The 55433-nt window shown below is 58.7% G+C and carries 56 protein-coding genes, 2 tRNA genes and 1 pseudogene (2 of these 59 running past the window's edge); 26 read left to right on the plus strand and 33 right to left on the minus strand.

Annotated features, from left to right (window positions below):
- Positions 1 to 681, plus strand: the 3' portion of a protein-coding gene (cysQ, locus tag H8F23_RS18980) for a 3'(2'),5'-bisphosphate nucleotidase CysQ (protein ID WP_194935411.1). The gene continues 147 nt to the left of window position 1, outside the view; 681 of the gene's 828 nt are visible here — the last part of the coding sequence; the start codon falls outside the window, past its left edge; the stop codon is at positions 679 to 681.
- Positions 682 to 886: 205 nt separating this feature from the next.
- Here cysQ and H8F23_RS18985 read toward each other — a convergent pair whose 3' ends face one another.
- The 5 genes from H8F23_RS18985 to H8F23_RS19005 all read right to left on the minus strand — a co-directional run bounded on the left by H8F23_RS18985 (position 887) and on the right by H8F23_RS19005 (position 5788).
- Entirely contained in the window at positions 887 to 1342 is a 456-nt protein-coding gene (locus tag H8F23_RS18985) for a YiiD C-terminal domain-containing protein (protein ID WP_194935412.1), read from the minus strand.
- Positions 1339 to 2724 carry a sigma-54-dependent transcriptional regulator gene (locus tag H8F23_RS18990; protein ID WP_194935413.1) on the minus strand — a complete coding sequence of 462 codons (1386 nt, stop codon included), beginning with the start codon at positions 2722 to 2724 and terminating at the stop codon, positions 1339 to 1341. The genes H8F23_RS18985 and H8F23_RS18990 overlap by 4 nt, the downstream gene beginning before the upstream one ends.
- Positions 2721 to 4529: a sensor histidine kinase gene (locus tag H8F23_RS18995; RefSeq protein ID WP_007909099.1), complete on the minus strand. Its 1809-nt coding sequence runs from the start codon at positions 4527 to 4529 to the stop codon at positions 2721 to 2723. The genes H8F23_RS18990 and H8F23_RS18995 overlap by 4 nt, the downstream gene beginning before the upstream one ends.
- A gap of 42 nt (positions 4530 to 4571) precedes the next feature.
- Positions 4572 to 5117 (minus strand): dTDP-4-dehydrorhamnose 3,5-epimerase, encoded by a 546-nt coding sequence (rfbC, locus tag H8F23_RS19000; RefSeq protein WP_194935414.1) that lies wholly within the window; start codon positions 5115 to 5117, stop codon positions 4572 to 4574.
- An 83-nt stretch (positions 5118 to 5200) separates the two neighbouring features.
- Positions 5201 to 5788, minus strand: a complete 588-nt coding sequence (locus tag H8F23_RS19005; protein WP_228759293.1) for a DUF3916 domain-containing protein — start codon at positions 5786 to 5788, stop codon at positions 5201 to 5203.
- 152 nt (positions 5789 to 5940) lie between these two features.
- On the opposite strand from H8F23_RS19005, the gene H8F23_RS19010 reads away from it, so the two are divergent.
- The 4 genes from H8F23_RS19010 to H8F23_RS19025 all read left to right on the plus strand — a co-directional run bounded on the left by H8F23_RS19010 (position 5941) and on the right by H8F23_RS19025 (position 11609).
- Positions 5941 to 8853 carry an aminotransferase gene (locus tag H8F23_RS19010; protein WP_194935415.1) on the plus strand — a complete coding sequence of 971 codons (2913 nt, stop codon included), beginning with the start codon at positions 5941 to 5943 and terminating at the stop codon, positions 8851 to 8853.
- Between the two features lie 307 nt (positions 8854 to 9160).
- The gene (aguB, locus tag H8F23_RS19015) at positions 9161 to 10039 is read left to right on the plus strand and encodes an N-carbamoylputrescine amidase (RefSeq protein ID WP_034151905.1); all 879 of its coding nucleotides are present in this window, start codon (positions 9161 to 9163) and stop codon (positions 10037 to 10039) included.
- A 5-nt stretch (positions 10040 to 10044) separates the two neighbouring features.
- A complete protein-coding gene (gene aguA / locus H8F23_RS19020; protein WP_194935416.1) occupies positions 10045 to 11151 on the plus strand; it encodes an agmatine deiminase in 1107 nt (368 codons plus the stop codon).
- Positions 11152 to 11396: 245 nt separating this feature from the next.
- Entirely contained in the window at positions 11397 to 11609 is a 213-nt protein-coding gene (locus tag H8F23_RS19025; protein ID WP_008080512.1) for a hypothetical protein, read from the plus strand.
- 174 nt (positions 11610 to 11783) lie between these two features.
- On the opposite strand, the gene H8F23_RS19030 is transcribed toward H8F23_RS19025, so the two are convergent.
- Positions 11784 to 13877: a TonB-dependent receptor gene (locus tag H8F23_RS19030; RefSeq protein ID WP_194935417.1), complete on the minus strand. Its 2094-nt coding sequence runs from the start codon at positions 13875 to 13877 to the stop codon at positions 11784 to 11786.
- Positions 13878 to 14132: 255 nt separating this feature from the next.
- On the opposite strand from H8F23_RS19030, the gene H8F23_RS19035 reads away from it, so the two are divergent.
- The 6 genes from H8F23_RS19035 to H8F23_RS19060 all read left to right on the plus strand — a co-directional run bounded on the left by H8F23_RS19035 (position 14133) and on the right by H8F23_RS19060 (position 18847).
- Positions 14133 to 14801 (plus strand): DsbA family protein, encoded by a 669-nt coding sequence (locus H8F23_RS19035; RefSeq protein ID WP_194935418.1) that lies wholly within the window; start codon positions 14133 to 14135, stop codon positions 14799 to 14801.
- A gap of 296 nt (positions 14802 to 15097) precedes the next feature.
- Positions 15098 to 16402 carry an OprD family porin gene (locus H8F23_RS19040; RefSeq protein WP_194935419.1) on the plus strand — a complete coding sequence of 435 codons (1305 nt, stop codon included), beginning with the start codon at positions 15098 to 15100 and terminating at the stop codon, positions 16400 to 16402.
- A 232-nt stretch (positions 16403 to 16634) separates the two neighbouring features.
- Positions 16635 to 17381 carry a 2OG-Fe dioxygenase family protein gene (locus H8F23_RS19045; protein ID WP_007909122.1) on the plus strand — a complete coding sequence of 249 codons (747 nt, stop codon included), beginning with the start codon at positions 16635 to 16637 and terminating at the stop codon, positions 17379 to 17381.
- 79 nt (positions 17382 to 17460) lie between these two features.
- The gene (locus tag H8F23_RS19050; RefSeq protein WP_194935454.1) at positions 17461 to 17838 is read left to right on the plus strand and encodes a GNAT family N-acetyltransferase; all 378 of its coding nucleotides are present in this window, start codon (positions 17461 to 17463) and stop codon (positions 17836 to 17838) included.
- On the plus strand, positions 17835 to 18551 hold the full coding sequence (locus H8F23_RS19055) for an AzlC family ABC transporter permease (protein WP_194935420.1): 717 nt from the start codon (positions 17835 to 17837) through the stop codon (positions 18549 to 18551). Before H8F23_RS19050 ends, H8F23_RS19055 begins: the two co-directional genes overlap by 4 nt.
- Positions 18530 to 18847, plus strand: a complete 318-nt coding sequence (locus tag H8F23_RS19060) for an AzlD domain-containing protein (RefSeq protein ID WP_007909127.1) — start codon at positions 18530 to 18532, stop codon at positions 18845 to 18847. Before H8F23_RS19055 ends, H8F23_RS19060 begins: the two co-directional genes overlap by 22 nt.
- Here H8F23_RS19060 and H8F23_RS19065 read toward each other — a convergent pair.
- Complete coding sequence (locus tag H8F23_RS19065) at positions 18764 to 19690, minus strand: LysR family transcriptional regulator (protein WP_194935421.1); 927 nt, start codon at positions 19688 to 19690, stop codon at positions 18764 to 18766. The genes H8F23_RS19060 and H8F23_RS19065 overlap by 84 nt on opposite strands.
- A 469-nt stretch (positions 19691 to 20159) precedes the next feature.
- Here H8F23_RS19065 and H8F23_RS19070 point away from each other — a divergent pair, with 469 nt between their 5' ends.
- From H8F23_RS19070 to H8F23_RS19085, 4 genes are all read left to right on the plus strand, one after another.
- On the plus strand, positions 20160 to 20450 hold the full coding sequence (locus tag H8F23_RS19070) for a type II toxin-antitoxin system RelB/DinJ family antitoxin (RefSeq protein WP_194935422.1): 291 nt from the start codon (positions 20160 to 20162) through the stop codon (positions 20448 to 20450).
- Positions 20416 to 20730, plus strand: coding sequence for a type II toxin-antitoxin system YafQ family toxin (locus H8F23_RS19075; protein ID WP_100846571.1), 315 nt, complete (start codon positions 20416 to 20418; stop codon positions 20728 to 20730). Before H8F23_RS19070 ends, H8F23_RS19075 begins: the two co-directional genes overlap by 35 nt.
- Positions 20731 to 20866: 136 nt before the next feature.
- Positions 20867 to 21274: an MbcA/ParS/Xre antitoxin family protein gene (locus tag H8F23_RS19080; RefSeq protein ID WP_186620726.1), complete on the plus strand. Its 408-nt coding sequence runs from the start codon at positions 20867 to 20869 to the stop codon at positions 21272 to 21274.
- Positions 21271 to 21951, plus strand: coding sequence for an RES family NAD+ phosphorylase (locus tag H8F23_RS19085; protein WP_194935423.1), 681 nt, complete (start codon positions 21271 to 21273; stop codon positions 21949 to 21951). The genes H8F23_RS19080 and H8F23_RS19085 overlap by 4 nt, the downstream gene beginning before the upstream one ends.
- Positions 21952 to 21993: 42 nt before the next feature.
- Here the strand turns inward: H8F23_RS19085 and H8F23_RS19090 are convergent, their stop codons facing one another.
- Positions 21994 to 22275, minus strand: coding sequence for a DUF3077 domain-containing protein (locus H8F23_RS19090; RefSeq protein WP_194935424.1), 282 nt, complete (start codon positions 22273 to 22275; stop codon positions 21994 to 21996).
- 178 nt (positions 22276 to 22453) lie between these two features.
- Between H8F23_RS19090 and H8F23_RS28925 the strand changes: the two are divergent.
- Positions 22454 to 22591: pseudogene (locus H8F23_RS28925) on the plus strand (helix-turn-helix domain-containing protein); the annotation flags it as partial.
- A gap of 296 nt (positions 22592 to 22887) precedes the next feature.
- Here H8F23_RS28925 and H8F23_RS19095 read toward each other — a convergent pair.
- The 6 genes from H8F23_RS19095 to H8F23_RS19120 form a co-directional block, all read right to left on the minus strand.
- A tRNA-Thr gene (locus H8F23_RS19095) sits at positions 22888 to 22963 on the minus strand.
- Between the two features lie 429 nt (positions 22964 to 23392).
- Positions 23393 to 24628: a methyltransferase gene (locus tag H8F23_RS19100; protein WP_194935425.1), complete on the minus strand. Its 1236-nt coding sequence runs from the start codon at positions 24626 to 24628 to the stop codon at positions 23393 to 23395.
- Positions 24609 to 25298 carry an ABC transporter permease gene (locus H8F23_RS19105; protein ID WP_099757735.1) on the minus strand — a complete coding sequence of 230 codons (690 nt, stop codon included), beginning with the start codon at positions 25296 to 25298 and terminating at the stop codon, positions 24609 to 24611. Before H8F23_RS19105 ends, H8F23_RS19100 begins: the two co-directional genes overlap by 20 nt.
- Positions 25298 to 25990, minus strand: a complete 693-nt coding sequence (locus H8F23_RS19110) for an ABC transporter permease (protein WP_095047149.1) — start codon at positions 25988 to 25990, stop codon at positions 25298 to 25300. Before H8F23_RS19110 ends, H8F23_RS19105 begins: the two co-directional genes overlap by 1 nt.
- Before the next feature lie 78 nt (positions 25991 to 26068).
- Positions 26069 to 26818, minus strand: coding sequence for an ABC transporter substrate-binding protein (locus H8F23_RS19115; protein WP_194935426.1), 750 nt, complete (start codon positions 26816 to 26818; stop codon positions 26069 to 26071).
- A gap of 13 nt (positions 26819 to 26831) precedes the next feature.
- Positions 26832 to 27605: an ABC transporter ATP-binding protein gene (locus tag H8F23_RS19120; RefSeq protein ID WP_093430016.1), complete on the minus strand. Its 774-nt coding sequence runs from the start codon at positions 27603 to 27605 to the stop codon at positions 26832 to 26834.
- 554 nt (positions 27606 to 28159) lie between these two features.
- Here H8F23_RS19120 and gabP point away from each other — a divergent pair.
- Entirely contained in the window at positions 28160 to 29551 is a 1392-nt protein-coding gene (gene gabP, locus H8F23_RS19125; RefSeq protein ID WP_194935427.1) for a GABA permease, read from the plus strand.
- 70 nt (positions 29552 to 29621) lie between these two features.
- Here gabP and H8F23_RS19130 read toward each other — a convergent pair whose 3' ends face one another.
- The 4 genes from H8F23_RS19130 to H8F23_RS19145 all read right to left on the minus strand — a co-directional run bounded on the left by H8F23_RS19130 (position 29622) and on the right by H8F23_RS19145 (position 32624).
- Positions 29622 to 30074: a hypothetical protein gene (locus tag H8F23_RS19130; RefSeq protein WP_064117023.1), complete on the minus strand. Its 453-nt coding sequence runs from the start codon at positions 30072 to 30074 to the stop codon at positions 29622 to 29624.
- Positions 30075 to 30080: 6 nt separating this feature from the next.
- On the minus strand, positions 30081 to 30494 hold the full coding sequence (locus tag H8F23_RS19135; RefSeq protein WP_008080543.1) for a hypothetical protein: 414 nt from the start codon (positions 30492 to 30494) through the stop codon (positions 30081 to 30083).
- A 29-nt stretch (positions 30495 to 30523) separates the two neighbouring features.
- Positions 30524 to 31498: an alpha/beta hydrolase family protein gene (locus H8F23_RS19140; RefSeq protein ID WP_194935428.1), complete on the minus strand. Its 975-nt coding sequence runs from the start codon at positions 31496 to 31498 to the stop codon at positions 30524 to 30526.
- Positions 31499 to 31565: 67 nt separating this feature from the next.
- Positions 31566 to 32624, minus strand: a complete 1059-nt coding sequence (locus H8F23_RS19145) for a PDDEXK nuclease domain-containing protein (protein WP_194935455.1) — start codon at positions 32622 to 32624, stop codon at positions 31566 to 31568.
- Between the two features lie 260 nt (positions 32625 to 32884).
- On the opposite strand from H8F23_RS19145, the gene H8F23_RS19150 reads away from it, so the two are divergent.
- The gene (locus tag H8F23_RS19150; protein ID WP_194935429.1) at positions 32885 to 33334 is read left to right on the plus strand and encodes a carboxypeptidase regulatory-like domain-containing protein; all 450 of its coding nucleotides are present in this window, start codon (positions 32885 to 32887) and stop codon (positions 33332 to 33334) included.
- Between the two features lie 74 nt (positions 33335 to 33408).
- Positions 33409 to 33699, plus strand: coding sequence for a YceK/YidQ family lipoprotein (locus H8F23_RS19155; protein ID WP_194935430.1), 291 nt, complete (start codon positions 33409 to 33411; stop codon positions 33697 to 33699).
- Between the two features lie 14 nt (positions 33700 to 33713).
- Here H8F23_RS19155 and H8F23_RS19160 read toward each other — a convergent pair whose 3' ends face one another.
- The 12 genes from H8F23_RS19160 to H8F23_RS19210 form a co-directional block, all read right to left on the minus strand.
- Positions 33714 to 34061, minus strand: coding sequence for a hypothetical protein (locus H8F23_RS19160; protein WP_194935431.1), 348 nt, complete (start codon positions 34059 to 34061; stop codon positions 33714 to 33716).
- Between the two features lie 29 nt (positions 34062 to 34090).
- Positions 34091 to 35569 carry an aminotransferase-like domain-containing protein gene (locus H8F23_RS19165; RefSeq protein ID WP_194935432.1) on the minus strand — a complete coding sequence of 493 codons (1479 nt, stop codon included), beginning with the start codon at positions 35567 to 35569 and terminating at the stop codon, positions 34091 to 34093.
- A 27-nt stretch (positions 35570 to 35596) separates the two neighbouring features.
- Complete coding sequence (locus H8F23_RS19170; protein WP_194935433.1) at positions 35597 to 37021, minus strand: L-lactate permease; 1425 nt, start codon at positions 37019 to 37021, stop codon at positions 35597 to 35599.
- Between the two features lie 17 nt (positions 37022 to 37038).
- Positions 37039 to 37653, minus strand: a complete 615-nt coding sequence (locus tag H8F23_RS19175; RefSeq protein ID WP_093430026.1) for a glutathione S-transferase family protein — start codon at positions 37651 to 37653, stop codon at positions 37039 to 37041.
- Entirely contained in the window at positions 37650 to 39431 is a 1782-nt protein-coding gene (locus H8F23_RS19180) for an FAD/NAD(P)-binding protein (RefSeq protein ID WP_194935434.1), read from the minus strand. Before H8F23_RS19180 ends, H8F23_RS19175 begins: the two co-directional genes overlap by 4 nt.
- Positions 39425 to 40456, minus strand: coding sequence for a 2,3-diaminopropionate biosynthesis protein SbnB (gene sbnB / locus H8F23_RS29160; protein ID WP_324187892.1), 1032 nt, complete (start codon positions 40454 to 40456; stop codon positions 39425 to 39427). Before sbnB ends, H8F23_RS19180 begins: the two co-directional genes overlap by 7 nt.
- A gap of 5 nt (positions 40457 to 40461) precedes the next feature.
- Entirely contained in the window at positions 40462 to 41436 is a 975-nt protein-coding gene (gene sbnA, locus H8F23_RS29165; protein WP_324187893.1) for a 2,3-diaminopropionate biosynthesis protein SbnA, read from the minus strand.
- A gap of 418 nt (positions 41437 to 41854) precedes the next feature.
- Positions 41855 to 41930 (minus strand) — tRNA-Phe (locus tag H8F23_RS19190).
- A gap of 104 nt (positions 41931 to 42034) precedes the next feature.
- Positions 42035 to 42307 (minus strand): oxidative damage protection protein, encoded by a 273-nt coding sequence (locus H8F23_RS19195; protein ID WP_016986336.1) that lies wholly within the window; start codon positions 42305 to 42307, stop codon positions 42035 to 42037.
- On the minus strand, positions 42304 to 43371 hold the full coding sequence (gene mutY, locus H8F23_RS19200; RefSeq protein ID WP_194935435.1) for an A/G-specific adenine glycosylase: 1068 nt from the start codon (positions 43369 to 43371) through the stop codon (positions 42304 to 42306). Before mutY ends, H8F23_RS19195 begins: the two co-directional genes overlap by 4 nt.
- Entirely contained in the window at positions 43368 to 45593 is a 2226-nt protein-coding gene (locus H8F23_RS19205; RefSeq protein WP_194935437.1) for an AsmA family protein, read from the minus strand. Before H8F23_RS19205 ends, mutY begins: the two co-directional genes overlap by 4 nt.
- Before the next feature lie 78 nt (positions 45594 to 45671).
- Positions 45672 to 46076, minus strand: coding sequence for an acetyl-CoA sensor PanZ family protein (locus H8F23_RS19210; RefSeq protein WP_194935438.1), 405 nt, complete (start codon positions 46074 to 46076; stop codon positions 45672 to 45674).
- A 224-nt stretch (positions 46077 to 46300) separates the two neighbouring features.
- On the opposite strand from H8F23_RS19210, the gene H8F23_RS19215 reads away from it, so the two are divergent.
- The 6 genes from H8F23_RS19215 to hisF all read left to right on the plus strand — a co-directional run bounded on the left by H8F23_RS19215 (position 46301) and on the right by hisF (position 51282).
- Entirely contained in the window at positions 46301 to 47965 is a 1665-nt protein-coding gene (locus tag H8F23_RS19215) for an OFA family MFS transporter (RefSeq protein ID WP_099757746.1), read from the plus strand.
- 264 nt (positions 47966 to 48229) lie between these two features.
- The gene (hisB, locus tag H8F23_RS19220) at positions 48230 to 48823 is read left to right on the plus strand and encodes an imidazoleglycerol-phosphate dehydratase HisB (RefSeq protein ID WP_007909204.1); all 594 of its coding nucleotides are present in this window, start codon (positions 48230 to 48232) and stop codon (positions 48821 to 48823) included.
- On the plus strand, positions 48823 to 49461 hold the full coding sequence (hisH, locus tag H8F23_RS19225) for an imidazole glycerol phosphate synthase subunit HisH (protein WP_007909206.1): 639 nt from the start codon (positions 48823 to 48825) through the stop codon (positions 49459 to 49461). The genes hisB and hisH overlap by 1 nt, the downstream gene beginning before the upstream one ends.
- Positions 49462 to 49722 (plus strand): DUF2164 domain-containing protein, encoded by a 261-nt coding sequence (locus H8F23_RS19230; protein WP_003220751.1) that lies wholly within the window; start codon positions 49462 to 49464, stop codon positions 49720 to 49722. It abuts the gene before it with no gap.
- 42 nt (positions 49723 to 49764) lie between these two features.
- Positions 49765 to 50502, plus strand: a complete 738-nt coding sequence (gene hisA / locus H8F23_RS19235; RefSeq protein ID WP_003220753.1) for a 1-(5-phosphoribosyl)-5-[(5-phosphoribosylamino)methylideneamino]imidazole-4-carboxamide isomerase — start codon at positions 49765 to 49767, stop codon at positions 50500 to 50502.
- Positions 50503 to 50511: 9 nt separating this feature from the next.
- Positions 50512 to 51282, plus strand: a complete 771-nt coding sequence (gene hisF / locus H8F23_RS19240; protein ID WP_007972752.1) for an imidazole glycerol phosphate synthase subunit HisF — start codon at positions 50512 to 50514, stop codon at positions 51280 to 51282.
- A gap of 53 nt (positions 51283 to 51335) precedes the next feature.
- On the opposite strand, the gene H8F23_RS19245 is transcribed toward hisF, so the two are convergent.
- Complete coding sequence (locus H8F23_RS19245) at positions 51336 to 52853, minus strand: trypsin-like serine peptidase (RefSeq protein ID WP_194935439.1); 1518 nt, start codon at positions 52851 to 52853, stop codon at positions 51336 to 51338.
- A gap of 323 nt (positions 52854 to 53176) precedes the next feature.
- Between H8F23_RS19245 and H8F23_RS19250 the strand changes: the two genes are divergently transcribed.
- On the plus strand, positions 53177 to 53932 hold the full coding sequence (locus tag H8F23_RS19250) for a substrate-binding periplasmic protein (protein ID WP_194935440.1): 756 nt from the start codon (positions 53177 to 53179) through the stop codon (positions 53930 to 53932).
- Here H8F23_RS19250 and H8F23_RS19255 read toward each other — a convergent pair.
- Together H8F23_RS19255 and H8F23_RS19260 are read right to left on the minus strand one after the other, a co-directional pair.
- Positions 53913 to 55289, minus strand: coding sequence for a Vps62-related protein (locus tag H8F23_RS19255; protein WP_194935441.1), 1377 nt, complete (start codon positions 55287 to 55289; stop codon positions 53913 to 53915). The genes H8F23_RS19250 and H8F23_RS19255 overlap by 20 nt on opposite strands.
- 117 nt (positions 55290 to 55406) lie before the next feature.
- On the minus strand, positions 55407 to 55433 hold the final stretch of the coding sequence (locus H8F23_RS19260; RefSeq protein ID WP_194935442.1) for a divergent polysaccharide deacetylase family protein. 750 nt of this gene lie beyond the right edge of the window; only the last 27 of its 777 coding nucleotides appear in the window; its start codon lies beyond the right edge, outside the window; it ends in the stop codon at positions 55407 to 55409.

Raw genomic sequence — 55433 nt, forward strand, 5'->3', positions numbered from 1 at the left:
CACCTGATCCTCGCCGGGTTGACGGCGCTGGACCCGAGCATTCCAGTCTTGTCGGAAGAAGACGCCAACATCCCTCAGAGCGTGCGCGCCGGCTGGCAGCGCTGGTGGTTGGTCGACCCGTTGGACGGCACCAAGGAATTTATCAGCGGCAGCGAAGAGTTCACCGTCAACATTGCGCTGATCGAAAACGGCCGCGTGGTGTTCGGCGTGGTGTCGATGCCGACCAATGGTCGTTTCTACGTTGGCGGCGCAGGCCTCGGTGCCTGGCGTTGCGACAAGGGCGGCACGCCGGTTGCGATTCAGGTGCGCAATGTACCGGGGCCGGGCGAGGCGTTTACCGTGGTCGCCAGCCGTCGCCATTCGAGTCCCGAGCAGGAGCGTCTGTTGGCCGGGCTGAGTGCCAGTCTGGGCGAGTTGCAATTGGCCAACATTGGCAGCTCGCTGAAATTCTGCCTGCTGGCCGAAGGCGCGGCGGATTGCTATCCGCGACTGGCGCCGACTTCGCAGTGGGACACGGCGGCGGCGCAAGGTGTGCTGGAAGGTGCGGGCGGTGAGGTGTTGGATCTGCGCGGGGAGGCGTTCTGTTATCCGGCGCGGGAATCGCTACTCAATGAATTCTTTTTGGCGCTGCCGGCGAAGGCGGCGTGGCGGGAAAGGTTGTTGGCGTTGGCCCGGGGTTAAGTGGGCTGATCGGCAATCGCCCTCACCCCAGCCCTCTCCCCCAGGAGAGGGAGCCGACCGAGTTGTCTTGCGTCATACATCGACCTGAAAGATGAGGTCGATTATGGATTCAGCAAAGCGCCATCAGGTCGGTGTACGTCTGAAGCATCCCCCAATCAGTCCCCTCTCCCTCTGGGAGAGGGTTAGGGTGAGGGGCTGTTGATCTTCAGCGATGCAAAACGTACTGCCCGGTAAACGTCACTGCATCCTCATCGCTACCCGCATTGACGATCCGCGTATTCAACGTCAACCGCGCCCGCCCATAACGCTGATACATCGCCAGAAACCTCTTCCACTCCTTCGCATCAGGTGCCGGGCAAATCGCCGTAGCGTCCCCGGTCACCGGCAGCGGATAACTGATCTGCCCTTCCTGAATCACAATGTGCCCGTCGGTGATTCCTTCTTCTTTCAAACGCAAATGCAACCAGCCCCAACCGGCCAGCACCGCGCCGCAGTAGAGGCTGCCACCGAACATCGTGCTCTTGTGGTTGACGTTCGGCTCGAGTGGCAGATGCAGGCTCAGTTGCTGCTCATGCCAGTCGAGCACCTTAAGGCCCATGTCTCGGGTCAGCGGGATGTCATGATGCAAAACCGACTGAAGATGGGCGCTGTGGCTGATCATTCGTTCTCGTCCCCATGGCTGCTATCGCCAAAGTTGAGGCCATGCTTGCGCAACTTGTCATGCAGGGTCTTGCGCGGAATGCCCAAGGCTTCGGCGAGGCTGCGCACCGAACTGTGGGAGCGCGCCAGTTCAGCAGCGATCAGCGATTTTTCGAAATTTTCCACCTGCTCGCTGAGCCCCCCATTGATGACTTCGACCGTGGTACTGCCACCGCCCTCGGCGTCAGCGTTATCCAGCGCCAATTCCAGGCCGAGGGCGAAACGTTCGGCGGCATTCTGCAGTTCGCGTACGTTGCCCGGCCAGGTGTGGCGCAGCAGCAAGGCGCGTTGCGCCGGTTGTAGTTCATGGGGTGGCAAACCGTGGCGGGCGCTGGCTTCATCGGCGTAATGCTGAAACAGCACCAGCGCATCTTCGCCGCGCTCACGCAGTGGCGGAATGCGCAGTGGCGCGACGTTGAGGCGGTAATACAAGTCGGCGCGGAAGCGGCCCTGGTCAGCGGCCTGACGCAGGTCTTCCTTGGTCGCGGCTATGACGCGGATGTCCAGCGGGATCAGTTGATTGCCACCCAGACGCTCGACCACGCGCTCCTGCAGCATGCGCAGCAACTTCACCTGCACATCCATGCTCATGCTCTCGATTTCATCGAGAAACAGTGTGCCGCCATTGGCGAATTCGAATTTGCCGATCCGGCGTTTTTGCGCGCCGGTAAACGCGCCGGGTTCGTGACCGAACAGCTCACTTTCGACCACCGACTCGGCAAGCGCGCCGGCGTTGATCGCGACGAACGGGCCGTTTCGGCGGCTGGATAAATCGTGCAAGGCGCGGGCGACTACTTCTTTACCGGCGCCAGTTTCGCCGAGGATCAGCACGTCAGCCTTGGTCGCGGCCAGCGCGCCGATCTGCTCGCGCAAACGCAACATGGGCGTCGAATGGCCGACCAGCCGCGCGCTCAGTTCATTGCGATCGCTGAGGGCCAGGCGCAGGCTACGGTTGTCCAGCACCAGGCGGCGCAAGGCGAGGGCGCGGCGTACGCTGTCGAGCAGCGCATCGCTGGCAAACGGTTTTTCGAGAAAATCGTAAGCGCCGGCCCGCATGGCCTGCACCGCCAGTGGTACATCGCCGTGGCCGGTGATCAGCAACACCGGTAGTTCGGGATCCTGTGCGTGCAGTTCGGCCAGCAACTCGAGACCGTCCATGCCCGGCATGCGGATATCGCTGACCACCACACCCGGCCAGTCACGCTCAAGCTGTGCGGCCAGGCCTTTGGCTTCGGACAGCGGCAGAATTTTCAGGCCGGCCAGGTCCAGGGTCTGGCCGAGGGCCTGACGCAGGTGCGGATCGTCGTCGATCAACACCACCTGAATGCGATTGTCGATGGTCATGCACTTCGATCCTCGGACGGTTGCAGGCTGACCCCGGGCGCACCGGCGCGCAGCCGCAGGGTAATCAAGGCGCCACCTTGCTTGTGGTTGGCGAACGACAGTTCACCGCCGAAGGCGCGCATCAGCGTTTCACAAATGGCCAGCCCCAGGCCAAGGCCTTGAGTGCGGGTCTTGGTGGTGTAAAAGGGCTCGCTGGCGCGGCCGAGGGCTTCCATGCAAAAGCCCGGGCCGTTGTCGCGAATGTACAGATTGACGCCCTCGGCGGTGGATTCGGCACTCAGCCAGAGTTTGCGCGGCGGGCCTTTCTCGGTGAGGGCGTCGAGGGCGTTGGCCAGCAGATTGCCGAGCACTTGGCGCAATCGGGTTTCCCCGGCCTCGACCCACAGAGTCGCGGCTGGCAGATCTCGGATCAGTTCGACTTCCATGCTGCGGCGCCGTTTGGCCAGCAGCGCCAAGGCATCGTCGAGCGCCGGTTGCAGGGCAACGCTCTCCGGCGCGTGGCGATCGCGGCGGGCAAAGGCGCGCAGGTGGGCGATGATCGAGGCCATGCGCCCGGTCAGTTCGCTGATCAGTTTGAGGTTGCCGCGCGCATCGTCGGTGCGCTGATGATCGAGCAGCACTTCGGCGTTTTCCGCGTAGCTGCGGATCGCTGCCAACGGCTGATTGAGTTCGTGGCTGATGCTCGCTGACATCGTCCCCAGCGCCGACAGCTTGCCGGCCTGGACCAGATCATCCTGGGCACGCACCAGTTCCTGTTGGGCTTGTTCACGCTCCAGCACTTCCTCCTTCAAGCGCCGGTTGAGGCCTTCAAGGTCGCTGGTGCGCTCGGCGACGCGGCCTTCCAGCTCGCGACGTGCTTTGGCCTCGAAGGCGATGCGCTCCAGATAATGGCGGCGGCGCTGCATCATCAGACCGAGCAACAACATCAGCACCAGCAGCGTGGCGCCGCCGATGGCGACCACGGTGCGCACCGGACGGTCGATCAGCGTGCGCGGGGCAAGGATGCTGACGCTCCAGCCGGTTTCGGCGATGTCGTGAGTCTGGATCAGCCACGCAGTCGGGCTGAGGTTCAGGGGGCGCGGCTCGCGGGTCGGGTAAGGCTGGATTGCGGTGATCGCCGAGCGTTCGCTGTCGCTCAAGTTACGGGTCGAACGGAAGCGCCATTCCGGGCGCGAGGTGAGGATGACCACGCCGTTGTGGTCGGTCACCAGCAATTGTTCCGGGGTTTTGCCCCACAGGCTTTCGGTGTGGTCGAGGTCAACCTTGATCACCAGCACGCCGATGATCTTTTCGCCGTTGCGCACGGCGGCAGCGAAGAAGTAGCCGCGTTTGGCCGAGGTTGTGCCGAGGCCGAAAAAGCGTCCGAGCCGCCCGGCCATGGCTTCACTGAAGTACGGACGGAACGAGAAATTGCGGCCGACGAAACTGTCGTGCTTGTCCCAATTCGACGCCGCCAGCGTCTGCCCGCTGGTGTCCATCAGGTACATGACTTCGGCGCCGGTCTGCGCGGCGATGTTCTTCAGCAGGCGGTTGGCATTGCCTTGGGTGACGCCGTCGTCCGGCGCGCCGAGGACCGCACGCAGGGCGGGCAGGTCGCCGAGGATTTGCGGCAACACTTCATAGCGGTGCAGGGTGCCCAGCAGGTTGGCGACGTACAGGTCGAGGGTCTGCCGGTTCTGCCCGGCCAGTTCACTGCGGTAATAGCGCTCGGCGAGATGTTCCAGCGGCCACAGCAGCGGCGCCAGACACAGGGCCAGCAGGGCGAGGCTGCGCCAGCGGGGTCTGCGGGGGAGGGTTGGTTTCATGAGCCGGATGCGCCTGAGATGTCAGGCGCATTATGCCTAGGCTCAGGCGAAGACGTCAGCGTCCTTGAGCAGGGCGGCAACCTGATCCTTGGCGGACAGCTTCGGCGCTTCGTCCAGCTGCCAGTCGATGCCCAGCGCGGGATCATCCCAGCGAATGCTGCGCTCGGACGCCGGGTCGTAGTAGTTGGTGGTCTTGTAGAGGAACTCGGCGAACTCGCTCAGCACCACGAAACCGTGGGCAAAACCTTCCGGTACCCACAATTGACGATGATTTTCAGCCGACAGACGCACCGCCACCGATTTGCCGAAGTGCGGCGAGCTGCGGCGAATGTCCACGGCCACGTCCAGCACCTCACCGACGGTCACGCGGACCAGTTTGCCCTGGGTGTTTTGCAGTTGGTAATGCAGGCCACGCAACACGCCTTTTTGCGAGCGCGAGTGGTTGTCCTGCACGAATTGCTTGTCCAGACCGGTGGCGTCCTGGAACGACTTGGCATTGAAACTCTCGTAGAAAAAGCCGCGCTCGTCACCGAACACCTTCGGTTCGATGATCAGGACACCGGGCAGGTCGGTGGTGATTACATTCATGAGGATTTTCATAGGCTGGTGTGAATGGCCGACATTCTTGCGCAAAGTGCCATTTAACGCGAGTGCAGACCGTAAGGGGCGATTCAATCAACCTCGCCAAAATACCAGCGTTCTTCCTCATAGGACTGGCCATCGCAATCTTCAACTGTATAGCTCAGGCCTCTCTCTCGAATGCCCGGCGGTAAAACGAGTCCCCATTCCCGGGCCAGGCTTTTACCGGTTTCGACGTATTCACTATCAGCAGGAGGGATATGACCTCGGTGATATTCCATGTCGGTATAGATGCATATTTCGCTGGAAAACATTCCTGGCAAGGAGATGGCGGCAACCACTCTGCAATCGATAGCATTTTCCGGTCGTGACATGCGCAGGTGCTGCGCCGCGTTGATCAGGTGCTGCGCGCACTGCCGACGCAGATCCGCAGTTGCTTGTTTTCCTTGGACCATCGACATGTGAATAGGGATTTTCCAGTTGCTGTATTTTTCCTCTTCGGTGAGGTCGGCCGGAAAGTAACCTTCGAAGTCAGCGGCCCAAGCGGCTAACGCGCGTAGACGGCGAGGGATATTGCGGACTTTTTTGTTGGAGAGGGCGAGGCGGCGCTGGGACATTTTGCTGATTGCTTCCGTGCGGATAACGTTCAAAGGGGTCAGGTTGAACAGTGAAGTGTTCAAACGCAATCTGAAATTGCTGTAGGAAAAGTTAATGAGGGGTGTTGCCGGCACAGTGTTGCGCCCTTGATCCGGTCGGGAGTCGGTATAAGGGGTTGCGTCTCGCCAAAAGCAATGGCGATATAGGCGCCCAATAAAATTTCAGGGGTCGTTTCATGCCGCTCGCCACGTTGATTCATCGCGCCAGTTTGCCCAGCCCGCAGGTTTCTGCAGAGCAGGCCCAGCAATGGCTGGCGGAGCATTACGGGCTCAGCGGCAGGCTGCAGGCGCTCGGCAGCCAGCAGGATCTGAATTTTCGCGTCGACAGTCCGCGCGGTCGGTTCGTGCTGAAAATCTGCCGTGGCGATTACGCTCTGGTGGAGCTGCAAGCCCAGCATGCCGGGCTCAAGTATCTGGCCGAGCACTCGGCGGTGACGGTGCCGCGGGTGATCGCGGCCAATAACGGCGAGGATCTGCTGTCGCTCGAGGTCGGCGGCGAAGCCGTCCATGTGCGGCTGCTGGATTACATCGAGGGCCAGCCGCTCACGCATCTCGAATACTTGGGGCGCGACGTGGTGGCGGGGTTTGGCCGGCTCTGCGGTGAGATGGATCTGGCGCTGGCCGGGTTCGATCACCCGGGCCTTGAGCGCACGTTGCAGTGGGATGCCCGCCACGCCAGTGCCCTGATCAGCCATCTGCTGCCGGTGATCAAGGATGATCAGCAGCGCCTATTGATTGCCGATGCGGCCGAACAAGCCGAGCGCCGCTTGCAGCCGTTGCAGGGCAAGCTGCCGGTGCAGGCGATCCACATGGACATCACCGACGACAACGCCGTCTGGGCGCGCGATGCCCTGCGTCACTGGCAGTTGCAGGGCGTGATCGACTTTGGCGATCTGGTGCGCACCTGGCGCATCACCGATCTGTCGGTGACCTGTGCGGCGTTGCTGCATCACGCCGGTGGCGATCCGTTTGTCATCTTGCCGGCCGTGCAGGCCTACCACGCGGTCAACCCGCTGCAACATGAAGAGCTGCAGGCGCTGTGGCCATTGATCGTCGCGCGCGCGGCGGTGTTGGTACTCAGTGGCGAGCAACAGATCAGCATCGACCCCGCGAATACCTACAGCCGTGACAACCTAAGCCATGAGTGGGAAATCTTCCGCGTAGCGACATCGGTGCCACAGGCACTGATGGAAGCGGCGATCCTCACTGCCGTCGGTCACGCATTGCCGGTGATCGATAGCGAAGGTTTTGTGCCCTTGCTGCCCGGTCTGGTCGGACGTGAATTTGCGCTGATCGATCTCGGTGTACTGAGTCCGCATTTCGAGGCCGGCAACTGGGAGCAGGCCGGCATCGATCAGCAACTGTTGAACGAAGCGGCGGCGGCCCATGGTTTGGCGGCAAGCCGTTATGGTCAGTACCGTTTGTCGCGCACCCGTCCCGACAGCGCCATTGAACCGGACACCTTCCCGCTGCACGTGGAATTGCGCGTGCCCGATGGTTCCGCCGTGGAAGCGCCGTTCGCTGGCGTCGTGCATCAGGCAGCAAGCGGTGTGCTGCAACTGGATGGCCCGCAACTCAGCGTGCGCCTGTGGGGCGTGACACCTTCGCTGCACAGCGGCGCGGCGCTGGTCAAAGGCCAGGTGCTGGGCGCAGTCAGCGGCCCATTACGGGTGCAGTTGTGCCGGGGCGCGCAGATCGATGCGCCGTTGTTTTGCACCCCGGCGCATGCAGCGGCGTGGCAGGCGCTGTGTCCTTCGCCGGCCGCATTATTGGGTCTGGCCTGCGATGCCGAGCCGGAGCTGGACGCAAAAACCCTGCTCGAACGCCGCGATGCCAGTTTCGCCCGCACGCAGAAACACTACTACGTTGATCCGCCGCGCATTGAACGCGGCTGGCGTAATCACCTGATCGACATGCAGGGCCGCTCCTACCTCGACATGCTCAACAACGTTGCCGTGCTCGGTCACGGCCACCCGCGCATGGCGGCAGTGGCGGCGCGGCAGTGGTCGCTGCTCAACACCAACTCGCGATTCAACTATGCGGCGGTGGCGGAGTTTTCCGAGCGCTTGCTGAAATTGGCGCCGGAAGGCATGGACCGGGTGTTTCTGGTCAACAGCGGCAGCGAGGCCAATGACCTGGCGATTCGTCTGGCCTGGGCCTACAGCGGCGGGCGCGACATGATCAGCGTGCTTGAGGCCTATCACGGCTGGACGGTCGGCGCCGATGCGGTATCAACGTCAATCGCCGACAACCCGAAAGCGTTGGAAAGCCGCCCGGACTGGGTGCATCCGGTGCCGGCGCCAAACACTTATCGCGGTGAATTCCGTGGTCTCGATTCAGCGCCGGATTACGTGCGCAGTGTTGAGCATCACCTGGCAAAACTTGCCGAACAGAAGCGCCAACTGGCCGGGTTTATCTGCGAGCCGGTGTATGGCAATGCCGGCGGCATTTCGCTGCCGCCGGGTTATCTGAAACAGGTTTACGCCTTGGTGCGTGCGCAGGGCGGGGTGTGCATCGCCGATGAAGTGCAGGTTGGTTACGGGCGCATGGGCCACTTCTTCTGGGGCTTTGAAGAGCAGGGTGTGGTGCCGGACATCATCTGCATGGCCAAGGGCATGGGCAACGGTCAACCGCTGGGCGCGGTGATCACGCGACGGGAAATTGCCGAGGCGCTGGAGGCCGAGGGCTATTTCTTCTCGTCGGCGGGCGGCAGTCCGGTCAGTTGCCAGATCGGCATGGCGGTGCTCGATGTCATGGAAGAAGAAAAACTCTGGAAGAACGCGCAGGTGGTCGGTGGCCACTTCAAGGCGCGTCTCGAAGCGTTGATCGATAAACATCCGTTGGTGGGCGCGGTGCATGGTTCCGGGTTCTATCTGGGACTTGAGCTGATCCGCAATCGCGAGACGCTGGAGCCGGCGACCGAGGAAACGACGTTGCTATGCGATCGCCTGCGCGAGTTGGGGATTTTCATGCAGCCGACCGGGGATGATCTGAACATTCTGAAGATCAAACCGCCGATGGTGACGTCGCGTCAGAGTGTGGATTTCTTTGTCGATATGCTCGACCAGGTCCTCACCGAGGGCCTGTAACGCTGATCCCGTGTAGGAGCTGCCGAAGGCTCGGGCCGTGTTCGGACGATCTCTTGATTCTGCTTTTTAAAATCAAGATCAAAAGATCGCAGCCTTCGGCAGCTCCTACAGGAAGTGCGACAATAGTTCGATTTGTATCGGGTTTTGTTGGACTTATTTAGACGAAAGGCATCTACCAAGCTTCTAAAGCCGATATTTATCGGCTATAAAGTCGCCATTGCTCCGGCATGGCGATCTCATGTCCGGTGCGCGCGTTTTCTTTTCGGCCGAATTTCCGGCCGTCAAAGCAACTGCCCGGAGATGATTCATGAGCCGTATCGTTACCGTTGCCGCCACTCAGATGGCCTGTTCCTGGGATCTGGAAGCCAACCTCGAAATCGCTGAAAGGCTGGTGCGCGAAGCCGCCGCCAAAGGCGCGCAGATCATCCTGATTCAGGAGCTGTTCGAGGCGCCGTACTTCTGCCAGAAGCCGAACCCGGACTATCTGCAACTGGCGACGACGGTGGAAGAAAACGTCGCGATCAAACATTTCCAGAAAATCGCCAAAGAGCTGCAAGTGGTGCTGCCGATCAGCTTCTATGAGCTGGCCGGCCGTGCGCGCTTTAACAGCATCGCGATCATCGATGCCGACGGCAGCAACCTCGGGATTTATCGTAAAAGCCACATCCCGGATGGCCCGGGCTACCACGAGAAGTATTATTTCAACCCGGGCGACACCGGTTTCAAGGTGTGGAACACCCGTTACGCGAAAATCGGTGTGGGCATTTGCTGGGACCAGTGGTTCCCGGAAGCTGCGCGCAGCATGGCGTTGCAAGGCGCTGAAATCCTCTTCTATCCAACCGCAATCGGCAGCGAGCCGCACGACAAGACCATTTCGTCGCGCGATCACTGGCAGCGCGTGCAACAGGGTCATGCCGGCGCCAACCTGATGCCGCTGATCGCCAGCAACCGCATCGGTAACGAAGAACAGGACGGCTACGACATCACGTTCTACGGCTCTTCGTTCATCGCCAACCAGTTCGGCGAAAAAGTGCAGGAGCTGAATAAAACCGAAGAAGGTATTCTTGTGCACACTTTCAACCTCGACGAGCTCGAACACATTCGCAGCGCGTGGGGTTCATTCCGTGACCGCCGTCCGAACCTGTACGGCGCGTTGAAAACCCTCGACGGTTCCCTGGAGTCCTGATCCCGATGACCACCTTGAAAAGTACCCCGCGCGCCGACGGCTTTCACATGCCGGCCGAGTGGGCGCCGCAAACGCAGACCTGGATGATCTGGCCCGAGCGCCCGGACAACTGGCGTCTGGGCGGCAAACCGGCGCAAGCCGCACATGCTGCGGTGGCCAAGGCCATCGCGCGTTTTGAACCGGTAACCGTGGCCGTGTCCGCCGGCCAGTATGAAAACGCCCGCGCGCGCCTCGACGTGCCGAATATCCGTGTGGTCGAGATGTCCAGCGATGACGCTTGGGTACGCGACAGCGGCCCGACTTTCGTCATCAACAACAGCGGCGAAGTGCGCGGTGTGAACTGGGACTTCAACGCCTGGGGAGGTTTCGACGGTGGTTTGTATTCGCCGTGGAATCGCGATTCGCAGGTCGGCGGCAAGATCCTTGAGATCGAGCGCAGCCCGCGTTACCGCACTGAAGGTTTCGTGCTTGAAGGCGGTTCGATTCATGTCGACGGCGAAGGCACGCTGATCACCACCGAAGAATGCCTGCTCAACCGCAATCGCAACCCGCACCTGAGCCGCGAAGAGATTGAAGCGGTACTGAGCGCCAATCTGTCTGTGGATAAAGTCATCTGGCTGCCGGACGGTTTGTTCAACGACGAAACCGACGGCCATGTGGATAACTTCTGCTGCTACGTGCGTCCCGGCGAAGTGCTGCTGGCGTGGACTGACGACCCGCAGGATCCGAACTACCCGCGCTGCCAGGCTGCGATGAAAGTCCTGCAAAGCAGCACTGACGCCAAGGGCCGCCCGTTCACGGTGCACAAAATGCCGATTCCGGGGCCGCTCTACGCGACTGAAGAAGAGTGCGCCGGTGTCGATCCAGTGGACGGCACGCAGGAGCGTAATCCGTCCGTGCGCCTGGCCGGTTCCTACGTGAACTTCCTGATCGTCAACGGCGGCATCATCGCGCCGAGCTTCGACGATCCAATGGATGCACCAGCCAAGGAAATTCTGCAGAAGCTGTTCCCGCAGCACGAAGTGGTGATGGTGCCGGGCCGCGAACTGTTACTGGGTGGCGGCAATATCCATTGCCTTACCCAACAGCAACCCGCGCCGCACAAAGAGTGAGTTGAGTCGTAACACCTTGAGTTGATTAACAAATCAGCCGGGTAATGATTAGCTCGCTATGCATCAACTGAGGCCCGCAGCCCGACAGGACCGCGGGCTTCTTTGTATCCGCTTGTCGACAACTAAGAAACATTGGCATAGCTCTTGTATTCATCACCCGTGCACTAGGGAGGGGGAGAACTTCAACAGTTCTGTCATAAACCTTGGATAACGTAGCCGCTCACGAACGGGGAGAGAGCGCTGAAATGAACGCCGAAGTGAACGTAGTCAGCGAGCGGACGTTGCATCCCATGGCCGTAAACGGCGAATCGCTCCAGATTGTCGCGCACTGGTTAAAGTCCAATGGAACGCGTCAGATCAGGGAACCTGATCCGCGCCGGATGATGATCGAGCGTTACCCCGCTGGCCTGTTCAGCGAGGCCGAACTGGAAGCATTGTGGGCTGTGATGGAAGGATAAGAAGCACAACAGGGATTGGTAAAAGCGCTGCCGGGATGGTGGCGCTTTTTTATGCACGACACAAAATTATTGTAGGAGTGAGCCTGCTCGCGATAGCGATGTGTCAGTCGCCATCAACATTCACTGACACACCGCTATCGCGAGCAGGCTCACTCCTACAGGTTTTGCGTTGAATCAGAAGGAATAGGTGCCTGTCATTACGACGCTACGTGGCGCACCCGGTTGGATTTGATACTGGCTGGTCGCGGACGCGTAGTACTCACGATCGGTGATGTTGTTCAGCGCCGCGCGTAAATCCCAATCCTTGAAGCGGTAACCGACCAGGGCATCCCAGCGGCCGTAACCCGGCAACACGGTGGTGTTGGCGTTATCGGCATAGCGTTGGCCAACCAGGGTCAGGCCGGTTTCGCCGTACCAGCCCATTTCCGGTTTCCAGGTCAGGAACAGGCTGCCGTTATGCTTGGCAACGTTGTTGATGCGTTTGCCTTCCAGGCCGTTGTTGTCCTTCTCGATCTTCGCATCCTGCAGACCGACGCCACCGCGCATGTACCAGTTGCCGACGAGATTGCCGGTGGCCGTCAATTCTATCCCGCGCGAGCGCTGCAGACCGGACATTACGGTCAGAGTCGGATCGTTTGGATCAGTGGTGCGGCGGTTGTAGAGTTCCAGATCGTAGATCGCCAGCGTGGTGCTCAAGCGGTCATCGAGCCAGTCGCTTTTCACGCCGATTTCTTTCTGCTTGGTCAGCTCGGGACTGAGGTCGTTGGTGTTGCCGGCCGCACCCGGAGTGATGCCGATCAAGCCACCGCCCACCGGCGAAAACGTCTTCGACCACGAGGCGTAGAACGAATGGTTTTGTAGCGGCGTCCAGACCAGGCCGACACGCGGGCTGGTGCTGTGGCTGTCGCGATCTTCGGAGATGTTGCGCAGCTTGTTGGTCGACTCGATATCGAAAGTGTCGTAACGCAGACCGGCGAGCACTTGCCATTGGTCGTTCAAGCGCAGTTGATCTTGTACATATACCGCACGGCTTTCGACTTCAGTGTGGCTGCTGCTGGAGACCTGCATGCTGCCGGTGTGGCGCAGATCACGGTTCGGGTTGTACAGGTCGAGCGACGGCACCGGTTGCGCTCCCGGCGTCCTGCCAGTGGCGGCGTTGTACAACGTCGGATCGCGGCGCTGGCTGCCGATCTCGATTCCGGTCAACAGGCGATGCTCAAGGCCGAACGTATCGAATCCGCCTTCCAGTTCAACGTTGTTGTAGACGTTGCGGGTGGTCAGATCCTGCTGCCAGTGCTGGCGCGTGACCTTGTTGGTCGCCGGGGTGTAACCGGTGAGATACGTGTTGTCGAAATCACTGTCGAGCTTGAACACGCCGAGGGTCTGGCGCAGTTGCCAGTTGTCATTGATTTCATAAGTGAGTTTCGAGCGCAGCGATTGCGCCTTGTCGTCGATGAAATCGTGATCGTTGCCGTAGGTCGTGTCGCGACCGACATCGGCCGGGCGTCCGTTGACGCCGGGGATGCCGCGATCCGGGGTGCGGTTGTAGCGGCTGTATTCGTATTGCACCAACCAGTTCAGGTCCGGCGTCAGTTGCCAGCTCATCGACGGAGCGAACAATTGGCGATTGCCACTGACACCGTCGCGGAAGCTGTTTTCATCCATGTTGCCCATGTTCAGGCGCAGGCTGATGTTTTCGCTCGGGTCGCTGCTGAGGTCGGCGTAAAGACTGCGCAAATCTTCGCTGCCAGCCTGGGCTTCGATGGTCGAGCGGCGACCGAACTCGGGCATTTTGCTCACGCGGTTGACGATCCCGCCCTGACTGCCGCGGCCGTACAGCACGGCGGCCGGGCCTTTGAGTACTTCGACGCGTTCGATGTTGTGCAGGTCGCGCTTGTATTGGCTGTCGTCGCGGATACCGTCCAGATAGAAGTCGTTGCTGGCATCGAAACCCCGAATGCGCAGGCTGTCGAAGCGGGTGTCGGCGCTGCTGCTGACGTTGGGCATGCCGCTCAAGGCGTCAGCAATATCATTGGTGCCGTAGTTGGCGACGTTCGAGGTCTTGATCGAATCGATCGCCTGCGGCACATAGCGCACGGGTGTCGAGGTGCGGGTCGCGGTGCTGCTGAGCTTTACCCGTGGGTCATCGGCTTGCGCTTCGGCGCTGATCGCGGTGGCGGGTAACTCGGTCGCGGAGTAGGCAAAACCGCTGGACAGAAAAGCAGAAAGCCCAAGGGTGACGGGCGTGAGACGGAACGGGGCAGGCATTGAACAGCGCATCCGAAAGGGTGGAAGAATTCGATCGCGCGAATGGTAATGCTTTGCATTTGCTTCCGTTAATTATTCCTTATAAGTTCCCTTGTCTGATTGTTTCAATTTGTGTCCATCTCGACACAATCTGACCGGTCGGCCAATTCGACCGATTCATGAAACAGACTGAAAGCCATTCCAGCGTTTTTCCGCATGAGTGCGGGGACTAATCTGCCGCCATCGATTTCTCTCACTTTTGCCGGAGTTTTCCCCATGATTCTTCATTACATCTACGACCCGTTGTGTGGCTGGTGTTATGGCGCCAAGCCGCTGGTTGAAGCCGCGCAACAGGTGCTGCCAGTGATTGCCCATGCCGGAGGAATGATGAGTGGTGCCAATCGCCAACGTGTTTCTCCTCAACTGCGCAATTACGTCATGCCCCACGATCGACGCATTGCCGAGTACACCAGCCAGCCTTTTGGCGAAGCGTATTTCGAGGGTTTGCTGCGAGATCACTCGGCGGTGTTCGATTCGACGCCACCGATTGCTGCGGTCATGGCGGCCGAGGCCATCGACGCCGGCGGTCTGCGTATGCTGGGACGGCTGCAGACCGCGCACTATGTGGAAGGGCGACGCATTGCCGATTCAGCCGTGCTGTTGGAATTGGCGACGCAGATGGGCTATGCGCAGGAAGATTTCCACGTTGCGTTTGAGTCCGTTGATAGCGAAGGGCAGATAAAAGCCAGTCGCCAGTTTTTGGCTCAATTGGGCGGCCAGGGTTTTCCTACGATTGCTCTGGAGCAGAATGGCACGTTCCAGTTGATCGACATCAGCCCTTGGCTGGGCAAGCCGCAGGCATTTGCCGATTGGTTGCAACAGGCAATCGTCCTCGATGAAACCGGTAAAGCTTCTGCATTTTGTTCTATCGATGGTTGCGCCTGATACGCACTGGATTCACTGGCTTCATGCATTTCCCAGCAAGGAGTCAGCGCAAAATTTACGTTTCTTAGACGATTTTTACCTATTTAAAGACGATTCTTGAAATTGACACATTGTTCAGGGCACGGCTACGATTCGGCCCAACGCCTGTGGCCAACCGCCATGACTCAAAATAAGGAGCAGGCCCGCCATGACATGTCGTGGGCGGGTCTTTTTGTTTCGGGGTGAATAAAAGAGTGCAAAAGCGCCGTTTCCGCCGTTCGACACAGCGCGTTTCAACCCGTAATAAGGAAAACAAAATGTTGAACAAGCGAATCAGTCTGATCGCATTGGGGATGTTGAGCGCCACTCAGGCCATGGCTAACGACCAGGGCGAGTCCAAGGGTTTTGTTGAAGACAGCAGCCTCAAAGTGCTGCTGCGCAATGCCTACATCAATCGTGATTACAAAAACGGTAACGACGACAAGGCCGAGTGGGGCCAAGCGGCCATCGGTACGTTCTCGTCCGGCTTCACCCAGGGCACCGTGGGTGTCGGTGTCGACGCTTTCGGTCTGTACGCACTGCGTCTGGATGGCGGCAAGGGTCGCAGCGGCGCCGGTGGTATCGATTTCTTCAAGCAGGAAAATGACGGTCGCGCGAACCATGACATAGCCAAGGGCGGTGCCGCGGTGAAGTTCCGCTTCTCCAATACTGTGCTGACCTACGGCGACCAGATGCCGGCCCTGCCGGTGCTGAACTACGACAACTCCCGCCTGCTGCCGGAAAGCTACACCGGTACCCTGATCACTTCCAAAGAGATCAAAGGCCTGGAACTGAACGCCGGTCGTTTCACCGCTGAATCGCGCAAGAGCGATGAAGGCCGTGACAGCGGTGGTCTGAAGTCGATCAACGTGTTGGGCGGTAGCTACCAGTTCACCGAGAACTTCAAAGGTGCGCTGTACGCTTCCGACGTTGAAGACGTATTGAAGAAACAATACGTGAACGCCAACTACGTGTTGCCGTTCAACAAGGATCAGTCGCTGACCCTGGACTTCAACGGCTATCGCACCAAGCTGGACAGCTCCTACGTGCGCGAAAACACCGTGCCTGGCAAAAGCATCGTCACCGGTCAGGACAACAAGATCTGGAGCCTGGCAGCCACCTTCGCCACCGGCCCGCACTCGTTCACCGTGGCGCACCAGCGCTCCACTGGCGACAGCAACCTGGGCTACGCCTACGGCGGCTACCAGAAAGATCAGCAGCGTGTCGGCGATGGCGGCAACACCATCTACCTGGCCAACTCCTACTGGTCCGACTTCAACGCTGAAGACGAACGCAGCTGGCAGTTGGGCTACGGCCTCGACTTCGGCGCTTTCGGCGTACCGGGTCTGAGCTACAACTTCGCTTATGTGCGTGGCGACAACATCACCACCTCCACCAGCGAAGGCGGCACCGAGCGCGAGATCTTCAACCAGTTCAAATACGTCGTGCAAAGCGGCCCGGCCAAAGACCTCAGCGTGAAACTGCGCAGCTCGATCCTGCGTGTTTCGCAGAAATCCAGCGAGTACAACGTCAGCGGCAACGAACTGCGTGTATTCGTGGACTACCCGATCAACATCTTCTGATGCCTGATCCAGTGTAAGAAACATGAGAAAAACCCCGACTGGTTCGGGGTTTTTTTTCGACGGTTTTTCGATGAAAACCAGAAAAAACCCGTGTTTTTGTCATGTAAAAGTTGTTTTTGAGTCATTGCAAATGCCGTTTCAAACAGGGCTTTAAATGCCTGAAATTCTTTCTCATGGACGCAAATTCTCCACCTAATAGATTAGGCCGCTCAACGCAGCGGAGAATTTGGTAATGATCGTTTTGAACAGAGAAGTGGGCGAATCGCTACGGCGCGACAAATATGTCAACGTCCAGGGTGGTGACTTCAATCTCTACGGTCATTTTGCCGACTTCGTCAGACTGACCAAAAGTTGGGAAAACATGGAGCCTGACAGTTACTACGGTCAGGCCGAAGCCGGCATGCGTTACCGTCGTTACAGCGACTTTGAGTACAACCCGAAAACCCGCGAGCTCAAGCAACTCGAGCATCGCGCCTACGTGCAGTCGAAAGAGAACAACGCCTATGTTGGCGGCCTGGTACGGCACTTTCAGGACTTCTCCGATGAAGTGATTACTTCACCGGTGATGCGCAGCCTGATCGACACCGATTTCGAAGTGTACAAAAGCGTACTGCCGGAAGAGCTGCACGATGAAATCTGGCAGTGCCAGATCCATCAGATCCGCATCGAGATCAAACCCGGCAAGCAACTGGAAATCACCCCCGAAGGCATTCACTGCGACGGCTATCCGTTCAGCGGTGTGCACTTCTGGGGTCGCAACAATGTCGAGGGCGCGGAGAGTCGTTTGTACGACATCCACGAGCATCAACTGGCGTCGACCACGTACCAGGAAATTCTCGACACCACGTACTTCCTTGATCGCGATATGCGCCACTACGTGACCCCGGCCCGCAACCCGCACACCCATGCGATGGCGTACCGGCAGATTCTGGCGATTTCCTTCTCGCGGCCCGGGACCGCTTTCGACATTGTTCGCTAATCAGATCACCCCAATCGACGGCGTCGAGTGCTCGACGCCGGTGGTGCTGCGACGCGCCACGGCCAAGGATGCGCAGCGCATGGAGCGCTTCTTCCGCCAGTTCGACGAAGTGTCCTTCTGTGAGTGGCAGGATGCCAAGTGCCTGCGCGGCGTGCTGATCCAGAAAACCACCACGGCCTATCTCGCCTTCGACGTCGGCGGCGAAATCGTCGGCGCGGTACTCGGTGGCATGCTCGGCAGTCGCGGCACGATCAATCATCTGGCGGTCAGCCCGCGCTATCGCAGCCAGGGCGTCGGTCAGCGTCTGGTTGAAGCAGCGTCTTCCGATATGAAACGGGTCGGTGTGTTGCGGATGTTTCTGTTCGTTGACGATGCTAACCTCGCGGGCAAGCGTTTTTGGACCGCCCAGGGTTTTTGCGAGCCTCATGGCGAACGGACATTTGAGAGGGATCTATGAATGAAACGTCCGGCAGTGCGCCGTTGATGGTCAACCATCAGCCGTCGCGCACGTTTGCCGAAGCCAGCCCGGTGGTCGCTGGCTACTTCACGGTGTCATTCGTGTTCGGGCTGATGGCCGTCAACGCAGGCTTGCCGATGTGGCTGCCAGTGGCGATGTGCTTGTTCGTGTATGCCGGCGCTTCGCAATTCGCCGCGCTGGCGCTGATCTCCAGCGGTGCCTCGCTGACCACCATTGTGCTGACCACGTTTCTGATCAACGCGCGGCACATGCTGATGTCGGTTTACATGGCCAAGGCCCTGCGCGCTCTCGGTTTGAGCCGGATGGAGCGCTGGGCTTATGCCGGTGGCCTGACGGATGAATCCTTCGCTTTCCACAGCGTTAAACTCGGCACGGGTGCGCCGGTCAATGTGCGCTACCTAATTGGCTTCAACCTGTTCTGCCACACCTCATGGGTACTCGGCGGCTTGCTCGGCGCGGTGTGCGCGCAGTACGCGGCGCACCTGATCAAATACCAGCTCGACTACGCTCTGACGGCGATGATGCTCTACGTACTGGTGTCGCTGTGCAACACGCGCAACAAACTCATCGCCGCCGCTGCTGCCGTGGTGTGCATGGGCGCGCTGAGTCTGGTCGGCAGCTCTCCGTTCAATGTGTTTATCGCCACGTTTGTGGGCTGCGGAGTGGGTGTATGCCTGACCAAACGTTCCTGATTCTGGTGGTCGCGCTGATGATGGCCGTGACTTTCCTGCCACGCGCACTGCCACTGCAAGTGAATACCGAGCACTGGCCGCCGTTTATCGCGCGGGCGCTGGAATACTTGCCGGTGGCGATCGTCGCTGCGATCAGCCTGACACCCTTATTGATCAAGGATCAGCACATACAGCTCGATCGCCCGGAATTCTATGCCGCAATTCCGACGTTGTTATGTGCGTATTTCAGCAAAAACCTCTTTCTCAGTGTGGCGGTTGGGACGGCTGCGTACATTGCGCTCGGCTCGTTCATGTAGCGGTAGATCGACGACGTCACTCAAGGCCTGGCTGGACAACTCCGGATTGTTCACCGCCAGGCGCACTTCGAGAAAATCCTCGAAACCGGGGAAAATCGTCAGGCCGTTCTTCTGCGCAGCTTCACGCGAAACCATGCCCACCGCGTCCATCTGCGTGATCAACGACAGCGTCAACGTTTCACTGCATGAATAGACCATGCGCTGGCCGTTCTCGTGATTGCCTAGCCCGGCGTCGAGAAAACGCAAAAAGCTGTGGGAATACGGACAATCTTCCGCAGGACGTACCTGAAACTTGTTGCCCAGCAAGGTCAGAGGATCATTCTCCTGACCACAATGGGCGCCAACCACCTGCACCTGTACATCCGGCAGGACGATACTCGGCAAGCCCGGCCGCTGCGGGCCGATCAGCACCGCAAGGTCGAAGTCTTCGTTCTTCAGCTTGCTGAGATTTTCCATCGACTCGGCGTAGCTGAATTCCATCTGATAATCGGGAAACACCTCGATCAGGCGTCCGATCATTCGGCGGTTGAAGTCAGCCGCCAAAGTGTTGTTCAACGCCACCTTCAACGTGCGCTGGCCGGGCACCTTCAGCGCCTCGACCTTCTCTTCCATCTGTCGCGTGGCAATCAGCACTTTGTCCATATAAGGCGTCAGCTCAGTGCCTTGCGGCGTCAGCGTCAGGCCTTTGTTGGAACGTCGAAACAAGCGGAAACCGAACTGCTCTTCGACCTTGTTCAACTGCGCGGCCAAGGCCTGCACAGTCAGGCACGAATGCTCGGCTGCGGCCGACAACGAGCCGGTCTGCACGATGCGCATGAGGTTGCGTAAGGTTCTGCTATCCATGGGTAATGCCCTCTAAAGTGGGCTGGGTATTGTTGTTTACGAGACTGCCGGTCAGGCGCCATATGCTGGCTATATTCCTGTACCTGAGCATAGTTGTCGCGGGTTTAGTAGCGAATTGATGTCCTCGCCGATGGCTGGAGGCTGACACAGGATCGGGGTTTTTGGTGACGTGGGGGTGATGAAGGTCAAAAAAAGTGCGTGGTTTTGGTGCGTGGGGAGATTTTTTTCGAAGAGAAACAGCTTACATCTTCCGAGGTTTATGCCTGCGTCATGCGCAGATACGTCTCAGGCAAAGTACCGATTTAGCTGATAGCGCCTACCTGTCAAAGGAGTTGAAATGGATGTCTGGCATGCAAGCCATGGCGGTAGACAACCACCTATCAACTTCGCGTTGACCGACGAAGATCCCTCCGACCACAATGCAGAGGTAGCGCTGATGTAGCTACAAAATCACGATGAGGTAATTGAAATGGCTGCACTACTGAAAACTACCGATGTGCGCTGCCGCATTGATGAGGATTTGAAAGCGCGTGCCACTGAAGTCTTAAACGCTTGCGGGCTGAGCATTAGCGACGCCATGCGACTTTTTCTGCGACAGGTTGTTGCCACTCAAGGGCTTCCCTTCGAGGTGCGAATTCCATCAGAGAAAACGGCCCGCGCGATGATGGAAGCACGAGAAATCCGTCAGCGTTTCGACTCGATAGAGGACATGCTGAGGACTGCTGATGGCGAAACCGGAGAAAACGCAAAAACGCGCTGATCGGCCTAAACAGTGTGCACAGACTTCTGAATTCAAGAAGTCTTGGGATCGTTTTAACCGTGCCGGAAGGCGAGACATGAACGACGTCCGGAATGTGATGGCGATGTTGTTCTTGGGGCAGCAATTACCGGCTGAATATCTGGATCATGCGCTGACTGGAGATTGGTCTGGATTCCGCGAGTGTCATATCGGTGGCGATTTTCTGATGATTTACGAGAACACACGCCCAGACCTGATCACGTTTGTGGATTTAGGGAGCCATTCAGAATTGTTTAAATAGCGCAGAAAGACATAAGCCGGCTCAACTCCGGCTTCTGTGCGTTTGATCATTACGATTGTTCGTTTGTGTATCAAAACTCTAAAAAATTACAGTTATGTACTAGTCTTCAGCTAAGACAAAAAATCAGGAGGCGTCTATGCCTACCTCATCTCCGGCCCTCACCCCACGCGAACAACTCGACGTCCCCGAAGCGGGCCGCGTCGCGCTGAAGTTCTTCTTCAACCTCATGGAACGTTGGGGTTGCAGCGCCGAGCAGCAACGCACGCTGCTGGGCGGCGTCGGCAACACCACTTTCTATAAATACAAACACCTGCCGAACATACGTCTGCCTAACGACACCCTTGAGCGCATCTCCTACCTGATGGGCATTCACAAGGCGTTGAGCATCATCTTCAGCAATAACCGTGAGCGCGCCTATACGTGGGTCAGCAGTCCAAACACAGCGGCGCCGTTCAACGGGCAAACTGCATTGGATTACATGCTGGCGGGGAGAGTGATCGACATCGCCGATGTGCGTCGCTATCTCGATGGGGTACGCGGTTGAAGGCGCCCGATTTGGTTGATGTGCAATGGCCGCGAGCCTACCGGATCGTCAACAGCAGCTTCCCGCCGATTGCGTTGTTTGAAGACGTGCTCGATCCCGAAGATCTGGAAGTTGCCTACGCAATTGACGCGCTGACCAATGATCGCCTGATTGAACAGGCCGGGGTACTTGCCCGAGTGCGACCCGAAGACCGACTCTCTGGCCCCGGCTCGACTCCGGTGATGGCTGCGTTTACTCATATTGGCAAACGCAGTCGTTTCTGCGACGGCACCTTCGGCGTTTACTACGCTGCGAGCAGCCAGACTGCTGCCATCGCTGAGACCTGTTATCACCAGGAGCGATTTCTTGCGGCAACCCAGGAAGCGGATCTTGAGTTGACCATGCGCACTTACGTCAATCGGGTGGTTAAACCTTTCCACGATATTCGTCACGATCACCCCGAGCTGCTCCATCCGGATCCTGAGGCTTATGGGCCGTCTCAGGTATTCGCCCGTCAGCTGCGCGAAATCGAATCGTGGGGACTGCTCTACAACAGCGTCCGCCTGCCGGGCCACGAATGCATCGCCGCGTTTCGGCCGCCGGCGGTATCGATTCCGAAGCAGGGCAAGCATCTGCGTTATGTGTGGAGCGCGAGTCAGCAGAAGATTTCGTTTGTGCTTGAGATCAGTCAGGTCTGAAACGCAAAAGCCCTCGCATCAACGAGGGCCTAAAACCGGCGTTTACATCAACGGCTTGTCCGGCGGTGCATCCATCACTTTCACGACATCATCGATCAACGCTTTGCTCAATTCCTGCAAATACTGCGAGGCATACGCGTGAAGATCAGGGGCGCGAGAGACTGAAGTGTCCGCAGTGAGCAGGCGTGAAATGTGAAGCAAGTGTGAGGCGTGGGAAAGGGCGGCGATTACCGGTACACCACGGTTGGTGCGGAACATCGCTTGATTGGATTGAAAGGAAAAGTGGGTGAGGCCCAGGGTTTTCAGATCTTGGTAGTTGGTCATTTCGCTTCACCTACCTTTCGAAAGGGTGGGCGTGAAGTGGCTGGTGTTGCTGACGGGGGGGGCTGCGGATGGATCAATGGCTTTCATTTGTGAACTCCCTGTATCAAATGAGAGCTGCGTTTTGTCGGTCATGACATGTCCTTAGCCTTTTCTAAGCAACAAAACGAGGAGATCAGCGATGGTCGATGAACTGGAGCAATTCCAGCAGGACTTACTGGAGTCTGTACGTCAGATGAAGGCCGGTGAGGCCGCGCGCGTAACGCAGATGCCGCTCTCTGCGCGGAGGAGCAAAGCGTCGAGGCATCAAGCACTCTTCACTGGGAGACCGCGTTGCCATTGACTTCGCCGGTTCAGTGAGCTGAGAAACGCTGCTCATGCAATTACACCTTTTTATGGGCACGCCGTAATTATTGCCAGTTCATAATTTGGCTTACAAGCGGAAATTCGGGCGTTTTGGGCAAAAGCCGTGCTTTGTGGGAGAAGGACGTCTGGCGTTTAGATCGACGTGTGCAGAGGAGAGGCGCTATTTCTACTGAAGCTGGAACACGGCTAAAAATATATACACCCACAAACAACAAAGCCCCTGCATTTCTGCAGGGGCTTTGTTTTGTATGGTGCCGGCACCAGGAGTCGAACCCGGGACCTACTGATTACAAGTCAGTTGCTCTACCAACTGAGCTATACCGGCGTTGTGGGCGACGATTATAGCGATTGGGAAGATCCTGTAAACCCCTGAATTCAGACTATTTTTGCATCGCGGCAAATTAAGCCCTGCGCAATGCGTAACGCAGCATTCGTGCCTTACGCACGATAGGACTGTTTTGCACGACAGGCAGTGGAGTTTCGGCTTTCGCGAGGGCGAAATTATTCGCTCGGCGAGCCCATTATTCGGCGGTTATGTCGTTTTGATTGGCAGCTTATGCACAACTGAGAGGCACGAAGTCGTACTCAGGCGAGGTTTTGTGAACCCATTCTCATTTTGTTCGCAAATCCCTGTTTTACAGGTTTTTTATTTATGTGAACAAAAAATGACCAGTGTTGTTAAGGCGACGAAACAGGCGCAGATATTGGATCCACGGCAAATCCATCAACAGAGTTATCCACAGGCTGTAAGGTTTTAAGCGCGTTCGGCGAGCAGCAGTAAATTACGCGGTGTGAGCGAGGTGTCGCAAAAAGTGCCGAGGCGTACGACGTATCCCTGTTCGACGAGGAAAAGTGCCCGATCCAGATTCAGCCAAAGCTCCAGTGGTCGTCGGAACAATCCGCGAAGCAATTCGAGGTTGCGAACTTCGGCCAACCGCTGCCAACCGGCGGCTTCGAGTGTCGACCATTCTGGCGAGCCGATTGTGGATAACTCTTTCAGCGCTGCCAGATCGCGGCAGTAATCGGCGAAGGTTTTGTCCAACCAGGCGCTGGGCAGGGACGGGGTGGGCAGATATTCGTCTATTCCACGTACTTGCCGTTGCAGCAAATCGAAAGCCAAGCGCCGGGCCATGGAGGTGTCACGCTGACGTCGGACCCGTGCACCGGCGGTGACAGTTTCGCTCATGGGTAGAGCCAGATCTTCGAGCGAGAGCTGTAGGGCGGATCGCAAACCGACGGAGGACAATGCCTGATACTCGCTGCGACTGATGCGGTTGTAACAGCAAGGCGCGATCGCCATTTGCTGGCAGCCGGCAGCACTGGCCAGTTGCATCAAGCGCACATGCAGATCGCCGCAGGCGTGGAGGGCGGCGGGTGTGTGGGCTGCGCTCAATACACTTGAAGCATTCGCTGCCAACACATCCTGCTCGACATGCAGCGCGTGTAAATGATGGCGCTGACTCAACGCCTGACCGCTGGCGACCAATGCCGGATCGTATTCAATGCAGGTCAACTGTTGGCCATCACTCAACAACCGTCGGCCCAAATGCCCCTTGCCGGAACACCAATCCAGCCAATGCGTCGGCTGCGAGGCAAAAGACAAGCGACTGGCGAACGCCTCGATCTGCTGCCACTTGCGTCCCGGTACATCGACATTCAAGCGATGCACCGCAGCTTCCAGCGCGTGCCCCGGCAACTGACCGACAGCGCTCAGCTCAGCCGATATCGCTGCCAATGAAGCAAATGGCTCCGGCGCTTCGGCAAGATCAGCAGGTTGGTTGTGTGCGTTTTCTGCATCGTCCAGCGACCGTTCTCGTAGCCACAACGCCAACTTCGGGTAGGACGCTTCCCATGGAAGCTGCAGATGAGTGAACGGACGAGGTTTCCACAGCACCTGATGCTCAATCAAAAAAGCATCCAGCGCTGTGAAGCGGGCGAGTAACTCCTCGCCCGTCAGCACGCAGGAGGAGTCAACGCCCTTGGCAGGCATCGACGCGCAACCATCGCTCCAGCTGTTTGAATGCCTGAACGAGAACAAACGACATCAGCAGGTAAATGACGCCTGCGGTGAAGAACATATCCACGGTGAGGTAGTTGCGGGCAATGATCGTGCGGGTAATGCCGGTGAGTTCGAGCAAGGTCACCGTGCTCGCCAGAGAACTGGCCTTCAACATCAGGATGACTTCGTTGCTGTAGGCCGGCAGGCCGATGCGCGCGGCGCGCGGCAGGACGATATAGAACAATGCCTTGGCCTTGGACATGCCCAGTGCACGCGCGGCTTCGATCTCGCCCGGCGGGATCGCTTGAATGGCGCCACGCAGGATTTCGGCGATATAGGCAGCAGTATGCAGGGTCATCGTGGCGACAGCGCACCAGAAGGGTTCTCGCAAATACGGCCACATGAAACTGTCGCGTACGGCGTCGAACTGAGCCAGGCCGTAGTAGACCAGAAACAGTTGTACGAGCAACGGAGTGCCACGAAAGAAAAAGATGTAAGCGTAAGGAAATGCGCGAACAAACCAGAGTTTGGAGGAGCGCGCGATGCCCAGAGGAATCGCCAGCAACAACCCGAGAATAACGGCGATGCCCACCAGTTCGAGTGTCAGGACGGCGCCCTGAAAGAACTTCGGCAGCCACTTATAGATGACTTCCCATTCCATTACGTCGTCCTCACGAAGCCACGGGCGGCGCGTTTTTCCATGAAGTGCATGGTGGCCATCGCCAATATGGTCAGGCCCAGATACATGACGGCTGCGACCAGATAGAAGGTGAATGGATGCTTGGCGAAGGTCACGGCGTTCTGCGCATTGCGCATGATTTCTTCCAGGCCGATGACCGACACCAAGGCGGTGTCTTTCATCAGGATCATGAACAGATTGCCCAGGCCGGGCAGGGCGATGCGCCACATCTGCGGCATGATCAACCGGGTGAAGATCCGCCATTTCGACAGGCCCAGGGCCTGACCGGCCTCACGGTGTCCTTTCGGAATGGCCAGGATGGCGCCACGAAATACCTCCGTGGCATAGGCGCCGAAGCACAGTCCGAGTGCGGTTACGCCCGCCACAAAGGGGCTTAGCGCCAGGTCTGGATTGCCAAAGTATTCGCCAATGGCATTCATCGTCTTGACGGTGCCGAGGTAGATCAGCAGAACCCAAAGCAGTTCCGGCACACCACGTACGATGGTCGAGTAGGTTTCGCCAAGCCATTGCAGCGGCTTGTACGGGGAAGTCTTGGCCAAGGCGCCGAGCAGGCCGAGCACCAGTCCCAGGCACAGTGCGGTGAGAGCCAGTTGGACGGTCATCAGCGCACCGGCAGCGAGGGCCGGGCCGAATCCGTAGAGGTCGATAATCATGGGTTTCTGTTCAAATTGCGGCAGGCAAAGTCGGGAGCCGGCGCCGTTCAATCACGGCGCCAGTCCCACAGGTCAGGATCAATAGATGCTGAACGGGAAGTACTTGTCGTTGATCTTCTTGTAGGTGCCGTCGGCGACGATTTCCTTCAGGGCAGCGTTCAATTTCTCACGCAGCGGGTCACCTTTGCGCACAGCGATGCCGATCTTGTCGCTTTCTACAACCGGGTCGCCCTTGAACTCGTAGTTCTTGCCCGCGTCGCTTTTCAGCCAGTCGTAGTTGGCGTACTTGTCGGCGAGGATCGCGTCGACGCGACCGGACGTCAGGTCGAGGTAGGCGTTTTCCTGGGTGTCATAGAGTTTGACGTTGAGATCGCTGCCGTAGTTGTCTTCCAGCCAGGTGCCGGCCAGCGTGGCACGCTGGGTACCGATGGACTTGCCCTTCAGCGAGTCCTTGTCGGTTTTGAAGTCGACGTTTTTCGGCGCGATGAACTGCAGCTTGTTCGAGTAGTACGGGTCGGTGAAGTCGACCGCGCCCTTGCGCTCTTCGGTGATCGACAGCGAGGAGATCAGGAAGTCGAACTTCTTCGCGTTCAGGGCCGGGATGATGCCGTCCCAGTCGGAAGTGACCACGGTGCACTCGACTTTCATCTTCGCGCACAGGGCGTCGCCGATGTCTTTGTCGAAGCCGACCACGTTGCCGCTGGCGTCTTTGTTGTTGAACGGCGGGTAAGCCGCTTCGATGCCCATCTTCAGTGTTTCGGCCATGGCACCGGCGCTGAACGCCAGGGTGACGGCGGCGGCCAGGAAGACCTTTTTAAAATTCTGCATGCATGTTGCTCCGTTAGCGGTTGCTGGACATGAATTGTTTGCAGCGCGCCGAAAGCGGGTTTTCGAACACCTGCTGAGGCGATCCTTGCTCTTCTATAAGGCCCTGATGAAGGAACACCACTTCGCTGGAGACCTGACGGGCGAAACCCATTTCGTGGGTCACAAGCAGCATGGTACGGCCTTCTTCGGCCAATGCGCGGATGACACTAAGTACTTCCTGAACCATTTCCGGGTCAAGCGCCGAGGTGGGTTCGTCGAACAGGATCACCTTCGGCTGCATCGCCAGCGTGCGGGCAATCGCCGCGCGTTGTTGCTGGCCACCGGACAATTGCGCCGGGTAGGCGTGGCGCTTGTCGGCGATGCCGACCTTGGCCAGCAGCGCTTCGGCGACTTCGATCGCTTCGGCCTTGCTCTGGCCGAGCACGCGGCGCGGTGCCTCGATGATGTTGTCGAGGATGCTCATGTGCGGCCACAGATTAAAGTTTTGAAACACAAAACCAATCTCGGAGCGCAGGCGATTGATCTGTTTGCCGTCGGCGGCAATCAGTTCGCCATTTTTGGCGGATTTGAGCTTGAGTTCTTCGCCGGCCACCAGAATCTGGCCCTGGTGCGGGTTTTCAAGAAGATTGATGCAACGCAGGAACGTGGACTTGCCGGAACCGGAGGAACCGAGGATCGAGATCACATCGCCGTCGCGGGCGGTCAGCGAGATGCCTTTGAGCACCTCAAGCTGTCCGTAGCGTTTGTGCAAGTTGCGGATTTCAAGCGCGGGCGTGGCCTCAGCCATGTGCGTTCCTCATATATGTTGCGCTCCAGCTGTTGGATGGCCGTCCTGGCGAGGCGGCCAAGCTAGCATAGCGTTTCAATGGCAGCCAACAGCGCTACGAGCGGTTAACGGGTGGCATGTGGCAGGTTGTCGCATCGGCACAGCAGACTGTCGCCCCATCAACAACCGAACGGGTGTTTGATCGTGCAAACCCGTGGGTGTCGCGTAAAAAAAGGCGCGATGTTGCCAGCTTTGGCGGGGTGTTGGAAGCGCTATCCGGCCGAACGTTCCTGAATCGCCCTTTTATTGTGCATCCCACACTTTTTCGGTGTGTTTCTGGTGCGCTGTTTCGTTTGAAAAGTGAGTCGCAGGGTAACGCTCTGGCGGATTGCCATTAAATCCAAGGACTTGCGATGACTGTCCGGTCGCGCGCAAAGCCGCGGCACAGAAGAGTTTGAAACATTTTGGCGCAAAACTTGCGTGCAGAATAAGGAACGCCCCGTTGGTTTCTTTTTACGAGAAAGAAAATGCCAGACGGGCCGGACGCAATCGCTTTCCTTGCAAAGGTAGTTTCGATGAGCAGTACCCCAAGCTCCAATGGCCTCGAACAGGGGCTCAAACCGCGTCATGTGACCATGTTGTCGATCGCCGGTGTAATCGGCGCCGGTCTGTTCGTTGGCTCCGGCCACGCCATCGCCGCCGCCGGCCCTGCCGTGCTGCTGGCCTACGCCGCCGCCGGTACCCTGGTGGTTTTAGTGATGCGCATGCTCGGCGAAATGGCCGTTGCCTCGCCGGACACTGGCTCCTTCTCGACGTACGCCGACCGTGCCATCGGGCACTGGGCCGGTTTCACCATCGGCTGGCTGTACTGGTGGTTCTGGGTCTTGGTGATTCCACTGGAAGCCAATGCCGCCGCAACCATCCTGCACGCGTGGTTCCCTGATGTCGGTATCTGGGCGTTCGCGCTGGTCATCACCCTGTTGTTGACCGTCACCAACCTGTTCAGCGTAAAGAATTACGGCGAGTTCGAGTTCTGGTTCGCGCTGATCAAAGTGCTGGCAATCATCGGCTTCATCATCCTCGGCCTTGCGGCGATCTTCGGCTTTCTGCCGAACAGCCAGGTCAGCGGTGTTTCGCACCTGTTCGACAGCGGCGGCTTCCTGCCCAACGGCATGGGCGCGGTACTGGGTGCGATCCTGACCACCATGTTCTCCTTCATGGGTACCGAGATCGTGACCATCGCGGCCGCGGAATCGAAGAACCCGGGCAAGCAAATCTCCAAGGCCACCAACTCGGTGATCTGGCGGATCGGCCTGTTCTACCTCGTGTCGATCTTCATCGTTGTGGCCTTGGTGCCGTGGAACGATCCTACGCTGGCCAATCTCGGTTCCTACCAGACTGTGCTTGAGCGCATGGGCATCCCGAACGCCAAGATGATCGTCGACATCGTGGTACTGGTCGCGGTGACCAGCTGCCTGAACTCGGCGCTGTACACCTCGTCGCGCATGCTCTTCTCCCTCGGCAAGCGTGGCGATGCACCGGCCATGTCGACTCGGGTGAACAAAAGCGGCACACCTTACTGGGCAGTAATGCTGTCCACCGGCGCTGCGTTCCTGTGCACCTTCGCCAACTACGTGGCCCCGGCGGCGGTGTTCGAATTCCTGCTGGCCAGTTCCGGCGCGATCGCACTGCTGGTGTACCTGGTGATCGCTTTCTCGCAACTGCGTATGCGTAAACAACGCATGGCGCGCGGCGAGAAAATCGTCTTCAGCATGTGGCTGTTCCCGGGCCTGACCTACGCGGTGATCATCTTCATCGTCGCAGCCCTGACCATCATGCTGTTCCAGGAAGCGCATCGCGTGGAGATCCTCGCGACTGGCCTGCTGAGCCTGATGGTGGTGGCAGCCGGTTTGCTGGTAGCACGTCGTCGCAAGCTGGAAAAAAGTGGTGCGGTGGTGTTGAACTGATCCGTTACGCGTAATGCAAAACGGCCGCTGTCAGTGATGACGAGCGGCCGTTTTTGTTTGTGAGCGGGGTTTATTCGCTCTTGTCTTCCTGTGCCTCTACCGACTTGCCATAAGCATCCAGCGCAACCCCGAAATCGGTGATGAACTGTGGCTCGCTCAGCCAGGCCTGGGCCTCTTCGATCGTTACGCCTTCGGCCCACATGCGGTAGTCGATGAGCATGTCGGCGGCCAGGTGGGTGGCGGCCATGCCTTCGTTGTCGGCGTTTTCCATGTCCAGCAGCTCTGGATGGTCGACGATGACGAACGCCAGTTCACGCAGCAGGGTCAGCAGCATTTCGTTGCGGCTGATGGCTTCGGCGTCGCGCATTTTGCTGAACATCGCCAGGGTGTATTCCGGGATCGGCTCGGCGAGGTGGTCGAGGTCTTCGTCCTGCTCCAGCGGCTTGCGGCCGACCATACGGATTTGCTTGGCTTTGGCCTTGGCGCGTTTGGCGCGTTTCTGTTGCTTGTTCAGGGATGCCATGGGAACTCAGTTCTTCTGTTGGGTTTGTGCGGCGATCGCGTCGGACGCGGCCACATAGTCGGCCTGGAAGGCCGGGGATTCGATCCACGCCAGCGCGCCGGCCTCGTCGGTTTCCTGCGACCACTGGCGATACTCGATCAGCGCGGCGAGGATGAAATCCATCGCGCCTTCTTCGCCTTCCTGCTCGTAGACCAGTTCCAGCAGCGGGTCTTCGAGGAACGCGGTGCACAGCGCTTGCTGGCTGATCTTCTCGGCGTCGATCATTTTCTTGAACAGCTCGGTCAGGTCCACCGATTCGAAGTCGATGCGATCATCGTTCGGGTCCAGCTCGACCGGCGCTTCGGCGCGTTTGGTGCGGTTCTGCTTGGCCTTGGCTTTGGCCCGGGTGGCGCGTTTTTGCTGCTTGTTGGCGGAGGCCATGATGTGTTCCGTCGTGCGTTGAGAGGGGCTCAGCTGCGCGGCACTTGCCGCCCGGGAGTATCGGGGGCCAGTTCTCCGGTTTGCAGCCAGGTCAGAGCGATGGGCCATAGTGTGGCTTGGTATGCGCTGCGAAAAAAGGCGAAATGTCCGACTTGTTGTTCGTTGATGTCCTGCGGTTCGATGCGCAAGTGGGTTTTTGTAGCGTTACTGAGGTAGTCGAGCAGGCGTTCGATGGCGGGAAGGGTGCCGTAGGGATCGTCGCTGATGCTGATCGCCAGTGTCTGTGCGCTGACGTTGGCGAAGGGCAGGGCGCCGCTCTTTTTCATCAACTCGCGACCACTGGGGCGCTGTTCGTAACGCGCTGCAGGCGTGCTCCAGTCGCGCACTACACCGGCCGGCGTATCTTCCAGCCAGCCAAGACGTTTGCCCGGGAAGTAACCGCAGACGAGCGTCAGCAGTGGCATCAACACATGCCATTTGCCGAACATGCGCCAGCGCTGTGCGGGGGCGTAATCGCGCCAGTAGGCGAACTGCGCACCGACGGTGACCAACCGTCGGATAACCTTTCCCGACTCACCGAGGCCAGCGGCGCAGCCACCAAAACTGTGGCCGACCACATCGATCGGCTGGCCGGGAAATTGCCGTTGTGCGCGTTTGAGCATCGCCTCGAAATCCAGCGCGCCCCAGTCTGTCCACGAGGCCTCAAGGCCTTTCATTGAGTCGGGTCGAGATTCGCCGATGCCACGGTAGTCGAAGATGATCACGTCGAAACCATTGGCGAACAGATAGGCCGCGAAACGCGAGTAATGGCGACAGCGCACGGACGTGGCGGCGTTGATGATCACCACCGGGCGCTGAAGGTCGGGCAGGGCATGACGCCAGGTGAAACCGCCAAGGACAAAACCGTCGGCGGCTGTTTCCTTGAAGGGTTCACTTTGATGCTCGGCAGCCAATGGCGGCTTGCGCTGCACAGCTGACAATGGAGGCGTGTCCTGAAAACTCATGGCGCTCGACCTTCGCGGGTAGCTGGCAACAATAGTCTCAGTGCATCCAGCGGACAATCCGCAGGGCTTATTCAGTGGACTCGGTGAGCAAGCGTTCCTCGATCAATGCTTGCTCTCTTTGCAGCTCCGCTCGCAGTTCTTCCACACTTGGCAGCACCGTTTTATAGCTGCTGGCAAACAGTTGCTCACTGCCTTTGAGTATTGAGTAGCGCGCGACGGCCTCGTTGTCCTGTGAACACAGAATGATCCCGACAGTGGGTTTGTCGCCTTCACTGCGCTTGAGTTCGTCGTACATGCGCACGTACATGTCCATCTGTCCGACATCACGCGCACTGAGCTGGCCGCGTTTGAGATCAATGATCACGAAGCATTTGAGCAAGTAGTTGTAAAACACCAGATCGATGTACAGATCCGAGCCACCGGCGCTGATGCGTTGTTGTCGAGCGACAAAGGAAAACCCTTTGCCCAGTTCAAGCAGGAAGCTCTGCAGGTGATCAATGAGCGCTTGTTCAAGCCCCGTTTCGTTAACCTTGCCCGGAGACGGCAAGCCTAGAAACTCGAGAATCACGGGGTCGCGGATGAACTCTCGGGGATTGCAGTTCATCGCTGCGATGTTGGTCGTGGCTTCCTCAGTTACACCCGCCTTGTCTTGACTCATCAGCAGGCGCTCGTAGTAGAGCGTATTGATCTGGCGATCCAGAACGCGGCTTGACCAGTTGAGGGTGGCGCATTCGTCCATATACCATTGGCGAGCCTTTTCACTTTCAACCCTGAGTAGCCGGCGATAGTGCGTCCAGCTCAATTCGTGACGCAGTGCGTCACGAATTGGAAATGCTTGATAGAACAGACGCATGTAACGAAGGTTCGAGGCGTCAAAGCCTTTTCCAAACTGCGCCGTCAACTCTTTCGCCAGTGTCGCCAATAATCGTTGGCCATACCCCGCTCGCCGGGCGCCGTCCTGTTCAAACTCAACAATATGCCGGCCAATCTGCCAACAGGTCTGAACCTGAATCGTATCGACCACACGCAGCACTTTTTGCCGTGCCTGACGGATCAGTTCGCCAAGATCGCCCAGCAACGAATCGATTTTCGGGTCTTGCAGGTCAGCAGGTTTCAGCTGGCTCATCGAATTTCCGCACCATTGAAAACAGAAGCGCCAGCATGCCGAGAACCGCTTGCGAAGGATGTCGGCCGAGCCTTGGAAGCCAGCAGGAAGAGGGGATGGGTGTTGCAGGAAGTTGCTGGCCAGAGACGCTTTTGCGGGTTTTAGTCTGTAGTCCATTTCGTACACATCCCAAGTTCGAATCATTCTGAAACGTCACCCTCCCGCACTGAATCCAATACAGGGTAACGATTGGGTTCTGTCAGGGCCCGGGAGTCGCCATCATGAAACGTGTTCTTTCCTGTCTGCTGCCTGTCGTCGCGGTTGCTGCATTGTTATTTGCCGCGACGGCGCAAGCCGCCAGTCTTGAGCCTGTCGACAGCGCAGGCGTGCAAGTTCAACAGCAGCAACAAAACGGTATCAGCTATCTGGCCGGCGGGGTCGGCGAGGATGAAGCAAAAGCCATCCAGCAAACCGTCGGCTACAACCTGCACATGACCTTTTCGGTGGGCATGCAGAATGAGTACACCTCCGACGTCGATGTGACGATTGAAAATGCTGCAGGACAAACCCTGCTGGCCCTCAATCAGACTGGTCCGTTGCTGTACGCAAAATTGCCGACCGGCAAATACACCGTGGTTGCCACACGTAAGGGAGAGGCGCGGCGCGATGTGACCGATGTTGCAAACGGTACTGCGCGCAATCTGGTGTTTCACTGGAGCGACAGCGATTAATCACGGGTACCAGGCGCGGAGGGCGCGGTTGATTGAGCGTACAATCGCGGCCCTCACGTTTTACGGTCAGAAGGATGTTGGCATTGAAAGGGATTTTGCGTTTTGGCTCCGTGGCGAGCCTTGTTGCGCTGTTGGCCGGTTGTGGAACGATGACGGGGCGCTTGAGTGGCGCCTCGCCAGAACCTTACTACAAGGGTGTCGACGGTAATTTACGCCTGCTCGGCGTGAGGGATGACGACGGCAAGCCAACGGCGGTGATCTGTTATTTCACGATCGTTTGCCCTTTGATTACTGTCGTATCGCTACCGGTAGATGCCGCCGTGGATAGCGTTCTGTTGCCCATCGACTACGTCAACACGCTCTGAAACCGCTCACCCGATTATCGTCGTATGCGCTTGCCTTTGGGCTTCTCCGCCGGCTCCTGCACTTTGCGATAAATCCATAGGCCGAACACCCCGGCCGCCAGCAGAAAAATGGTTCCTATGCTTTGCGAGACAAACTCGATCCAGAACCGTCGTGGTTGCACAGACAGGTAATAGGTGTGCTTTGGGCCGCGGTTGGTGGTGGTGATGGCGCCGCTGATCCAGCTGTCGATCAGTATGTAGATCGATGCACAGAGGGCGAAGGCAATCAGTACGCCGACGAGCACGGTCAGCCAGAAGGTGGTCCGGCTCTGGCGATACGGCGGCGGATGGGGCAGGGGAATGCGGGTTCTTTTCTGATTCATGGGGTGTTACTGCAAACGTCCTTTTGCGCTCAGGAAACGGCTGGTTCTTGATGTTGCTCAGTCAGGTTTTGCCGTCCGTCAGAGGGTCGCCCGGCGAGGTGTGCGCATTCGGCAATCACCTTGAGGATCTCGATCACTCCCGGAGTCAGCGCAGTGCCAAGGCAGATGCGCACACCCGTGGTTGCATGCCCGTCGGCGAAGAAAATGCCGTTGCCGGCCACGTGGCAGCCGCGTTCGCTGGCTAAATCCTGCAATGCCGACATGTCGGTGTGTAACGGCAGTTCAATCCAGTGGATGAACCCTCCACGCGGTGGCACGTACACGGTGCCCGCAGGGAAATCCGTACGCACCAGCGCTTCGACAAAACTGGCCAGCGAAGACAGTTGCGAGCGGAGTCTGGCGCAGTGCTCTTCCATGTAGCCGCGCCCGATAAATTCGTTGAGGACATTTTGCGCAAGGCTGGAAACCGCCAGATTGCGCGAAAACATTTGCGCCAGAATGGCATTGCGGTACTTGCCAGCCAGACACCAGCCGACGCGATAACCCGGCGCGATGGTCTTGGAGAACGACGAGCAGTAAATCGTCTGCCCGCTGGTGTCGTAGCTCTTGATGGCGCGGGGGCGATCGCCTTCCGGCACCAGGTCGAAGAAGATGTCGTCCTCGATAATCGGCACGTCCGCTTCGCGCGCGATCTGTGACAGCCGTGCGCGAGTCTCGTCGGGCATGATGAAGCCTCGCGGGTTCTGCAGGGTTGGGTTGAGAAAGATCACCGCGACCTTTTTCAGCTTCAACGCTTCTTCGAGGTGATCGACATCGAGACCGAGTTTGCCGTGCGTGCGGATGGGCAAGGCGCGCATGCCCAGGCGTTCAATGGTCTGCAGGATGCCGTAATACGTCGGCGTTTCGATGGCGACCGTAGCGCCTTTCGATGCGACGGCTTCAAGTGCCAGCTCCAGAGCAATGGTGTCGCCCGACGTCACCAGAATATCGTCCGGCCCGCAGACCACGCCGCGGGTCAGCATCAGCCCGGCGATGCGTCGTCGCAGTGCCGGCAGACCGGGCGGTGCGACCAGTCCGGTCAGCGAGTTGTCAGCTTTGCCAGCCAATACCGACAGGCACTTGTTGAGCAGCACGTTGGGTGTGAGGTCGCTGTGCAACACCGCTGAATTCAACGACGCGGTGGTGCGCGAGGCCGCTTGGGAGAGCATCGCGACCACCGCATGATTGACGTTGACGGTGACACTGGAGAAGTCAAAACCCCTGGCGGGTTTTGCTTGTCCGGAGGCTGAGACGAAGTAGCCGATGCGTGGTTTGGTCGAAACGTAAGCATCGGCTTCCAGATCCGCCAACGCGCGCTGAACGGTGGTGATGCTGGTTTCAAACATTCGCGCCAGCGTACGGATCGAGGGCAGTTTCGCTTCGGCTGCCCATTCACCGCTGTCGATCTGACGAATAATCCAGTCCTTGACTATCCGCCAGCGCTTGTCCGGTAGATCAAACCTGTCCATAAGTTCTCTGTGATGTTTCGAAACAATTCAGAGAAAGTAGAGCAAAACGATCCCCGTTGCAGCAACTATGACGATGTTGAGCGCAACCAGGCCGAAGGCGAATCGGATCAGGTTGTTTTCTTCATGCCGATTGGCGCCCGCCAGCCCGGTGATCAGCGACAGGATCGACAGCGACCCCAGTGCGCCATGCCCGGCGGCACTGTTGACCATCGCGGCCAGCCATGCACCGTGTTCGCTGCTCAGCGCAGCAATGGACGGCATGACGAGGGTGTTGCCGCCGACATTGGAACCGGTGACGTAACCGGCAAGCCCCGCCAGCACTGCGATGGTTGGCGCCAGGGAAATCCCCGACAACGATTGCAGTGTGCGCTGTGCTTCGACGAGGAAACCGGCGTTGACCATCACCTGCGAAAGCAGCAGGAACAGGAAAATCGTCGTGACCGGAAATTTCGCCCGGTTGAACAGCGCTCGCCACGGGAAACCTGCGGCGGCGCTTTGCTTGATTGCCATCAACAGCGTAACGATCAATAGCGCGAGCCCCGGGGAGGCCAATGGCTTCCACGAAACATGCTCGCCTTTGATGATCCACAGCGCATCCCAGCCCGACAGGACGAACAACCCGCGCGACGCAACGATTACCCCCAGCAAGGCCAGATAGGGCCAGGCTGCGTTCGGCCAGCGCACCAGTTTCTTCCGTTGTGCATAAGAGATCCCCAGGCCGACGCAAGCCACCGCCAGGCCGGCCAGCACACCGGAGACTTCCGGGCCGATCCACAGGTTGATGGAAAACAGCACCGCGACGAACAGCGCCGTCACCACGATCAGTCCAAGCCACGGCGAAACCGTGCGGATGCCACCCTGCCACAGAGCAATCGCCGCCAGGCAGAGGAACACTGGCGCACTGATCAGCGCCGAATGACTGCCAAGGGTTTGTGCCGGCAAGTGCGCCAATAGCGCGCCGATCACGGTGGCCAGACCCAGTGTGCCCCAAGGCATGATGACCATCCCGGCGAGGGCAATTTTCATCCCCGACTGGCGGGTGAACAGCCCCATCAGCAATGGCACGGTTGCGATCAGCGAAACGCCGAAACCGGTCATCGCTTCAAGCAGCGGTGCGAGGCCGAGCACGATGAAGATGACCTGCGCCGGCGGTGTCCAGCCGAGTTCTTTGACCCAGGCGCCGATGGCCTGCGGCGCACCACCGCGCTCGACCAGGATGACGAAGGCCAGCCCCGGGATGATCACGCACGCCGTGCTGAGAAACAGGATGGTGGTGTCCTGAAAGATGGCCGTGCTGATTGCCGCCGACACAGGCCCCGCTGCGCCCAAGGCCCACAGCACGAGCACCAGCACTACGCCGGCCAGTGCCGCTTGCACTGGCGGTCGGCGGACGATCAGGATCAACGCGATCACCAGCGCGATCGGTGACATTTGCAACAAGAGAGAACTCATACCCGGTTTTCCTTAACTTAATCGTGAGTCTGCCCGCTGTACTCGGTCGCCCGCATGGACGCCCGCTCACAAAAAGTCTGATACCACTCGGTCAGGCGTGCTTGAGCGGAAAAGTCCGAGAGTTGGCGAAAGGCGATCCAGTCGAGCGCGGTCGCCAGGGCGATGTGGCCGAGGGTGATCGGGCCATTGAGGTCGACGTGTTCTTCGATGAAGCGGTAAGCCTCCTTCAGTTTGAACGCTTGACCGTCGGCGTAGGCCGGGTAGCGCAAGGCCTCGGGCCGGCGCTCGACTTCCCAGCGCAGCTTGATGCCGACATCGCACATGCCCTGCGCCAATGCTTGCAGGCGCAGCGCCTTGTAGCGCTCAGGGCCGTTTGCCGGGATGAGTTTCGGCCCGTCGCTCAGGTCGTCGAGGTATTCACAGATCACGATGGAATCGAACAGCGCCGTGTCGTCAGGCAGGATCAGCACCGGCACTTTGCCCAGCGGATTGGCCTTGTAGATGATCTCGTTTGGCGACGTCGGGCTGGTCTCGTGGTGGATCACTTCCAGGCTCGACGCGATGCCGAGTTCGTGAGCCAGCACCAGCACCTTGCGGGCGTAGGGTGAATGCGTCTGGTAGAAAAGCTTCATGCTGAAGTCCCTGTCTCAAGGATGGCAGTGGCTGCTCGATGGGCGTCCATGAACAGACGCGAAGGCGCGCCCGCCGAGGTGACGTAGTGGTTGTAGTAGCAAGAACCTTCGGCGAGCGGGCCGAGTACCCAAATGTTGCGCACCGGTTCGCCAGCGCTCGATTTCGGGTGGCACGCGGCGTCGACATCGATGCCGTCGATGCCCGGTTCGTCGGTTCTCGGGCGGATCAGGCCCAGCCGCGCCAGATCACGCACCGGCGCGCAGTCGCTGTTGCTCACGCCGCTGCTCTGGACATAACCGGCGACGCGTTTGAAGTCGTTGATCGCAGGACGTGAGCCGGGCTTGAGGAATGTCAGCAGGCCGGCGTCACACAGGGCGAGCAGGTCGGCGTGGCGCTCTTTTTGCGGGCCCGCAACGAGGCGGTTGATCGCCTTGTGCCAACGGCCATAGAACTGCCGATGCGACGCGTCGGTCAGCCCGTCGAAATCGACGGCCTCACGCAGGCGGTCACGCAGATCGCGCCAGACTTCGATGGCGGCTTTGATCGCCGATCCTCCGCGCCCCACTCGCGATTCGTGCAAATCGGCTTCGAGGGTGTCGTAGATCCAGGCGTGATAGTTGTAGGGCTGCACGTCGTCGGGCAGTGCATGCCAGATCAGCGCTTGCGGATCGATCGAGCCGCGGGTCGCTTCGTACTCACGCAGTAACGCCTCGCAGGCGACAACACCGGGTTCGCCAGCAACGCTAACGGCCCTGAGTCGCTCCAGCACCTGCTCTGGCGCTGATGGGCTATGCACGACGGCGACAGCTGCCGCACGCATCTCCAGCAGCATCAGCGGCAGGATGTCCTGTTCGAAGTCCAGTTGCCGGTTGTTGGCTTTCGCCCGCAGGGATTCGATGCGCGTACTCGTCAGCAGCACGGCGCGATGGCGCGGACATTCAATCAGACCGTTGGGGCGGGTGCGAAACGGCAACCCGTCCCGTGACTGGATAAAGATCACCGGCTCCTGGCCCGAAGGCTGATAGGCGTGACTGCCGTCGGCCATGCGCTTGTAGCTTCCGCCCCTGCCGGAGGTCAGCGCCGCCAGGGTGTCCATCGCACCCAGCCCGAGCCCTTCGACCAGCACGGTTTCGCCCGGCTCGATGGTGGCGAGGCTGCCGGGCAGCGGATAGACATCATCGACGCGGTTGCGATCCGCCGAGCGCAGGCGACCAGTATGGCCGACCGTCAGAATCAGCCGATCCACGGTGACCGCAGCCCCCGAAGCGGTCTGCAGCCGGTATTGCTGACTGGCGTTGCTCTCGACCGCGGTGACGGCCTGCTGATGCAGGTTCACGCTCACCCAGTGCGGCGCCGTCGCGAGGATTTGCGCGAAGGCATCCGCCAGATAGGCGCCGAGCAAATGGCGCGGCAGGAAGTCCTGCGGCTCAACGTCACGGCCGTCGGCGGCGAGCAGTCCGCTGTCCGCGTCGACCTTGATGCGCTGCTCGTGGCACCACGTCAGGAAATCCGCGCCCGGCCGTTCCCGCACATCCGTCAGGTTTCCGAATGCCGCTGCGTCGGGAAAAACTCCGAGCTGGCCAGCGACGGTGTTGAGCAACAGATAGTCTGGTTGATCCGGCCAATGCGCGCCGCTTCCGAGCACGTTCGGATCGAAAATATCGATGACGACTGGCTGCTCCGCACGCGTTTCAGCAAGGCTCAACAGGCGTTCGAAAATCGACAGCCCGCGTGAGCCGCAGCCCACCAGGCCGATGTGCAGAGGCGCCTTCACCATCTGCGCTCCTCCCCGAAGAAGGAGGGGATGGCGACCGCCGAACCGTCCTTGACCGCGATGTCGTGGATCATCCGGCCAATTGCCAGATCGAGGATGCCCATGCCGAACGGCGAATAAATCAGCGGCTTGTCCGTGGCAACCTGCAGGTCGCCGCGAATCAATTGCCCGACCGTGCCGGTAACGAAATCACGATGACCGTACTTTTGCTCGGCCAGATGCGGCGAGGTATTGGCTTTCAGGCAATGGGTCACGTCGTCGAAGTAGTTGTAACTTTCTTCGATGATCTCTGCGCCGATATCCCGCAGCGAGATGTTCAGCACGATCTGCCCCGGGCGGAAGGTGCCGCTGCCGTTGACGTAGGGTTCGCCGGCACTGGTGGCGAACACCACGATGTCGGCGCTCAGTGCCTCGTCCAGCGACAACAGCTGTACATCCGGCACCCCGAGTTGCTTGCCGAACGCCGCCAGCGCTTGTGCTGATTCTGCATTGAGGTCGTGAATGCCCACGCTGTCGAACGACCAGTCGTCGGCGATGAACGTCTCAAGGATGTTCCGCGAAATCACCCCGCCGCCAATGATCGAGAGTTTTGGCGCGCTTTTGCTTTGGCCATTCAGCCACCAGGCACCGAGCACCGCCGACGCAGCGGTGCGCACGGCACTGATCAGCGCGCCTTCAAGCAGCGCGTAGGGATAGCCGGTGTCCGGATCGTTGAGGATCAGCACCGCCGAAGCGCGCGGGATGCCCGACTTGATGTTGTCGGGATAGCTGGCAATCCACTTGATCCCGGAGACGGACTGATCGCCCTCGCTGTCGACGATCGCCGCCGGCAAGGCAATGATCCGGTTCGCCGGTTGCGCCGGAAAACGCAGGAAGTAGCTATCCGGGTTAACGGTTTCGCCGCGCTCGTGGGTCAGGTAGGTCTGGGCGACCATGTCGATGGTTTCGTGACGCAGCCCGTTGAGGATGTCCTTGACGACGGCGCCTGGGATGACATGGAACGGTTGAATCGAGTTGTGTGTGGTCATGGGGATTACGCCGAGAGTGCCAGAGCGATTTCTGGAAAGAGTGATTGCAAAGCGCTTGCGCCGATTCGCTGGGTGACCCAGTCATCGGAGTAGATGGTTTCGAGGTAGCGCTCACCCATGTCGGGGGAGATCGCCACGACGACATCGTCAGGACGGATGTGCGGCGCCCATTGCTGGATGCCCGCCAGGACAGTGCCGGTGGAGCCACCAAAAAGCAGGCCGTAGCGTTGCGCCAGCCAGCGGCAGACCTTGATCGTCTGTTCCTCGGCGATCGATACGAAGTCGTGAATCCCCGACGGCTCGAAGATCTCTGGCAGACGGCTGGTACCCAGCCCCGGGATATGCCGCGTACCGCCCGGCAGACCGAAGGTCACCGAGCCGACCGTATCGACGGCAATCACTTTGGTGTGCGGATGGTGTTCGGCGAAGTAGTTCTTGCAGCCCATCAAAGTACCGGTGGTACCGGCGCCGACGAACAAGTAGTCCACGTGTGGAAACCTATGGGCGATGGACTTCGCGGTCGCTTGATAGTGAGCGAGGGGGTTGGTCGGGTTTTTGTATTGATTGAGCCAGATGTAGTCGGAGTTCTCTGCGACCAGTTGCTCGATCAAACGGATACGCGAATTCAGGTAGCCGCCGTTTTCGTCACGCTGATCGACCATGATCATTTCGGCACCCAGTGCCTGCATGAGTTTTCTGTTCGGCGCAGAAATGTTCGGGTCGATCACACAGACAAACTTGTAACCCTTGGCGGCGCAGACCATGGCCAGCGCAACCCCCAGATTCCCCGAGGAAGACTCGACCAGGCGAGTCTTATGGTGAATCCGGCCCTGGTTTTCCAGATCCGTGATCAGGGCGTGTGCGGTTTTGAGCTTGATCGATCCGGCAGGATTCAGTCCTTCGATTTTCAGCTGGATCGTTGCGCTGCACAGATCGCCAATCTGCACATAACTGTCTTCATTGATAAGTTGCTTGATCATACGTCGTCCGTTTCGCTCTTTTGCCGGGCGCACAGGGGCGCCAGCATTCATCCTGGAATGTTTGAAAAGCAGTAAATGCAGTTCGCCTGTTGGGTTTGTTTTTAGATTTTTTAGCTGGACAGGAAGTGACCTTGCGGTGGACGCCGATCTATTCAAAAAATCAGGTTTTGCGCTCTGAGGGCTTCAGAAGCCCAGAGTGTTGCGGGGCGCAAAGTAGAGCCAGTCATTGGCTCGCCAAGGCTTGGAGGAATACTGGCGAATTTTCCTACACGGGGAGAGATACAGATTTTGGGTATTTTTCAGTACAGGCGGGTTTGAGGTGTATCGAGAGGAGGGCGTAGCGGGGCGGACAGATAGGCGTGATCAAATTGCAGGCATAAAAAAACCCTGAATCTTGCGATTCAGGGTTTTCGGTATTTGGTGCCCAGAGACGGAATCGAACCGCCGACACGGGGATTTTCAATCCCCTGCTCTACCGACTGAGCTATCTGGGCAACGGGGCGCATTAAAAGGGTTTTTCGGATTTACGTCAACGACTTTTTTAAAATTTCTTAAATTAATTCCGTCGCTTACGATCCGGCCCCCGATTTTGCAGGGTTTACTCAGCAGGCGGAACGTAGCCTTCGGCCTTGGCGTATTCCTCGCCGGAGAAGTACTTGTCCATTTCGCCCTGAAGATATTTGCGGTCTTCGGCGTTCATCATGTTCAGACGCTTTTCGTTGATCAGCAGGGTTTGGTGTTTCTGCCAGTCAGCCCAGGCCTTGGCCGAGACGTGGTCAAAAATATCCTGACCTTTGGCGCCCGGGAAAGGGGCGCGGTCCAGCGCGGGCAATTCTTCTTTGTACTTGCGGCACATTACGGTGCGGGTCATGGCGACTCTCCTGCATTCAAGACGGCGGCCGCGCGTTCGAGCAAGGTTTTGACCGGGGCGGCGAGGCCCAGGCGCGGCGGGGTGGCGAGGTTATACCAGAGCCAGTCGGCCTCGGCCACGTGATGGGCGGCCTCCTGCACCTGAACCAGCCAGGGTTCGATGGACAGCTGGAAATGGCTGAACGTGTGAACGAGGTTCGGCAGGGCCTGCTGCTCGCCCATGGTCAGCGAGTGCTGATCGGCGAGATGTTGCAGGTCATCGAGGTCGTCGAGTTCCGGCAGGCTCCACAGACCGCCCCACAAACCGCTCGAGGGGCGACGGTAGAGCAGAATCGCGCCGTCGCCGTTGGCGAGCATCGGCATCAGCGTGCGCTTCTGCGGAATGGCTTTGCGCGGCTTGGGAATCGGGTAGCGGGTTTCCAGGCCGAGCATGTGCGCTTCGCAGCCGCGCTCAAGCGGGCACAGCAGGCAACTCGGCTTGCTGCGCGTGCACAGTGTGGCGCCGAGATCCATCATCGCCTGGGTGTAGGCGTTGACCCGATCGTGCGGCGTAAAGCGTTCAGCGGTGGCCCACAGTTGTTTGGCGACCTTCGGTTCGCCGGGGTAGCCCTCTTGCGCGGTAAAGCGTGCCAGCACGCGTTTGACGTTGCCGTCGAGGATCGGCGCGCGCAGGCCCATGCTGATGCTCGCGATGGCGCCGGCAGTGGACAGACCAATGCCCGGTAGATCCGTAAGCTTTTCAACGTCACGCGGAAACTCGCCAGCGTACTGGCTGACGACGATCTTCGCAGTCTTCTGCAAATTGCGCGCGCGGGTGTAGTAACCCAGCCCGGTCCACAGGTGCAGCACTTCGTCTTCCGGTGCTTCGGCCAGCGCCTCGACTGTCGGTAGCGCGGCCATGAAACGGTCGAAATAGTTGAGCACGGTGCTGACCTGGGTCTGCTGCAACATGATCTCCGACACCCACACCCGATACGGGTTGATGTCCTGCTGCCAAGGCAGATCGTGGCGGCCGTGGCGGTCGAACCAATCCAGCACCGCCGTGGAAAATTGCTCCGCTCTCATCGCTTGAACAGCCCCTTCAATGCGTTTTTCAGTTCCGGGCTGACCTTGTCACCGAGTTTCTCGTCGATTTTTTCACTGAGCTTGTCGCCGGCCAGTTTGGTCGCGACCTGACCGAGGCGATCGTTGTCGACACGGCAAGCCTTGGCGCCCAACTCCAGCGGGCCGCGGCAGCGTAGCGGCCACTCGATGCCGACGAATTTTTCGCCAACCTGGCAGGCCGGATCCGGCATGGCACTGGTGTCGCCTTCGACGATGATGCCGACGCGATAGTCCATGCCGAGCACGCGCAAGTCGATGTCGCCGTCACCGTTGACGGTCATGCCGGGGATGCGCACTTTCAGGTCCGGGTTGCTGGCGATGCCGTTGCGGAAGGTCAGGTTGCCCTTGAGTTCCTGGAATGGCGTGTCTTTACCGCGTGGTTCGCCGCTGAGAGTTTTGCGGTTAAGCGTGGCGATGCCTTTGCACAGTTGCTGTTCAAGGTTGGCGTTGAGCAGCACGCCGTTGTTGATCACGAAACTGGCGTTGCCGTTAAGCGTATCAATGAGCGCCTGCTGGCTGTTGCCGCTACCAGTGACATTGCTGGTGAGGGTTACCAGGCCTTTGACCGGCGGGTTCTTGCCTTGGCTTTCGAGGATTTTTTCTACAGGCACGCGATTGAGCTTGGTCTGCAGGTTCAGCACAGGCGCGCTCGGGCGTACATCGAGGGTGCCATTGGCGGCGAAACCGCCGTTGTACAGTTCACCGCTCAGGTTGGTCAGGGTCAGCAAGCCGCCTTGGCCGGTGGCTTTCAGTGCGGCGTTCTGGATCGGCAGTTTGTCGAGGGTCAGTTGGCCGAAGGTCAGATCGGCATCGACGTCGAGTTTGGCTAGGCGTTCAACCGGCAACAGGCGCTCAGTGCTCCAGGCGGTTTTGCTTGGTTTGTCCGGCAGTGGCGTGGAACCGGCACCGGCCATGGCATCGGCTTCGGTGCTGGCGACTTCGGCCTGACGCACTTGCGTGGCGCTGTTGGCTTGTGCCGATTTCGGCGGCAGGTAGCGGTCAGCGTTGAACGTATCGGCCTTGAGAATTGCCCGCAGCGATTGTTTGGCGAAGTCTTCGACGGCGATGCGGCCGCTGAAGCTGCTGTCGTCGAGTTTCAGATTGATATTGTCGAAGGCAATGCTGGTTGGCGTGGCGGCAACGCGGCTGACCAATTCGACTTTGCTCAGACTGCCCTCGGCCATGGCCGGCAGTTTCTGACCGATGCTGTCGACGAATTTCGCCAGATCGAACTGGGCGATGGAGATGCCGCCGGTGATCTGCGGGGTCTTGTCGAGGTCATTGGCTTTCAGCTCACCCAAGGCGCGCAACTGGTTGGCAGAGATCTTGATACCGGTCCATTCGGCGACGTTCGCCGCTTTGTCCAGCGATAACTGGCCCTGAGCTGCGAATGTCATGGTTTTACCTTGCAACGGATCGCCGGCCAGTTCGCCGGACAGCTTCATGTCTTCGAACCTGTAGCGCTGCAGTGCGCGCTCGATGCGCAGTTCGCCAGTGAGCTCGGTACGCACGCGCAGGACCGGCTGGTTGGTGCCGAGGAATGCCGTGGCTTTCACCGGAATATTCGTCGAATCGTGTACCGGGCCCGTGCTCAACTGGATGCTCTCGGCGCTGAATTGCTTGCCGGTCAGCTCGTCGTTGTATTCAACGCGGGCGTTGTTGACGGTCAGGCTGTCGATGTCGAGGCGGATCGGCTGTGGCGGTTTTTCCGCTTGGGCAGGGGCCTCGACCGTGGCCGCGCTGGCAGGTGCGGGGCTGCCGGCAGGTGCGGCGGCTGTCGGCACCTTGCCGATGTCTTCCCAGTTGCCGTGGCCGTTCTTGTCGCGTTTCAGGCGCAGGTTCAGCCCTTCAACGCGGACATCGCTCATTTGCACTTCGCGGCGCAACAGCGGCAGTACCCGCACGGACAGGCCGAGCATCTGCAAATCGGCATACGGTTCGGTCGGATTGATCAGGGTGGCAACGCTGGCCTCGTGCAGTTCCAGGCCGAGCCACGGAAACAGGCTCCAGCCGATGTCGCCATTGAGCGTCAGCTCGATGTGGGCCTTGTCGCGGGCTATCTGGCGAATCTCGTCTTTGTAATCGTTGGGATCGAAGAGGTGGGTCAGGGCAAAACCTGCCGCCACAATGATCAGCAACAATCCGAGAAGTACCAGACCCAGGATTTTGCCGAACGCTTTCATGGGCGAGTCCTTGTAGTTAGTCGAATTCTTAATTTAGCCGGGGAGTATAGCGCTGCAATTGCCCGGTTCGGTGTGGCGTCATGTTGCCAGTACCTCCAGCGGGAGGTGTAACTTCGCTGCGATTGCCGAGGCTTCAGGATGCCCGGCAGGCGCCAGCAGACGCAGTTCAGCCCCCGCTTGCGACGCCATTTTCTGCGCTTGGTTCACCAGCCGTTCAGCAACCCCACGGCGACGGGTAACTTTTCGTACGCATAAATGGGACAAGTACCAAACGTCGTGGTGCCTCTGCAGGCGCGCGGCACCGAGCAGGCGGTCGTTGAAACGCCCGGCAATAAAACTTCCCTCGGCGAGCGCGCGGTCGATCAGATTGTTTTCACCGGAAAACGGCGCAAACAGCCAGTCCGGCGCGTCGCGATAAATCTTCCGCAAATCCTCCTGGTCCTGATAATTGGCGGCGTTCAGCGCTTGTACGACGATTGGCATGGCGTTTTCCTGAGTGATACGAGATCAGACGACAGAAAAAAGGTGATATCAGTTTGGTTTTTCTGTCACGTGCAAATGGTAACCTTCGCCCGTTCGTCCGTCCTTCTGCGACTTAACGTCGCGCCTTCAAGGAGCTTCACCCAAAAAAACGGTCATGCCTGCGTGCATAAAGGCCGGGGGTGAACAGTGGCTGGCGAACCATACTAATAATTGGGGGATACACAATGAGCACGAGCATCACGGCGGACGGCCTCAAAGCCGATCAGCCCGCGTTCCTGTCCAAGGAACGCATCATCGCCAAGCCCGGTTTCAACCGTTGGCTAGTCCCACCGGCCGCTCTGGCCATCCACCTGTGCATCGGCATGGCCTATGGCTTCTCGGTGTTCTGGTTGCCGCTGTCCAAGGCGCTGGGCGTCACCGCTCCGGTGGCTTGCGCACCGGACATGAGCTTCATCGCACAGGTATTTTCGTCGAACTGCGACTGGCCGATCTCGATGCTCGGCTGGATCTACACGCTGTTCTTCATCTTCCTCGGCTGCTCGGCAGCGATCTGGGGTGGCTGGCTGGAACACGCGGGGCCACGCAAGGCCGGTGTCGTATCTGCACTGTGCTGGTGTGGCGGTCTGCTGATCTCCGCGTTGGGTATTTATACCCACCAGATCTGGCTGATGTGGCTCGGCTCTGGCGTGATCGGCGGTATCGGTCTGGGCCTGGGCTATATCTCGCCGGTCTCGACCCTGATCAAGTGGTTCCCGGACAAGCGCGGCATGGCGACCGGCATGGCAATCATGGGCTTCGGTGGCGGCGCGATGGTCGGTGCACCGCTGGCAACCGCGCTGATGAGCCACTTCGCTTCGCCAACCGGTGTCGGCGTCTGGCAGAGCTTCGTCGCCATGGCCGCGATCTACTTCGTGTTCATGATCGGTGGTGCTCTGGCTTACCGCGTTCCGCCGACCGGCTGGAAACCTGAAGGCTGGACCGCTCCGGCGAAGAAAGCCTCGAACTCGATGATCACCCACCGTCACGTGCACGTGAATGTGGCGTGGAAAACCCCGCAATTCCGTCTGGTCTGGCTGGTGCTGTGCCTGAACGTGTCTGCCGGCATCGGCATCCTCGGCATGGCTTCGCCACTGCTGCAGGAAGTGTTCGGCGGCAAACTGCTGGGTGTCGATGTGCCGTTTGGTCAGCTCGACGCCGGGCAACTGGCCTCGATCGCTGCGATTGCTGCCGGTTTCACCGGTCTGCTCAGCCTGTTCAATATCGGTGGCCGCTTCTTCTGGGCTTCGTTCTCGGACTACCTGGGCCGCAAAAACACCTACTTCGTGTTCTTCGCCCTGGGTTTTGCCCTGTACGCGCTGATTCCGAACATGGGCCATTTGGGCAACGTTGCGCTGTTCGTGGCGGCGTTCTGCATCATTCTGTCGATGTACGGCGGCGGTTTTGCCACGGTGCCGGCGTATCTGGCCGACCTGTTCGGTACGCAGATGGTCGGTGCGATCCACGGTCGTCTGCTCACCGCTTGGGCTGCGGCCGGCGTGCTCGGTCCGGTGCTGGTGAACTACCTGCGTGAGTATCAGTTGAGCATCGGCGTTGAACGCGCTGCCGCTTACGACATCACCCTGTACATCCTCGCAGGCCTGCTGGTGCTGGGCTTCCTGTGCAACCTGCTGGTGCGTCCGGTGGCTGACAAGTACTTCATGACCGACGCTGAACTGGCTGCCGAACAGGCGCTGGGTCACGACAAAGGTGCTGATGCCAGCACGGTTCTGGAGTGGAAAGCCGCCCCGGGCAGCAAGCCGCTGGCGATCGCTGCGTGGCTGGTGGTGGGTATTCCGTTGGCGTGGGGTGTGTGGGTGACCCTGCAGAAAACGGCGGTACTGTTTCACTAAGTAAAAAAGCAGTACCCCCGTAGGAGTGAGCCTGCTCGCGATAGCGGTCTGACAGTCACAGAAATGTTGATTGCCAGGTCCTCATCGCGAGCAGGCTCACTCCTACAGTTGTTTTTGGTGTGCCTGTAATGGCTTGTATGGACATGTCTACCCGCGACAGCCGGGCATTCTATCCGTCAGCCATCTCACCTCTCGTGTTTCTGTTTACGCCCCGCATGCCTATAATGGCTGCCTTTTTCGCCCAATGATTTTGCGGAGCTGGTGATGGCCGAACGTAAGGCGTCTGTCGAGCGCGACACTCTGGAAACCCAGATCAAAGCCTCGATCAACCTTGATGGCACCGGAAAGGCCCGATTCGATATCGGTGTTCCTTTTCTTGAGCACATGCTGGATCAGATCGCCCGTCACGGGTTGATCGACCTGGATATTGAATGCAAGGGCGATCTGCATATCGACGACCACCATACGGTGGAAGACGTCGGTATCACCCTCGGCCAGGCATTTGCCAAAGCCATCGGCGATAAAAAAGGCATCCGTCGCTACGGTCATGCCTACGTGCCGCTCGATGAAGCGCTGTCGCGCGTGGTCATCGACTTCTCCGGCCGTCCAGGCCTGCAGATGCACGTGCCGTACACCCGCGCCACCGTCGGCGGCTTCGACGTTGACCTGTTCCAGGAATTCTTCCAGGGCTTCGTCAATCACGCGCTGGTCAGCCTGCACATCGACAACCTGCGCGGCACCAACACTCACCACCAGATCGAAACCGTGTTCAAGGCTTTCGGCCGCGCGCTGCGCATGGCCGTCGAGCTGGATGAGCGCATGGCCGGGCAAATGCCATCGACCAAAGGCGTTCTGTAATGCAGACGGTTGCAGTAATCGATTACGGCATGGGCAACCTGCACTCGGTGGCCAAGGCCCTCGAGCACGTCGGTGCCGGCAAAGTGCTGATCACCAGCGATGCGGCGGTGATTCGCGAAGCTGATCGCGTGGTGTTTCCCGGTGTTGGCGCGATTCGCGATTGCATGGCGGAAATCCGTCGCCTCGGCTTCGATTCGCTGGTGCGTGAAGTCAGTCAGGATCGTCCGTTCCTCGGCATCTGTGTCGGCATGCAAGCCTTGCTCGACACCAGTGAAGAAAACGACGGCGTCGACTGCATCGGCCTGTTCCCTGGCGCGGTGAAGTTCTTCGGCAAAGATCTGCATGAAGACGGCGAGCACCTGAAAGTCCCGCACATGGGCTGGAACGAAGTGAAGCAGAAGGTCAGCCACCCGCTGTGGCACGACATTCCGGACATGGCGCGTTTCTACTTCGTGCACAGCTACTACATCGCTGCCGCCAATGCGCGGCAAGTGGTCGGTGGCGGTCATTACGGCGTCGATTTCGCTGCGGCGCTGGCCGATGGCTCGCGTTTCGCCGTGCAGTTCCACCCGGAGAAGAGCCATACCCATGGCCTGCAATTACTGCAGAACTTCGCTGCGTGGGACGGTCGCTGGTAAATGGCTGCCAAGAAATCCAAACCGCCGATCCTGACCCTTACTCCCGAACAGGAGAACGAGGCCAATCGCAAGATTCAGCGGTTCATGGAAGACCGTTTCGAGCTCGATCTGGGTTCGTTCGAAGCGGCGGAAATTCTTGAGTTATTTACCCGCGAAATTGCTCCGCACTATTACAACAGGGCGATTTTCGATGTGCAGACCCACCTCAAAGAGCGGTTTGAAAGCATCGAAAGCGACCTGTGGGCGCTCGAGAAAAACTGATTTCCGAGCCAAGCTGAACATTCAAATTTGAAGGTTTGCCAGATGCTGATTATTCCCGCTATCGATCTTAAAGACGGTGCCTGCGTACGTTTGCGTCAGGGCCGCATGGAAGATTCCACGGTGTTCTCCGATGACCCGGTGAGCATGGCTGCCAAGTGGGTGGAGGGCGGTTGCCGCCGTCTGCATCTGGTCGATCTGAACGGCGCGTTCGAAGGCCAGCCAGTCAACGGCGAAGTGGTTACCGCGATCGCCAAGCGCTACCCGACCCTGCCGATCCAGATCGGCGGCGGTATCCGTTCGCTGGAAACCATCGAACACTACGTCAAGGCTGGCGTGAGCTATGTGATCATCGGCACCAAAGCCGTGAAAGATCCGGCGTTCGTCGCTGAAGCCTGCCGCGCGTTCCCGGGCAAGATCATCGTCGGTCTGGATGCCAAAGACGGTTTCGTCGCCACCGATGGCTGGGCTGAAATCAGCACCGTGCAGGTCATCGACCTGGCCAAGCAGTTTGAAGCCGACGGCGTCTCCTCGATCGTTTATACCGACATCGCCAAAGACGGCATGATGCAGGGTTGCAACGTGCCGTTCACCGCTGCGCTGGCCGCTGCCACCAAGATCCCGGTGATCGCTTCCGGCGGCATCCACAATCTGGGTGACATCAAGTCGCTGCTCGACGCCAAGGCACCAGGCATCATCGGCGCCATCACCGGCCGGGCGATTTACGAAGGCACCCTCGACGTCGCCGAAGCGCAAGCTTTCTGCGATTCGTACCAAGGCTGAGGACTGACCATGGCGCTGGCCAAACGCATCATCCCTTGCCTGGACGTGGACAACGGCCGGGTCGTCAAAGGTGTGAAGTTCGAAAACATCCGCGACGCCGGTGACCCGGTGGAAATCGCCCGTCGTTACGACGAGCAGGGTGCCGACGAGATTACTTTTCTCGATATCACCGCCAGCGTCGATGGCCGTGACACCACGCTGCATACCGTCGAGCGCATGGCCAGCCAGGTGTTCATTCCGCTGACCGTTGGCGGCGGCGTGCGCACCGTGCAGGACATCCGCAACCTGCTCAATGCCGGCGCGGACAAGGTGTCGATCAACACCGCTGCCGTGTTCAACCCGGAGTTCGTCGGTGAAGCGGCGCAGCATTTCGGCTCGCAGTGCATCGTTGTCGCCATTGACGCGAAGAAAGTCTCCGGCCCGGGCGAAACCCCGCGCTGGGAAATCTTCACCCATGGCGGGCGCAAGCCAACCGGCCTCGATGCCGTCGAGTGGGCGAAGAAAATGGAAGGCCTCGGTGCCGGTGAGATCCTGCTGACCAGCATGGATCAGGACGGCATGAAAAACGGTTTCGACCTCGGCGTGACCCGCGCGATCAGCGATGCGCTGGGCATCCCGGTGATCGCTTCCGGCGGCGTCGGCAATCTGCAGCACTTGGCTGACGGCATTATCGAGGGCCACGCCAGTGCGGTACTGGCGGCGAGTATTTTCCACTTCGGTGAATACACCGTGCAGGAAGCCAAGGCCTATATGGCCCATCGCGGGATCGTGATGCGGTAGATTGCCGTCGGTGATGTGGCGAGCTTCGCATCGAGCGAGACCCGCCACATGGCTCATTCTGCTATCCGGGATTGCGTAGGGTAAAGCTGATCAGTCCGAACCTCTGAAACACTCAGGTTTCGATCCATCGTGTAACTGCATAGCGTCAACGGCAGCGCCTGAGTGGGGGTGTAAAACCCGTCGTCGACTTTGCTGTAATACTCAGGATTGATCTCGGAGCAATTGGTTTCTTCTGCCGGGCCCGTGTATATACGGGTCCAGAGATTGCGATCCGCCTCTTCGCGGTACTTTATAAAAAGATAATCGCCGTCTGGCTCAATGGTGAGTGTCGGCGCGGGTAATTGCATCGGAACGGGAGTTACGACTCTTGCTGCCAGGATTTGGGCGTTTCCAAGAAGTCGGCTATCGGCGTGTTGATCGATTGAGTTCACGCCAATCAAACATAAATAATGCAGTCCGGGTTCTCGGCCAATCTCTGATTGCACTTTTGCGTTGGTTGTACTGATTCGGTCGCTGTAGTGGTCAGGTGAATAACAAGCCTGTGCATCACGAACAGTCTTGAAGCGATAGAACTCGGTACTCATGGAAAAGTTGATATCCCATTTTGGCGCTGGCTGATTAGTGTTGTTGGGTGTTTTGTGCAGTCCGATATCTGTAATGGCTCTTGAATTTAACCTGAACTGAAAGTTTGAGTTGGGAGTGAGTGCGCAGTTTTCTGTGTCGAGACGGAATGTTCCATTGGCGAAACAAGCAGTCAGATAGTCGACAGGAAAACTTTGGCTAGCCTGATGCGGCAATAGAGATTGTGTATTTCCATCTCCACACAGACCATGCCAGAAGCACAAGTCATCCGAAGGAATACCATAAGTAGTGCCGGATAATATGCCGGTCACTTGTCCCGTTTCAGCATCGATCACCGGAGCGCCGGAGGAGCCTGGTTCAATACCCTTGCAGTCTTGTTTCTGGTAGTCGGTGTGAACATTCAAATACTTGATGAGGGGGGTGTGGGTCGGCTCTTGTGTGCAAGTCGAAAGCCTCAGGCCGGCTGCAGTGGCTGGCGCGCTTACCAGGTTCACCTGACTGACGTTGCGTGGCCTCGCCGCCGCGAGCTTGAGTGGGGTTACTCCGTCTTTCAACAGGCTGTCCAGTGAGGTGCCTAACTGCAATATAGCGATATCAGTACTGGCGAAACTGGCCCAATTGACCTTGTTGATGTCATAACGCTTGGCGTCCGTGAGCGTGTCATGGAAAAAATTGAACTGTATCTGACCTTGATAAGCAATGTCAGCGATTGTGCCGACTCTGATGGAAGTGCAGTGCGCATTGGTCATTACGTAAGCAGGTCCGTTTGCTTCTTTGCCTGTTTCGCGAGTATCTAGCAGGAATGCGCTGCAATAAGGTCTATCGTCTTTGAAAATCTTGCCAATGCCGTTCCAGTGATTAAAGTCGCCACCCGCGTTACTTAGCAGAATTGCTTCCGGCGCTTCGGCTGTAGTGCCTGCACAGGAGATTAATGGAAGTGTGAGTGCCATTGCTGAGCACGCAAAAAATATTCGGGCTTTATTAGTCATGATCAATCCTTGACCGTATTTCAGGAATTAATGGAGTAACTGTATTTCGCTGGTGAGTGTAATTCGTTGTGCTGTTCGGTATGTGCTGGCTAATGTGAGTAGTTGTGAGTGCGGTTGTCTGCAAGTCAAACATGTGAAGTCGGTGAAGGTCGCAGGAATCTCTGATTCGGCTGAAAACTGTTCTTTCGCATGCTGTTTTTTTGATACGTCAGCACGTGCTGATGCTTTTTAAATGGGGTCAGGATCGAAAACCATACAGGCCAGTGGACAGCATGGCGCACCCAAGGCACTCTTGGGCACGCCATGGATTCCGGTAGCCCGACATGATCAAACGCCTGCTTCTTGTTCTCGCCAGCGCCTCGATGTTGCTCATCAACACTGCCCGCGCCGAAACCAGTCCCGACACCGATCTGGTGCTCCTCACCGAAAATTTCCCGCCGTATAACATGGCGAAGAACGGCAAGAACTTCGCCCAGGGCGAGAACATCAATGGCATCGCCACCGACATCGTGCGCGAAGTGTTCCAGCGTGCCGGCATCACTTACAGCCTGACCCTGCGCTTTCCTTGGGAGCGCGTCTACAAACTGGCTCTGGAAAATCCCGGTTATGGCGCCTTCGTGATGGCGCGTCTGCCGGACCGCGAAAAGCTCTTCAAGTGGGTCGGCCCGATCGGTCCGGATGACTGGATCATGCTGGCCAAGGCTGACAGCAAGATCACCCTCGAAACCCTCAATGATGCGCGCAAGTACAAGATCGGTGCCTACAAGGGCGATGCGATTGCCGAGACACTGACCAAACAAGGTCTAAAGCCGATAGTAGTGCTGCGCGATCAGGACAACGCGAAGAAACTGGTCAATGGTCAGATCGACCTGTGGGCCACCGGTGATCCTGCCGGGCGCTATCTGGCGCGGCAGGACGGTGTCACCGGTCTCAAGACCGTGCTGCGCTTCAACAGTGCAGAACTGTATCTGGCGCTGAACAAGGACGTCTCAGACGAAGTGGTCGCCAAGCTTCAGGCTGCGCTGGATCAGTTGCGCAAAGAAGGCGTGGTGGACGAAATCATGGGGCGGTATCTATAGCGACATCCAGGCCCGATGATGGCTGCTCTTTAGCGTTGGCGCCATCGGTGCCAGATATTGCCGGGGTGTCTGTCGTCAGCGGCGGACACGCGCTGGCGAACTCGACGGACTCCGGCGGATATTGCGTCAGCAGAACGCTTGAATCATCGGTGTAACCAAAGTCGACCGCCACTTGAGTACCGTCTTCCCGTACCAACTCGTAATGGCTTTGCATCTGATAAACCGCGACGGCTGTTTGCTTCGGCGCCATGGCAATCACCACTTGAGGTCGTAGCTCGTTCCAACCGTTGGAAGACGTTTCGGTACGGGTCAAACTGTTTGGCAGGCAGGCCGAGAATTTTGTCATGCGGATATCGCTGAGAGGCACGGTCGGCCAGGCTTTGACGATTTCCATGGCGGTAAAACTATGGAACATACGCATTGTCACCGCGTTTTGCAGGCGTGGTGCTGTCCATTTAACGGCCCGATACTTGTCCGATTCATTGCGCTCGTGACCAATGAGCACATATTCGTCAGTTCTCTTCAGTTCGTAGTAAGGCGAATTGCGAAATTGTTCGCCGGGATGAGCATGATCTCGCACTGCGAACCAAGGCAGGCGGGCAATCTGGGTGACGGTGGCGGGTTCGTTCACTGCGGGCTTCGTGTAACCGGTGAGGGTCGGAATTTGCGGCGATGCGTTGACTTGCAGCGGGATTTGCATGCGCAAGCCATACGCCGTCGAAGGTGCTGCAGGCTTGCTGTAGCCCTGGATGCCCACGAAGGTGCCGGGCGCAAAATGGATGTCGCCTGCGGCGGCAGTCGACGGTTCGATGCCATAGGCGCTGAAACTGAGCTTGGCACCGCTGCCCTTGTCATTCCAGATCAGATCGCCGACGTTCGCTGCTATGACCAGGTCGAGCCTGACGCAGCGCACCGAGTTCAACGAAGGTTTGCAGTGATCGTTGGAGCACACGAGTCCCAGAGCGACGTAACCGACGGGGGCCAGAGGTCGCCAGATCGACATGCGAGTAACTCCGGGCGCTCCGGTTTCTTTCCAGACCAGTTCAAAATCGGCAGGGCGGGCCAGTGCCTTTCCTTTAGTGCTTAAGGACCCTTCCATATCTTTCTCGCAGACCACGGCTGCGACCATTTCGCCATTGATATTGGCGTCGCCGGGAAAGAGCACGTCGCCCAGCGGAAAGTAGCCCGGCAATGCATCTGGAGCAGGAGTGGGGCGCCAGAATGTGGCAGGTTTGGCTTTTGAGCCGTTAGTGCTCCAGACCCGGTGAAACTCCGTGGTGAAGTTGATCAGCAGATTGTCCTGCATGATCGGTTCCATGGGCATGGGATGCGCTGCGGTGTTGTCTTCAATAGTCATGATGATTCCTGATAGTTGAAAGCGACGCCAGGGCGTCGCGACCTGTTGCAGGTCGCACTATCGGGAACAGGGACGGTTTCCGGGTGGTAACTATGTATGTGCTAGCGTCACAGGGTGTTACCGATACACGCCGTCCTTGCCATG

It is taken from the genome of Pseudomonas neuropathica (assembly GCF_015461835.1).
GTDB classification, from domain to species: Bacteria; Pseudomonadota; Gammaproteobacteria; order Pseudomonadales; family Pseudomonadaceae; genus Aquipseudomonas; species Aquipseudomonas neuropathica.

Excerpts from the sequence above, each read along its gene's own strand:
- H8F23_RS18985 (WP_194935412.1), bottom strand. The coding sequence starts at position 1,342 with ATGATCAGCCACAGCGCCCATCTTCAGTCGGTTTTGCATCATGACATC.
- H8F23_RS18990 (WP_194935413.1), bottom strand. The coding sequence starts at position 2,724 with ATGACCATCGACAATCGCATTCAGGTGGTGTTGATCGACGACGATCCG.
- H8F23_RS18995 (WP_007909099.1), bottom strand. The coding sequence starts at position 4,529 with ATGAAACCAACCCTCCCCCGCAGACCCCGCTGGCGCAGCCTCGCCCTG.
- rfbC (WP_194935414.1), bottom strand. The coding sequence starts at position 5,117 with ATGAATGTAATCACCACCGACCTGCCCGGTGTCCTGATCATCGAACCG.
- H8F23_RS19010 (WP_194935415.1), top strand. The coding sequence starts at position 5,941 with ATGCCGCTCGCCACGTTGATTCATCGCGCCAGTTTGCCCAGCCCGCAG.
- aguB (WP_034151905.1), top strand. The coding sequence starts at position 9,161 with ATGAGCCGTATCGTTACCGTTGCCGCCACTCAGATGGCCTGTTCCTGG.
- aguA (WP_194935416.1), top strand. The coding sequence starts at position 10,045 with ATGACCACCTTGAAAAGTACCCCGCGCGCCGACGGCTTTCACATGCCG.
- H8F23_RS19025 (WP_008080512.1), top strand. The coding sequence starts at position 11,397 with ATGAACGCCGAAGTGAACGTAGTCAGCGAGCGGACGTTGCATCCCATG.
- H8F23_RS19030 (WP_194935417.1), bottom strand. The coding sequence starts at position 13,877 with ATGCCTGCCCCGTTCCGTCTCACGCCCGTCACCCTTGGGCTTTCTGCT.
- H8F23_RS19035 (WP_194935418.1), top strand. The coding sequence starts at position 14,133 with ATGATTCTTCATTACATCTACGACCCGTTGTGTGGCTGGTGTTATGGC.
- H8F23_RS19040 (WP_194935419.1), top strand. The coding sequence starts at position 15,098 with ATGTTGAACAAGCGAATCAGTCTGATCGCATTGGGGATGTTGAGCGCC.
- H8F23_RS19045 (WP_007909122.1), top strand. The coding sequence starts at position 16,635 with ATGATCGTTTTGAACAGAGAAGTGGGCGAATCGCTACGGCGCGACAAA.
- H8F23_RS19050 (WP_194935454.1), top strand. The coding sequence starts at position 17,461 with ATGGAGCGCTTCTTCCGCCAGTTCGACGAAGTGTCCTTCTGTGAGTGG.
- H8F23_RS19055 (WP_194935420.1), top strand. The coding sequence starts at position 17,835 with ATGAATGAAACGTCCGGCAGTGCGCCGTTGATGGTCAACCATCAGCCG.
- H8F23_RS19060 (WP_007909127.1), top strand. The coding sequence starts at position 18,530 with ATGCCTGACCAAACGTTCCTGATTCTGGTGGTCGCGCTGATGATGGCC.
- H8F23_RS19065 (WP_194935421.1), bottom strand. The coding sequence starts at position 19,690 with ATGGATAGCAGAACCTTACGCAACCTCATGCGCATCGTGCAGACCGGC.
- H8F23_RS19070 (WP_194935422.1), top strand. The coding sequence starts at position 20,160 with ATGGCTGCACTACTGAAAACTACCGATGTGCGCTGCCGCATTGATGAG.
- H8F23_RS19075 (WP_100846571.1), top strand. The coding sequence starts at position 20,416 with ATGGCGAAACCGGAGAAAACGCAAAAACGCGCTGATCGGCCTAAACAG.
- H8F23_RS19080 (WP_186620726.1), top strand. The coding sequence starts at position 20,867 with ATGCCTACCTCATCTCCGGCCCTCACCCCACGCGAACAACTCGACGTC.
- H8F23_RS19090 (WP_194935424.1), bottom strand. The coding sequence starts at position 22,275 with ATGACCAACTACCAAGATCTGAAAACCCTGGGCCTCACCCACTTTTCC.
- H8F23_RS19100 (WP_194935425.1), bottom strand. The coding sequence starts at position 24,628 with ATGCCTGCCAAGGGCGTTGACTCCTCCTGCGTGCTGACGGGCGAGGAG.
- H8F23_RS19105 (WP_099757735.1), bottom strand. The coding sequence starts at position 25,298 with ATGGAATGGGAAGTCATCTATAAGTGGCTGCCGAAGTTCTTTCAGGGC.
- H8F23_RS19110 (WP_095047149.1), bottom strand. The coding sequence starts at position 25,990 with ATGATTATCGACCTCTACGGATTCGGCCCGGCCCTCGCTGCCGGTGCG.
- H8F23_RS19115 (WP_194935426.1), bottom strand. The coding sequence starts at position 26,818 with ATGCAGAATTTTAAAAAGGTCTTCCTGGCCGCCGCCGTCACCCTGGCG.
- H8F23_RS19120 (WP_093430016.1), bottom strand. The coding sequence starts at position 27,605 with ATGGCTGAGGCCACGCCCGCGCTTGAAATCCGCAACTTGCACAAACGC.
- gabP (WP_194935427.1), top strand. The coding sequence starts at position 28,160 with ATGAGCAGTACCCCAAGCTCCAATGGCCTCGAACAGGGGCTCAAACCG.
- H8F23_RS19130 (WP_064117023.1), bottom strand. The coding sequence starts at position 30,074 with ATGGCATCCCTGAACAAGCAACAGAAACGCGCCAAACGCGCCAAGGCC.
- H8F23_RS19135 (WP_008080543.1), bottom strand. The coding sequence starts at position 30,494 with ATGGCCTCCGCCAACAAGCAGCAAAAACGCGCCACCCGGGCCAAAGCC.
- H8F23_RS19140 (WP_194935428.1), bottom strand. The coding sequence starts at position 31,498 with ATGAGTTTTCAGGACACGCCTCCATTGTCAGCTGTGCAGCGCAAGCCG.
- H8F23_RS19145 (WP_194935455.1), bottom strand. The coding sequence starts at position 32,624 with ATGAGCCAGCTGAAACCTGCTGACCTGCAAGACCCGAAAATCGATTCG.
- H8F23_RS19150 (WP_194935429.1), top strand. The coding sequence starts at position 32,885 with ATGAAACGTGTTCTTTCCTGTCTGCTGCCTGTCGTCGCGGTTGCTGCA.
- H8F23_RS19155 (WP_194935430.1), top strand. The coding sequence starts at position 33,409 with ATGTTGGCATTGAAAGGGATTTTGCGTTTTGGCTCCGTGGCGAGCCTT.
- H8F23_RS19160 (WP_194935431.1), bottom strand. The coding sequence starts at position 34,061 with ATGAATCAGAAAAGAACCCGCATTCCCCTGCCCCATCCGCCGCCGTAT.
- H8F23_RS19165 (WP_194935432.1), bottom strand. The coding sequence starts at position 35,569 with ATGGACAGGTTTGATCTACCGGACAAGCGCTGGCGGATAGTCAAGGAC.
- H8F23_RS19170 (WP_194935433.1), bottom strand. The coding sequence starts at position 37,021 with ATGAGTTCTCTCTTGTTGCAAATGTCACCGATCGCGCTGGTGATCGCG.
- H8F23_RS19175 (WP_093430026.1), bottom strand. The coding sequence starts at position 37,653 with ATGAAGCTTTTCTACCAGACGCATTCACCCTACGCCCGCAAGGTGCTG.
- H8F23_RS19180 (WP_194935434.1), bottom strand. The coding sequence starts at position 39,431 with ATGGTGAAGGCGCCTCTGCACATCGGCCTGGTGGGCTGCGGCTCACGC.
- sbnB (WP_324187892.1), bottom strand. The coding sequence starts at position 40,456 with ATGACCACACACAACTCGATTCAACCGTTCCATGTCATCCCAGGCGCC.
- sbnA (WP_324187893.1), bottom strand. The coding sequence starts at position 41,436 with ATGATCAAGCAACTTATCAATGAAGACAGTTATGTGCAGATTGGCGAT.
- H8F23_RS19195 (WP_016986336.1), bottom strand. The coding sequence starts at position 42,307 with ATGACCCGCACCGTAATGTGCCGCAAGTACAAAGAAGAATTGCCCGCG.
- mutY (WP_194935435.1), bottom strand. The coding sequence starts at position 43,371 with ATGAGAGCGGAGCAATTTTCCACGGCGGTGCTGGATTGGTTCGACCGC.
- H8F23_RS19205 (WP_194935437.1), bottom strand. The coding sequence starts at position 45,593 with ATGAAAGCGTTCGGCAAAATCCTGGGTCTGGTACTTCTCGGATTGTTG.
- H8F23_RS19210 (WP_194935438.1), bottom strand. The coding sequence starts at position 46,076 with ATGCCAATCGTCGTACAAGCGCTGAACGCCGCCAATTATCAGGACCAG.
- H8F23_RS19215 (WP_099757746.1), top strand. The coding sequence starts at position 46,301 with ATGAGCACGAGCATCACGGCGGACGGCCTCAAAGCCGATCAGCCCGCG.
- hisB (WP_007909204.1), top strand. The coding sequence starts at position 48,230 with ATGGCCGAACGTAAGGCGTCTGTCGAGCGCGACACTCTGGAAACCCAG.
- hisH (WP_007909206.1), top strand. The coding sequence starts at position 48,823 with ATGCAGACGGTTGCAGTAATCGATTACGGCATGGGCAACCTGCACTCG.
- H8F23_RS19230 (WP_003220751.1), top strand. The coding sequence starts at position 49,462 with ATGGCTGCCAAGAAATCCAAACCGCCGATCCTGACCCTTACTCCCGAA.
- hisA (WP_003220753.1), top strand. The coding sequence starts at position 49,765 with ATGCTGATTATTCCCGCTATCGATCTTAAAGACGGTGCCTGCGTACGT.
- hisF (WP_007972752.1), top strand. The coding sequence starts at position 50,512 with ATGGCGCTGGCCAAACGCATCATCCCTTGCCTGGACGTGGACAACGGC.
- H8F23_RS19245 (WP_194935439.1), bottom strand. The coding sequence starts at position 52,853 with ATGACTAATAAAGCCCGAATATTTTTTGCGTGCTCAGCAATGGCACTC.
- H8F23_RS19250 (WP_194935440.1), top strand. The coding sequence starts at position 53,177 with ATGATCAAACGCCTGCTTCTTGTTCTCGCCAGCGCCTCGATGTTGCTC.
- H8F23_RS19255 (WP_194935441.1), bottom strand. The coding sequence starts at position 55,289 with ATGACTATTGAAGACAACACCGCAGCGCATCCCATGCCCATGGAACCG.